Genomic DNA, 55,099 nt, shown 5'->3' on the forward strand with positions numbered 1-55,099 from the left:
GGTATCGGCGACGACGGGTCGCTGAACCTGGTAGCCTAGGAGGCTGATGACATGGCGGACGCAGTTTCAAGCACAACAAGCGGCTCCAGCATCTTTGCGACACAGCAGACAACCGGGGAGCGGCTCGAGGACGAACGCGACCAGTTCCTGACGCTGTTTCTGACGCAGCTGCAAAACCAGGATCCGACCAGTCCGATGGATACGAACGAGATGACCAACCAGTTGGTCCAGTTCACAGCCGTCGAGCAGCAGATCGAGACCAACAAGTCCCTGGCGTCCCTGGTTTCCGCACAGGCCGCAAACACGAACGCGGCAGCGGTCAACTATATCGGCGAGCATGTCATCTTCAACGGCAACAACACCAATCTCACCGATGACGGTGCGAGCTGGGGTTACCTGCTCGAATCCGAAGCAAACTCGACCACCGTCAACGTCTTCAACGCGGCTGGTGATCTGGTTTATTCGGAAGAGGGTCAGACCGGCGCCGGCGAACGCTTTGAGTTCAACTGGGACGGCACCAATGAGGATGGCGAAAAGCTGCCAAACGGCCCCTATTCAATTCAGATCAATGCACTCGACACCGACAAAAAAGGCGTCACAGCCGAGGTAGAGGCCGTCGGCCTGGTGACCGGTGTCGTCACCGGCGAGGACGGGCCGAGCCTGATGGTCGGAAAGATCATCGTCGAGATGAATGAAATAACACGCGTTTCCGCCGTTTAAGGCGGAAGGACCGGGGCCATAGAGAAGCCCCCGGCCACGATGCCAGACCGGCATCATCGGTAGAAACGGCCGGTGGGTTACGCCCCGGCCCTGTGAATGGAGATTTAACATGAGTGTTACCGGTGGACTTTTTGCGGGTGTTGCGGCGATCGCGTCGCAAGCAACCGCATTCGGAATTATCTCTGACAACATCGCGAACTCGCAAACCGTCGGCTATAAAGAGACGCAAGCACGGTTCCAGACCCTGGTCACCCGCAGCCCGACCGCAACGGCCTTTACGCCCGGTGGCGTGCAGAGCAAGCCGCTGACGGATCCAAGCCGGCAGGGCCTCCTGCAGGGCACGACCAGCACGACAGACATCGCCGTCGACGGCAATGGCTTCTTCGTTGTCAACGGCGCAGCGGACCCGGGTTCGGACGATGAGTACCTGCTGACCAGAGCCGGAGCGTTCAATACGGACGAGAACGGTCGCCTGGTCAATACGGCGGGCTACTATCTGCAGGGCTGGCGGACCGATGTCTCAGGCAATATCGTCAACGAGGACACACGCGACCTGCTGAGCAGCCTTGAGACAGTCGACCTGTCCCAGTTTGGCCAGATCGCGAACGCCACGGACGATGTGACCATCAACGCCAACGTACCAGCAGGCGCCGCCACCGGTGAGTCGGTCGTCACCAACATCACGATTTATGACTCCCAGGGATTCGATTATCTGCTCCGGACAACCTGGACGAAATCTGCTGCCGCAAACACCTGGACATATCGTTACGATCTGGTTCAGAATCCGGGCACGACGGCCGCCGTCTCCGTCTCGATTGGCGGTGGTGCACACACCATGGTGTTTAACACCGATGGCAGCCTGCGGGCAGTGGACGGTGTCGCTCCCGGCGCAACGAACGAAGCAGCGACCGAGACCCTGAACATTAGTGCGGGTGAATTCAGCCGCGCAGTTGATCTCAACACAATCACAATCAACTGGGGCACATTCGGCCAACCGACAGGCATGTCGCAGTTCAATGGTGAGTTTGAAACCTCGCTGCTGAACCAGGACGGCTCCGGTCCATCCGCTCTGACAGGTGTTTCGATCACAGAAGACGGACTGGTCGCGGCGAACTTTGCCAACGGGCAAACCCGAAACATCTATAGACTGCCGCTCGGGACAGTGCCGTCCGCGACACAATTGAGCGCCCTGAATGGTAACGCCTACGGGGTCACCTCAACCTCGGGCGACATCGTTCTCAGCATTCCGACGAACGGCGGTACGGGCCGGATACAATCTGGCGCCCTGGAGAACTCGACCACCGATATCGCAACCGAGTTCACCGACCTGATCGTGACGCAGCGTGCCTATTCTGCTGCAACCCGCATCATCACGACTGGTGACGAGCTGCTGGACGAAATTATCCGTATCAAGCGGTAAGCGGCTCCTCCGCTCTTTTTCTACCGAATTTCTTTTGCCCCGGCGTTTCGCCGGGGCTTTTTTTTGCTCAATATTTTCGGAAAGTCATGGATCTTAAGGTTTTTTTAGGGAGCGAGGCTTATTTTTGCATAAGACCGGCATTTTGATCATGCGTTGAAAAGATGACCGCAGAAAAGCAGCAGAATATTAAATCGACCCTAAGCTCAATCGAACCCAATCCGGCTTCGAACGATCCGTTTGCCAAACTGCCGCCGGCAGACACCAAACGTTGGGTCGTCAGCCGCAAGGCACAGGTTGTGCGCGCGGTCGAGGACGGCCTGATTACGCTCGATCAGGCATGTGAACGATACAGCCTCAGCCACGAGGAATTTGCGCATTGGTGCGAGTTGATAAAGTCGCACGGAACGCGAGCGCTGAGAGCAACACGGGTACAGGATTATCGCCGCGCCTCAAGACGGCTGCGGAACGGAAATTAGCTCAGGCTTTCAAAGCCTCTATTTCGACGGCAATCGTACGCAAAATCTTGTTCCATTTTTCGGATTGCCGTTTCGCAAAATATCTCACGCTCGGGAACCATGGGCACCGGCCATTCTTGAAATAACTATCTGAGATCGGAAACGGCCGGAATTCGATCGTCTCGACACCGAGAGCCCCGGACATGACAGAAACAGAAGTCGCGGGACTCACAACAAGATCCATGCAACTCGTGAGCGCGGCGGCTTTCTCCAGCTCATTCTTCAGATCCACATCATCCCAGGCGGTGAGATCGACCCCGAATTCCGACTTCGCGGTTTCCAGTTCTTCGGCAGTTGCGTCGTACTGCAAATTCACAAAGGTCACACCATCGACCTTCATGAGAGCGCGCATGTCTTCAATCTCGGAATAATACTCGGTCCGGTAAGCTCCCCTCAGACCACTTCGCCAACAGAGCCCCACATATGGCCCTGGCCCGGCTTTTTTCAGACGCTGCCGGAATTCCTCGACCAGTTGCGGATCAGGCTTGATATATCCGGAGTGAACCGGGAATTTTTCTTTACCCTGCCTGAACAACCTCCCGAGCGTTCCAAAGGGGCAGGCAATATCAAACGGCTCCACACCTTCCTCTGCAGGCCAGTATTTCGCAGGAACGACCCTGACCTGCGGGAAGGAACGCTGGAAGAGAGACACAAGACGCGGGGCGCATTCGACGACCACTTCGCCGCCTCGGGCAATTGCTTCCGGAATCATGCTCGCAAACCGTATCTCGTCACCAATCCCCTGCTCCGCGTAAAGCATGAGCCGGGCACCCTGAAACGGATTTCCATTCCAGAGTGGCTGTGGGAACTTGCGCCAGGGCACCCCATTGTTCGTTGCGACCATCCGCCATTCACAATGGAACCAGGCTTCCTCCCAGAGCCCCTGACGCAACATCATAAAGCCGAGATTGTGGTGCGCATGCGGGTTCTCCGGATCCAGCTCCAGAGCGCGGCGAAAATAATAGTCCGCCTGCTTGAAATCCCCGAGATCGCCAAGCATCGTCGCCATATTGGTCATCGCTTCGGGAAACTCGACGCCCGCTTTTAGAGCCTTGCGGAACGAGATAAGTGCCTCTGTCCGGCGTCCGAGTTTGGAAAGAACACTCCCGATATTGTTATGAATGGCAGCATTACGAATGCCCCATTTGAGCGAATTCTTGTAACAGGTCAGCGCTTCTTCATACTCTTTCATTGCCTCGTGGATTGTCCCGAGGTTGCTGGAAATCATCGGGTTTCGCGGATCCAGCGCGAGAGCTTTCTTCATCAGCTCCACGGAAACCGGCAATCGCCCCATATCACGGGCGACGAGAGCGATACCGTGCATTGCGAACACGTCATCCTCATTCTCGTTCAGAATCTCCATGAACAATTTACGGGCCGGCTCAAGCTGTCCTTGCTTGAGAAGATTCACCGCCTTGGTCGCCATGGTGACATGGCGCGACCGCGAGACATCCACAGCGCCGCTGAAAGAGGCCGTCATCTGCGAATTGCCCGGCATCCCTTTCGGAGATTCACTTTTCGCCATTATCACCTCTCCGCGACGCATGTGTGGGACACATCAGAGCCCATCAGATAGACATACGGTCAAATATTCCTTAACCAATACCACAAGTTCAGCCGCTAATTAATTGTTCTCTTTCGATTCACAGTCAGATATATTGACTAGGCAGTTTTTGCCCAGAGGGTTCTTTCAATTTTCGAAAGATACATATAAAATGCAATGTATTCGCGAAACCCTCCCGATGAAATTTCGGGCCTCAGCTGCGCGCAACTGCGGGGATTATAACCCATGAATCCTCTTGTCGACCTGATCCGTAATCTCGGCCCCATCCGTATCGCCGCCCTGGTCGGGACTGCGGTTGCAGTGCTTGGGTTCTTCATCTTCCTTGCCTCCCGCCTCTCCACCGGCGGGATGTCGTTGCTTTATGGCGACCTCGATCCCGCCGACAGCGGTGCCATCGTCAAGGAACTCGAATCCCGCAACATTCAGTACGAACTGAAGGCTGGAGGCCAGCAGGTTTTTGTCCCCGGCGACGAAGTCCTGAAACTCCGCGTGACCCTCGCCGAGCAAGGCGTGCCGGGCGGCGGGACCATGGGATACGAAATCTTCGACAAGTCCGATGGCCTCGGAACCACCAATTTTGTTCAGAACGTCAATCTGGTCCGCGCGCTCGAAGGCGAGCTTGGACGAACCATCGGCGCAATGAACAATGTGCGCGGCGCCCGTGTTCATCTGGTGCTGCCGCAGCGCGAACTTTTCAGCCGCGAGCGCCGCAAGCCGAGCGCATCCGTCGTGCTCCAGGTCCAGGGGGCCGGCCGCCTTGGCCGTGAACAGGTTCTGGCGATCCAGCATCTTGTTGCCGCCGCCGTTCCGGACATGGAACCGCAGAACATTTCCATCCTCGACAGCCGGGGCCAGTTGCTGGCCCGGGGAACCAATGACGAGGACGGCACCCTTCCCGGCCAAAGTTCCGAGGAAATGCGTCTGGCCTTCGAAAACCGCATTCGCGGCTCCGTCGAGGAATTGGTCGAACGCATTGTCGGGCTTGGCCGTGTCCGTGCGGAAATCAGCGCCGATATCGACTATGACCGTTTCACCGAGCAATCGGAGATATACGACCCGGACAGCCAGGTTGCCCGCTCGACGCAGACCATCGAAGAAAGCGAAAGCTCCCAGGAACGGAACAAGCAGGACACGGTTTCAGTAGAGAACAACCTGCCGGAAGCCGAAGCCAATGCAGGAAATGGCGATCTGTCCGCCCGTTCCGAATCCTCCCGCACCGAGGAAACCGTCAACTTCGAGATCAGCCGCACCGTGCGCAACCGCGTCAAGGAAGCCGGTCAGATCCAGAACCTTTCTGTGGCCGTTCTGGTTGACGGACGCTATGTCGAAAACGAAGACGGGGAAAAGGTCTACCAACCCCGAACCGAAGAAGAGCTGGAGCAGATCGCCACGCTCGTGCGCTCCGCCGTCGGTTATAATGGAAGCCGTGGTGACACGGTTGAAGTCGTGAACATGCAGTTCGTCAAGCTTGAGCCGCTTGACCTGGATGACGGCTCCCTCCTGTTCGGCATTTCCAAGGATGAATTCCTGCAGCTTGCCGAAGTTCTGGTACTGGCAGTCGTCGGCCTTCTCGTGATCCTGCTGGTCGTACGGCCCGTGCTGACACGCCTCTTTGAATCGATGCCGACCACCCTTGCCGCAAGCGGTGGTCCTGGCGGTATGATTGCCGGCGCGGATGCCATCGCCCAGCTCACCGGTCCTGGCGCCACCGCGGATATGGCCGAACTTCTGGAAGGCGACGACGAAGAGGACAGCCTGCTTGATCAGATGATCGATATCAATCAGGTGGAGGGCCGGGTTCGCGCGTCTTCCCTGAAGAAAATAGGCGAGATCGTGGAGAAACACCCCGAAGAAGCGGTCGCCATCATCCGGAACTGGATGTACCAGGAAGCAGGCAACTCCGGAGCCGGCGGTTGACGACGACTGAAAACGCTTTCACCGAAGCAGGTCGGGCAGCATGAGTACGCAAAAATCACGCTTCCTGTTCGACAATATTTTCGACGAGGAATATCAGCAGAAAATGCGCCGCGCGGCAGAGGCAGCGCGGATGGCAGAGCTTGAGGCCGAGGAACACGCGCCGCCAACCTACAGCCAGGAAGAGGTCGACGAAGCCAAGGAGGCCTCCTACCAGCTCGGCCGTCAGGAAGGCATGTCCTCTGCCATGTCCGGCATTGAGCAACAGGTTGCCGTTTCGCTTGAGGGCGTGCTCAGCAAGATTGACGAGCTCAACCAGACACACCGCAAATGGACGTCGGAAATACAGCGTGATGCAGTGCGCCTGTCCGCGACCATCATGCGCAAGCTCGCACCGGAACTGATACGCGGTACGGAATTGCCGCAGATCGAGCATGTTATCAATCAGGCATTCCAGTTCCTGACCGAACAGCCAAAGGTGATGATCCGCGTCGCGGCGGAACTGGAAGCGCCGCTGCGCGACAAGGTCCAGCTGATGGCGTCCCGCGTCGGCTATGAAGGTGAAGTGGTCCTGGTTGGCGACCCGGAACTTGTCGCAACCGATTGCCGCGTCTCCTGGGCCGCCGGCGCGGTCGAGCGGGCATTGGACGAGACCTGGAGCGAGATCGACGAGATGGTCGAGCGCACTCTTTCCGCCCTTCCCGTCCGGTCCAACATCGGCTCCGATATTCCCCCGGTGACCGAAGCCGACGACCAGACCGCATCTGAAGAGCTGTCAGAGTCCGAAATCGATGCGGCAAGCGATGATCTGCCGGGAATGGAAGATGACCCCATCCCCGCCCCATCCGATGCGGTCCCGGAAGCACCCGATACAGGTGTGGACGAGGACGGCAATTCCAGCGAACCTGAACTGATTCAGAACTAGCGCCGCCTGGCCGCCAGAGGAGAGCGATATGTCCGACGAAACCGATGTCGATTTCGAAGATCTCGAAGAATTGGATATGGCCGCCGCCATGGAGCAGCAGGCCGCAGACGAAACGCCGGAGGTTGTTCCGGAGGAATCCCGCCAGCAGATCAGCGCGCGCGAACTTGAAGCCGTCTACGATATTCCGGTGCAAGTCTCCGCCGTGCTCGGCAAGTCCAGCATGCAGGTCAGCCAGCTTCTCAAGCTTGGCCGCGGCGCCGTCGTCGAGCTGGACCGCAAGGTTGGCGAGGCGATCGATATCTATGTGAACAACCGCCTCGTGGCCCGCGGAGAGGTCGTCATCGTCGACGAACGCCTTGGCGTGACCATGACGGAAATCATCAAATCCGACAGAACCGGCTAAGCGGCGGGATCAGAAAAGACATGGCAGATCGCGCGACCGTGGAAAATGGCGGAGATCGTCCGCGTCCAGTCAAAACCAGAACGTTCGACGTTCCGGCAAGTGGGCGTACGATCGATATTGCCTTGATCCTGGGCCTGTCGGTTTCTTTTGGACTGGTCATGACGGCCCTGGTGCTCGGCGGCTCGGTCAGTTCCTTCTACAATCTTCCGGCTGTTCTGATCGTCCTCATCGGCACCTTTGCCGTAACCCTCGTCTCCTACAGCATTTCCGAATTGTTCGGTGCCATCGGCGCCGTTCTGGAAACATTGCTGCCGCACCGTCATGATCCAAGACTTGCCGGCGAACGGTCGCTCAACCTCGCGGCCATCGCACGGGAGAATGGCGTCCTTGCTCTTGATGCCGTGATTCCCTCCGTCGATAGCGAGCCTTTTCTGCAACGTGCCGTCGCCATGGCGGTGGACGGGGCGACGCCGCATCAGATCGACCAGGTTCTGGCCCAGGAAATCGATGCCATACAGGACATCCGGCACCGTCACGCCGGCGTGCTCCGGCGGGCCGCTGAAGTGTCTCCATCCATGGGGCTGATCGGCACCCTGATCGGGCTCATCCAGTTGCTCGGAAACCTGGATGATCCAGGCTCCATCGGCCCGGCCATGGCGGTTGCCCTGCTGACGACCTTCTATGGCGCCATTCTCGCCTACATGGTGCTGGCACCGATTGCGGCGAAACTGGAGCGCAACGCTGAAGCTGAGCTGCTCGAATGTGAAATCTACCATGCCTGCGCAATGTCGATCGCCCGGCAGGAGAACCCTCGGCTTCTCGAGCGCATGCTGAATACCAAACTGCCGCCATCGCAGCGGCTCGACTACTACGATTGAAGGACAGGGCTGACCCGGATACGGTCGCCCAAACGGGAGAATTGACAGATGCGATTGCTGATCGTCGGCACACTCGGCGGACATATTAGCGCAGCCGGTCAGATAGCCCTGAAAAAAGGCGCTAAAGTCAGTCACCTGGACAATGTCGAGGGCGCAATGCATGCGCTGCGCAGCGGCCAGGGCGCTGATCTCGTCATGATCGACGTGGCCCAGCCTGTGGCCAAGCTGCTCCGGGCGATGAACCAGGAGCACATCAACACGCCGGTTGTCGCCTGCGGTCTCGAAAACGATTCCGATGCCGCTGTTGCCGCCATCAAGGCGGGCGCCAAGGAATATATCCCTCTGCCCCCGAACGCCGAGCTGATTGCCGCCGTGCTCGCAGCCGTTACCGAGGAACAGAGCTCGGTGATTTTCCAGGACCCGATCATGGGGGCGGTTCTCAAACTCGCCGACCAGATCGCACCATCGGATGCAAGCGTATTGATCACCGGCGAGTCCGGTACGGGTAAGGAAGTTCTCGCCCGATACCTGCATGAGAAAAGCAAGCGGTCAGACAAACAGTTCGTTTCCGTCAACTGCGCCGCGATCCCGGACAACCTTCTGGAATCCGAGTTGTTCGGGCATGAGAAAGGCGCCTTTACCGGTGCCGTGGCACGCCGGGTCGGGAAATTCGAGGAAGCAAACGGCGGCACCCTGCTGCTCGATGAAATCAGCGAGATGGATATCCGCTTGCAGGCCAAGCTGCTGCGGGCGGTCCAGGAACGCGAGATCGACAGGGTCGGCGGAAACCAGCCGGTCAAAGTGGACATCCGCCTGCTTGCGACCTCGAACCGGGATCTCGAGCGGCATGTCCGGGAAGGCAATTTCCGGGAGGACCTCTATTTCCGCCTCAACGTCTTCAACCTGCAGCTCCCGCCGCTGCGTCAGCGCCCGGCCGATATCAAGCTGCTCGCAACTCATTTCTCGAAAAAATACGCCGAGGCCAATGGCGTTGCCGAGCGCCCGCTCAGCGCCGAGGCGGTTACCCGCCTGCAGGGCCATCACTGGCGCGGCAATGTGCGCGAGCTGGAAAACACCCTGCATCGCGCGGTCCTGCTTGCCTCCGGTAACGAGATCGGAGCGGAAGCCATTATCCTGACCGGGGAGCAAATGACTCCGGCCGCAGAAGAAGCGCCGCCATTGCGCGCGACACCGGCACCTCAACCAGCTGCCCCTCCGGCACCAAATGCGTTTCAGCCAGCCTCTTTCGACGACGAGCCGGAAGCGGCCCCGCCCCCTCCAGCACCGGCTACGCCCGGACAGGAAAGCGGGACCGGCGGAGATCTCGTTGGCCGCACCGTTGCCGATGTCGAGCGCCAGCTGATCATCAATACGCTCAGCCATTGCCTCGGCAACCGGACTCATGCCGCCAATATTCTCGGCATCTCCATCCGGACGCTGCGCAACAAGCTCAAGGCATATTCCGGGGAAGGCGTTAATGTGCCTCCGCCGGGCGAAGCAGATCGGGCGACAGTCTGAAGCAGATCAGAATAGCTTCAGGCGATATGAAATGCAGAAACGGGACCGCATGATGCGAGGCACTGAATGACGGACGCCTCCAATCAAGCTCCGCAGCCGGAAGGTGGCGGTGGTGGCACGGCCCTGCCATCATTTAATCTTGCCAATCTGAAGGCTGCGGCCAAGCGGGGAGATATCTACCTCGCTCTCGGCGTGATCGGCATCATCTCGGTTCTGATTTTGCCGGTTCCGACAATGCTGCTCGATATCCTTCTCGGGGTCTCGATCGCCTTGTCCGTGATTATTCTGATGACGGTTCTGTTCATCGAAAAGCCTCTGGATTTCAATTCGTTTCCAACGATCCTGCTGATCGCGACCATGTTGCGGCTCTCGCTTAACCTGGCCTCGACACGCCTGATCCTGGCCGAGGGTCATACTGGTACGGACGCGGCCGGCGATGTGATCCAGGCCTTCGGCGGCTTCATGATGGGCGGCAACGCCGCTATCGGTATTATCGTCTTCTCTATCCTGGTGATCGTGAACTTCATCGTCATCACCAAGGGGTCGGGCCGTATCGCGGAAGTCGCCGCCCGCTTCAGCCTTGACGCCATGCCCGGCAAACAGATGGCAATTGACGCGGACCTTTCCTCCGGTCTGATCAATGAGGATCAGGCACGGAACCGGCGTGAGGAGTTGAGCTCCGAGAGCACCTTCTTCGGTGCCATGGACGGTGCCTCCAAGTTCGTCCGGGGGGACGCCGTCGCCGGACTGCTCATCACAGTGATCAACGTCATCGGCGGCATGGTCATCGGTATCGCCCAGCAGGGTGTCAGCTTCGCGGATGCCTTCTCGACCTACACGCTTCTGACGGTCGGCGACGGTCTGGTCAGTCAGATCCCCGCTCTCATCGTCTCCACCGCCGCCGGTATGCTGGTCACCAAGGGCGGCACCACCGGCACCACGGAAAAGGCGGTCTTCGGACAGCTTGGCGGCTACCCCAAGGCTCTCGCCCTGTGCGCTGTTCTGCTGGCGATCCTGTCCCTGCTTCCCGGCTTTCCGACCTTCATCTTTCTGACACTCGCCGCGATCGTCGGCGCTCTTGCCTTCATGATCTATACAAAGCACGAAGGCGAGGCCGCCGCGGTGGTGCAACGCGAAGCGGACGAAGCCGCCGCTCCGCCGCCGGAAGAGCCTATCTCCGCCGCGCTGCATATCGATCTCGTCCGGCTCGAGCTCGGTTACGGCCTGCTGCCCCTGGTCAACGAGACGACCGAGGGCCAGCGGCTGACGGACCAGATCCGGGCCCTGCGCCGGCAGCTCGCCGTGGAAAGCGGCTTCATCATGCCGCAGGTCCGTATCCAGGATAACCTGCAGCTTCCGGCCAATACCTACGTCATCCGCATCAAGGAAATCGAGGTTGGGCGCGGCGATATCCGTCCGAACCGCCTGCTGGTCATGGACCCGGGCGGGAACCAGATTGATCTCGCCGGTACGGACACGCGCGAGCCGACTTTCGGTCTGCCCGCCATGTGGGTCGGCCCGGAGCAGCGCGAGGAAGCCCTCTTCAAGGGCTATACCGTGGTCGATCCGTCGACCGTGGTCACCACGCATCTGACGGAGCTGATCCGCGACAATATGCGCGACCTGCTGTCTTACACCGAGACCCAGAAGCTGCTCGACGAATTGCCTGACCAGTACCAGAAGCTGGTCACGGACGTGGTGCCGTCGAATATTTCCATCGGCGGCCTGCAACGCGTCCTGCAGAACCTGCTGAGCGAGCGTGTTTCCGTGCGCGATCTGCCGACCATTCTCGAAGGTGTTTCGGAAGCGTCCACCTTCACCCGCAACATCACCCTGATCACCGAACATGTCAGGACTCGCCTTGCCCGGCAGATCAGTGAGCAGAACACGGCGGATGACGGCGTTATCCATCTGGTCACCCTGTCACCGGACTGGGAGCAGGCATTCGTCAATTCGATCATCGGTCAGGGCGAGGAGCAGCAGCTTTCGATGCCGCCGAGCCAGCTTCAGGACTTCATCACGGCGCTGCGCAACGCTCTTGACCAGCTTGCCGAGGTCGGTGAATTCCCGACGGTTCTCACCTCTCCCGGTATCCGGCCCTACGTGCGCTCCATCGTTGAGCGTTTCCGGCCGCAGACTGTGGTAATGTCTCAAAATGAAATTCACCCAAAGGCACGGATCAAGACCCTTGGCCAAGTATGATTTTAGTCTGGGGCTGAGAAACGGGCGCACGTCGCCGGTGAGGTTTCCATGCGCCTGAAGACTTTTTCCGCCGACACGATGAACGAAGCCATGGCGCTCGTGAAAGAGCATTTTGGCGAGGATGCCATCATTGTCTCCACTCAGTCTGGTGAAGACGGCATCGGCGTTCGCATAACCGCCGCCATCGATCAGGTCGAAGACGAATTCGAGTACGAGGAAGATCATTACGACGAGGCCTATGATGATCCGGTGGAGATCATCACGGATGCCCTCCTCAATAATGGCGTCCCGCCGCAAATATCGGACGAGTTGATCAGCGCCGCTGAAGAATTGTCGATGGACGATCCCATCCTGGCCCTGGCTGGCGCCCTTGACCGGTATTTCGCCTTCACACCGATGCCTCTCGGTACCGCCGACAAACCAATTCTTCTGGTCGGCATGCCCGGTGCGGGGAAAACCGTCACCATTGCCAAGCTCGCCACCCGGATCGTCATGCAAAAACAGGCGGTGCGCGTCATCACCACGGATACGGTCCGCGCCGGTGGCTTCGCCCAGCTTGAGGCCTTCACCAAGATCCTGAAGCTGAACCTGATCAGTGCCGGAACACCCGGCGAATTAAGAGCCGCCGTCGCCGGTGCCGAAGGCCGCGGGCATATCCTGATCGACTGTCCGGGCGGCAATCCTTTCGATAATGACGATATTGACCGGCAGGCACGCCTGATAAAGGCCGTGGACGCGGATGTGGTCCTGGTCATGGCCGGTGGCATCGACCCGATGGAAGCCGCCGAGATCGCCGGGATCTATCGTGAACTGGGCGCCCGCCGTCTGCTTCTGACCCGGCTCGACATGACCCGGCGCTTCGGATCATACCTCAGTGCGGCCGCGCTTACGGGGCTGCAGATGACCGATGTCGGTATCGGCCCCAGCGTGGCGGATGGCCTCAGGCCAATGAATCCCGTGACGCTGGCACGGTTATTGCTGCCCAAATCGGTGGTGGAGAGTTTTGACGACGAACAGCAAACGGCACGAGGTGCCTATGGTTGAGGTCGCTTTGATGGAACGGACCCAAGGATCAGTCCAATGATGTCGCCCGCAGACAAGCCCCGACCAACAGCGGCCAGTGGCCCTGTCACCAAGGGCGCCAACATTCTCGCCATCGCCTCCGGCAAGGGCGGGGTAGGCAAGACGTGGTTCTCGGTCACGCTGGCCCACGGTCTCAGCAAGATGGGCCAGAGGGTTCTTCTGTTCGATGCCGATCTTGGCCTTGCCAATGTCGACATCCAGCTTGGCCTGATGCCGCAACGGGACCTGGGTGGTGTCATCGCCGGCCGGCTATCCCTGGCGCAGGCAAAAATTCGTTATGACGACGGAAATTTCGATATTATTGCCGGCCGCTCCGGCTCCGGAAGTCTGGCAACCCTGCCATCGAACCGGCTGCAATCTCTCGGGACCGAACTCGTCCACCTGTCCGACACCTATGATCGCGTGGTCATGGATCTCGGAGCGGGTCTGGACAGAACCGTGCGCATGCTCGCGGCCCGGGCGGGTAAAGTCATCGTTGTCACCACTGCCGAGCCGACATCGCTGACCGACGCCTATGCCTTCGTCAAGGTCGCGCATCAGAGCGACCCGAACTGCGAGGTTTCCATCGTCGTGAACAGCGCGGATTCGGTGAATGACGGCCGGAAAACCTACGAAACCCTGCGCAAGGCCGCGATGAACTTCCTGAAGTTCGAGCCCCAGTTGCTCGGGATCATCCGCCGCGACCGGAAAGTCATCGAGTCGATCCGGAACCAGAGCCCGATCCTGAACCGCTATCCGTCGGCCCCGGCGGCGACCGACGTGGAGGCCATCGTCGACAAGCTGCTATAGCAGCCGAAGAGAGCAGATTGAGCACCGTTCAACCCACCGCGCCTGCCCCGCAGGCGACACGTTCCTCCCAACCGGCCAATGCGCCGGTTGAGGGACGAGTGACCAGTGGTGCGGACGCACTTCAGTCAGGTAACCAGACCAGACCCGCAGCCCAGGTCACAACGCCACAAGCTCAGCCGCAAGCGCCGCAACCTGCGCAAGGACAGCAGAGTGCACAGAGCCAGGCTCCTCAAGGTCAACCGCCTCAAGCCACACCTCAAGCTCAACCGCCGCAAGGCCAGCCAGCAGCACAGGCGCAACCACCATCGCCGGCACAATCTTCGGCGCCACCGCCCGCGCAAACCCCGGCGCCCCAGAATTCCGCTCCTCCGCCTCCCGGCCCGCAAAATTCTGCGCCGCCTCCTCCTGAAAGCACGTCTGGACAGGGTGCGCGCCCGGCACCGGCTTCCGCGCCCGCCCCGCAGCCCCAGCACCCCGCACAGGCCCAGCAGCCCGCGCCCCAACAACCATCGGCCCAGGATGTAACAGTGACGCGGGTCCGGACCGACGGCAGCGTGAATGTCCGCACGGCGGCAGGCGAAGCGACAATCCAGATCAATCCCCGGCAAATTCCGGCCTTTGTCCGCCCGGGCACCGTCGTCAGCCTGATTTTGCAGAGAACGGAGAACGGATTGCAGGCCCTCCTGCAGCCTCGCTCTCCTGTACCAGGCACTGCCGCTGCGAAACCTGTATCCGGAACTCAGCAAGCCGATACCGCCGCCACGGGCAGCGCCACCGCCACAACGGCCTCGGCCCCTAGAACGTTACCGCCACTCGCGGACGGGCAAGTTGCCCGGGCCATCGTTTTGCGCCCGACCTCGCTGCCCCAGGGCATTGCAGGCGGCCCGATCCCCGCAACGGCAAGCAGTATCAACCCACAGCAGGCGGCCCAAGCTGCCGCGCGATACCTGCTGGCATCCAGTCCGCACCTGAAGCCTAGCAGCACCTTGCCCACCGCACCGCAAGCCGTGCTGCCGCAAGCAACGCCGCCATCGCCCGCACCAACCGGCGCACAACCCGTCTCCAATACAGCGCAGCAAGCACAGCCCCCTGCGGCACAACCGGCATCAGGCCAGCAAAGCCCCTCCGCCACTATCCGGTCACCGGCACAGGCCCAGACAGGCACAGTCAATACGGGCACGGTCAGCACAGGGGCAACGCCAGCTTCACAAAACACGCCACCACCATCGCCGGGCACTGCCGCAAGCGCTCCTCAGGCGCCTGCCGCAACAACAACAGTCGCTCCCGCAGCAACCGGACGCCCGGGGAACGTGTCGAGCAACAGTGTCGCGCAAACGGCGCAGACGGTTACACAAGGTGGTTCCGAAAACCGCACGGCCACGGCAGCGCCCGCCGGGCAGGCAACAAGCACACCGGCCACAAGCGGGGCGGCTACAGCAGGGGCATCAGCACCAAAACCAGGCAATGCCCTCCCCCCTGGAGCGGACTTTCCCATACGGGTTTTGTCCGTCGGGGCGCCGACCAGCAACGCATTGCCCGCACAGCACGGCAGCGGCGGCACGGTGATTTCCGGAACCATTGTCGCGACCGGTGGAAGCGGGCAGGCGATTGTGAATTCATCCGTCGGTCTGCTCGACGTCGCGGCGCGCGCCGAGGCAGGACAGATGCAGTCCGCCATCCGCATGGAAATTCTGGGCCGCTCGGAAAGCGACATGCGCGGCCGGATCGAAGGCGGATCGCAGACGCCCCTCTCCATCCTCTCCCGGGAGTGGCCCGCGCTGGAAGAAAGCCTCCGCGCTCTTGAAGTATCGGCGCCACAGAGTGCGGCACAATTTTCTGCTGCAATCGCCCGGCCCGGGCCTCAATTGGCCGCTTCCATGCTGTTCTTCCTTGCCGCGGTGCGTGGCGGCTCCCTCGGCGGCTGGCTCGGGAAAGACACCAGTCAGGCGCTTGAGAAATCGCATGGCCGGCTGCTGTCGACCCTTTCCGGCGATTTCCAATCCCTCTCCCGCGCGAGCGAAGGCGGACCGGAGACCGCTGGCTGGCGTGCGTTCTTCATGCCGATACAAAACCAGGACGCCCTGGAACAGATGCGCCTCTTCATCCTGCCGCCTCCTTTTGAGCGCAACGAGGAGGAGACAGGCGGTGACGGCGAAGAGAACAGCAATAACGGCGGCGACGCCGAAACTAGATTCGTCGTCGATCTTATGCTCAGCGGCCTCGGCCCCTTCCAGATAGACGGTTCCGTCGCGAAACAGTCCATGTCACTGCTGATCCGCACGCACCGTGCCCTGCAGCCGCAGATGCGGGCGGATATCATAGAAATTTTTGAAAAGACATCAGGCCGCACCGGCATGTCCGGCGCGGTGAGTTTCAAGGTTCAGAAGGAATTCCCGCCTCTGCCCATCGCCGACCTTATGCCGGATGGGCGCCAAAACCCGGATGTCTATGCCTGACAGCCCGAGGTCTCAGACCTAGCCGCGCCGTCGCTTCATCATATTGAGAGCGATTTCGTCGATCTCCATCTGCTCGAGACGTCCGATCCGCTCCGCCTCGCGCGCCTTATACTCTTCCATGACGGCTTCGGCCTTGCGCAGCTCCTGATAGCAATCCAGCACTTCCTCGTTTGCCGCATCTATCTCTCGGCGTTTCGCCTGGATCCGTTCCTCCAGGGCCTTCGTCCGTGTCTTGAAATGATGCATGTAGGCTTCGAGCGTCCGGCGTGCTTCCAGAGAGCCGGCCGCAGCCTGCTTTTCACGATCGAATTCATGCTGCATGGCATCGGATTCGGCGAGAAACGCGGCCTCTTCCTGCAGGAGCACCCCCATGGCCCGGCGCTTTTCGTCCAGCTCCCAGGTCCGGAGCCGGATCAGCTGCTCAAACTGGCTCACGGCTCACCCTGCTCTTCCTGATGGTGCGTGTCGCCGCCGACCATGGAAAGAATGGCATCGAGCTGGGCATATCCGGATTCAAGAGACGCCGGCTCGTTCTTGTCCTGGGACATGAAGCGCTCCAGCGAAGCGTGATACAGGATCGCCTCGTCCACTTCCGGGTCGCTGCCCTTGCGGTAAGCTCCCAGGCGGATCATGTCGGCCATGTTGTCGTAAGTGGCCATCAGGGCTTTCGCCCGGCGGACCAGTGCGTTTTCTTCCGCCGTATTACAGTCCGGCATCGTCCGGGACACGCTGCGCAGCACATTGATTGCCGGATAGCGGCCCCGATCCGCAATCCCCCGCTCCAGCACGATATGCCCGTCGATAATCCCCCGAACGGCGTCGGATATCGGCTCGTTATGGTCATCGCCTTCAACCAGAACCGTGAACAGGCCGGTGATCGTGCCCGCTCCCGCCCCGGGTCCTGCCCGCTCAAGCAATTTTGGCAGTTCGGCGAACACGGTCGGCGTATAGCCCTTGGAGGCCGGCGGCTCCCCCGTGGCAAGGCCAATCTCGCGCTGGGCCATGGCAAAACGGGTAACACTGTCCATCATGCACATGACGGTCTTGTCTTCATCGCGGAAATATTCGGCGACGGCCAATGTCAGATGCGCTGCCTGGCGCCGCATAAGCGGGGATTCATCAGAGGTCGCGACAACGACCACACTGCGGGCCAGGCCTTCTTCGCCGAGATAGTCCTGGATGAATTCCTGCACCTCGCGGCCACGCTCGCCGATCAGACCGATGACATTCACCTCGCTCTGGGTAAAGCGCGCGATCATCGACATCAGCATGGACTTGCCAACACCGGAGCCGGCGAAAATCCCCATGCGCTGCCCCTTGCAGACAGAGGCGAATGTATTGATCGTGCGAACGCCGAGGTCGAGTTTTTCCCCAACCCGCTGCCGTGTATGGGCTGCTGGCGGCTGGGTCTTTACCGGACATCCGCGCGGTCCGTCGCCGAGCGGTCCCTTCCCGTCCACCGGATCGCCCATCGCATTGACAACACGTCCAAGCCAGCCTTCATGCGGAAAGATCACCGGTGCCGCGTCCGAAATTTCTGCCCGGCTTCCGATACCGATCCCGTCGAGCGCACCGAACGGCATGGCCAATGCCCTGCCATCCTTGAAGCCGACAATTTCGCAGCTCACGCGCTTCCCGCCCCTGGCCTGAAGGTGCAGCCTGTCGCCGATCGAAAGCGCCCGGTCCACACCACCGACCTCGACCATCATGCCCAGCACGGCGGTCACACGTCCGTAGAGCCGGAATTCGGCTATCTTGTCGACTTCGGATGCCAGATTTCCGAGGGCAGTGACCAACCGAATGCTCTCCTTATGCCTGCAACGCTTTAAGCGCGCCGTTAACTGTCCTACACTGGGAGTTTAGCACTAACGAGAACGCCTGGCACGCTTTCGACCAGGCGCGCCGACGCAGGTTAACGGTTTGTTTATCTTACCGCGTTAACCTTTGTCTCAAGGTTATAGAGGGAGAGTTCCATGCGCGTACTCTTGGTAGAAGACGATTTCGCCACAGCCCAGAGCATTGAGCTCATGCTGAAAGCCGAAGGGTTTGTGGTTGATGTGACGGAACACGGAGAAGACGGCCTCGAAATTGGCCGGCTCTATGACTACGACATCATTCTCCTCGATCTTATGCTGCCAGACCTCGACGGCTATGAGGTTCTGCGCCGCCTGCGTGGCTCGAAGGTCGAGACACCGATCCTTATTCTTTCCGGCCTTTCCGAGCTGGATAACAAGATCAAGGGCCTTGGCTTCGGCGCTGACGACTATCTGACGAAGCCGTTCGACCGGCGCGAGCTGATTGCCCGGATGCAGGCCATTATCCGGCGGTCCAAGGGACATTCGGATTCGGTGATCGAAACGGGTCCGATTGCGGTCAACCTGTCCACCCGGAGCGCGGAAGTCGACGGCAAGCCGGTGCATCTGACCGGCAAGGAATTTGCCATCCTTGAGCTGCTCTCCCTGCGGAAGGGCACGACCCTGACCAAGGAAATGTTCCTCAATCACCTTTATGGCGGGATTGACGAGCCTGAGCTCAAGATCATCGACGTTTTCGTCTGCAAACTTCGCAAGAAGCTCTCGAAGGCAACCGGCGGCAACAATCACATCGAAACGGTCTGGGGCCGCGGCTATGTCCTGCGCGACGGAGATGAAGACACAGCTCCGGTAAAAAGGGCCGAAAAGGTCAAGGAACCAGCCGAATAAGGCTTCCTGACTTTCAAAACCATTGAGCATTCAACGAAAAGGGCTGAACCGGTAAACGGTTCAGCCCTTTTCTGTTGTGTGTCTGGAGCCTTGCCGTCAGATCGCGGCTTTCTGGCCTTCCTTGGCCGTCGGTTGATACATGCCGCGCTGACCTTTAACCGGCTGGAACTTGTCGGTAATGCTGATGACCGTCTCGGCCCCGCCAAGATAGAGGTAGCCATCCGGCGCAATCTGCCGGGAAACCCCTTCCAGCACTTTCCGCTTCGTCTCCTGATCGAAATAGATCAGGACGTTCCGGCAAAACACGATATCGAAGGTGCCGAGCGCGCGCGGATCCTGCAGCAGGTTGAATTCGCGGAAAGTAACCATGCGGCGGATCTTCTCGCTGAGCTGCCAGCGATCCCCGTCCTGCTGGAAATATTTCACCAGCAGCTGAACCGGGAGACCGCGCTGCACTTCGAACTGGGAATAGATACCCGAGCGAGCCCGGGCGACCATCTCCGTCGAAATATCGGTAGCGATAATCTCTACCCGCCAGCCGGTAAGCCTGGACGCCAGTTCATCAAGCACCATGCTCAGCGAGTAAGGCTCCTGCCCTGAGGAACAGGCCGCACTCCAGATCCGGATCGACTTCTTCGCCGCCCGTGACTGCAGCAGGCTCGGCAGCACAACTGTCTTGAACTGGTCGAATGGTGTGCGGTCCCGGAAAAACAGAGACTCATTCGTCGTCATAGCGTCGGTGATCGAGTTAACGAGCTTCTCGTCCCGCCGACTCCGAAGCGTCGAGACGATCTGCTCTATGGAGCTCAAGCCATGGCTGCGCGCGACAGGTTGCAACCTGGTCTCGAGCAGATACCCCTTGTCCGGCGTCAATACCAAGCCTGATTGCTTGTACAGCAGGCTGGACAGGAATTCGAAATCAGAGCTGTTCATGCCTGTCTATCCCCTCGCCAGCCGATTAACACTGGCGCCAATCTCCGAAACCGGAAGAACTTCGCAACACAGGCCAGCCTGCGCTACCGCGCCGGGCATGCCCCAGACCACGCTGCTCTGCTCATCCTGAGCCACAATATCGCCCCCCGCTTCCACAACGGCGCGACATCCCTCGCGCCCGTCATGCCCCATGCCGGTGAGGATCACCGCAAGGACACGTCCATATGCCTTGACCAGGCTACGCATCATGGGATCGACCGCCGGCCGGCAAAAATTCTCCGGCGGCTCCTGATTCAAGACGATAACCTTCTCAGCACCTTCGGCTTTCACCGTCATGTGGTAACCGCCCGGAGCAAGATAAATACGTCCCGGCGCCACGACATCACCGGATTTTGCCTCGGAACAGACCCAGCCGGACGTCTTCGTGATGTGTTCAGCCAGGATCGTCGTGAAAGTCGGCGGCATATGCTGCGTCACAAGAATAGGCTGTTTGACGGTTTTCGGAAGATCCGTGAGCACCCGGAACAACGCCTGCGGGCCGCCCGTGGAACTTCCGATACCGATAACATCAGCCCGCCGGCCACTCGGCTTGCGCAACGTAATATCGTTGCGTGCCGCACCCCGTGCAGGCGGCGCAGCCGCGCGGGGTGCGCCAGCCGGTGCGTTCTTCAGGGCCGCGGCACGCGCCGCCGCTCCGGACACCGCCACAGGCGCTCGCGCACCTGACTTGCGGCGCCTCTGGGCACCAAACGCCTTGACCTTGCTCAGCAGATCGCTGGGAAAATCAGCCGCCCCCGTCATTTCCGACGTGGAACTCGGCTTGGTCAGATAATCCTTGGCGCCAAGCGAAAGTGCTCGCAGCGAAACCTCGGCATTCCGCGCCGTCAGCGTCGAGGCCATAACGACCTGCACGCTCGGATCCACCTTCAGCAATTCCGGCAACGCGGTGATGCCGTCCATGCGCGGCATCTCGATGTCGAGCACGATGATTTCAACGTCGCTGTTCTTCAGCGTATCGATGGCCCGCTGGCCGTCCCCCACGGAGGCAACAATCTTCACATCCGGATCAGCTTCGAGGAAGCGTGTGAAGAGTCCGCGTATGACTGCGGAATCATCAACAAGCATTACCCTGTATGGGTCCGTCGACCGCGGTTTGGCTTCCGCGGACGTGCTCTGTCCACGCATTTACAGCAATCCGATTTGAGAAAATTTCGTTTCTATGATCTCGCTGTCGAAGGGCTTCATAATGTACTCATTAGCGCCCGCAGAGAGGGCTTCCTGGATATGAGCCATGTCATTCTCGGTGGTGCAGAAAATCACCAGAGGGCTATCCCCTTCCGGTAATTTCCGCAGCTCGCGCAGAAACTCAATCCCGCTCATGACCGGCATGTTCCAATCCAGAAGCACCGCATCCGGCAACTCTGCCTTGCAGGCATCGAGAGCAACCTGACCGTCTTCCGCTTCCGTGGTCTCGAACTTCAGTTCTTCCAGAATTTTCCGAGCCACCATTCGAACAACTTTAGAGTCATCCACAATCAGGCAGGTTTTCATTTAACGCTCCGCGAATTTTCACGCGCCAATTGTCGCACATACAGCAGTTCAACGCACACTATGCTGCTTCTTCTCCCTGGAAGCGAAGCAGCGACCGAACATCAAATACAACCAACAGGCTTTTATCGAGCCGGTAAATGCCTGTCGAAACCTCGCGAATGTTCCCGTCCAGCGTTGCGGGATGCTGCTCGAACATGGCTTCGTCCAGAGACAGCACCTCACCGACGGAATCGACCATCAGGCTGTAAAGCTCGCCCTGATCCTCGACAACGACGCTCATGCATTCATGATCGCCTTCATACGGAGGCATGTTCAGACGGCTGCGAATGTTAATTGCCGTGACAATGCGGCCGCGCAGATTAAGCGAGCCCGCCACTTCCTTAGGGGAAAGCGGGATACGTGTTATCCGCTGGGGGCCAAGAACGTCATGGACCTGAAGCACCGGAATGCCAAAGAGCTGCTTGCCGATCATGATCGAGACGAACTGTTTCAGTTCGCCAAGCGCAACCACGCTCTGCCCGATGGATTGAGTAGCTGGTAAATCTGACATCATTCCCTCACGCGTCAATGGTTTGCGCTAGCGTCTCGAGCAGCGCATCCCGGTCGAGTTTGGCGATATAGTCCGTGAAGCCGACTTCGCGGCCCCGGTCCAGGTCACGCGGACCAGTATGGGACGACAAGGCGATGATCGGCGTATTTTCCCAGCGTGCGATCTCGCGCAGACGGCGGGTCAATTCGAACCCGTCAATTCCGGGCATTTCGATATCGCTGATGATGGCGTCGAATTCGGCGCCGCTTTCACACAGCTCGAGAGCGGCTTCCGCATGATCCACGGTGGTCACATCGTAGCCCGCCACCGAAAGCAACGGCTTGATGAGGTTCCGGAAGAAAGCGCTGTCATCGACCAGCAGCACGCGCCGGGGTTCGGTCGGCTCCTGACTGTCCGCATCGCCGGAGCCAAACCAGTCGCCATAGGCCTGGGTCAGGTAGAAGCCCGCGTCGATGATCTCGGTCGCCTTGCCGGCAATGACCGCGCTGCCCATCAGCCACGGCGCATCCGGCCGGACCTCGATATTGATACGGTCTTCGACGATATCGACGATCTGGTCGACAATCAGGCCCATCGAACGGTCGCCGTCGGTAAAGACAAGAACCGGCTGTCGCCCTTCGGTCTCGAGCTTGAGCTCATCGCCCATCGGGATCAGAGGCATCAACTGGCCGCGATACTGCACCAGCGGCCGGCCTTCTGAATATTCGACCGTCGCAAGATCGATCTCTTCCAGGCGGGCGACCAGCGCGAGCGGTACAGCTTTCGGGCTGTGACCTCCGGCGCGGAACAGCAGCAGCGAGGAGACATCGGAGCGGTGCGTCAGATGACGGGCCGTATCCTGGCCTTCCTCGTCCACCATCTTGAGTTCTCCGCTGGCAGCCGCGACACCATTCGGGTCGAGGATCATGATCACGCTGCCATCGCCGAGAATAGTGTTGCCCGAGAAGAGCGTGATGTTGCGCAGGATCGGCGCCACCGGCTTGACCACGATTTCCTCGGTGTCGAACACCCGGTCGACCATGATGCCGACCGAATATGTACCGATCTGCAGGACCACGATGAAGGCTTCCTGCGGCGTTTCATCCGTGCCTTCATCCAGGCGCAGCATGCGCTTGAGGGAAACGAGCGGGAGCAAGCGGTTGCGCAGGCGCAGGACCGGCGTGCCGTGAACTTCCTCGATCTTGTGCTCGCTGTTGTTCGATGCCCGGACAAGCTCGACGACGCTGAGCTGCGGAATGGCGAACCGTTCGCCACCGGCTTCAACGATCAGCGCGGAGACAATCGCGAGCGTCAGCGGGATCTTGATGATGAAGGTCGAGCCCTTGCCGAATACCGACTTCAGCTCGATCGTGCCGCCAATCTTCTCGATGTTGGTCCGCACCACGTCCATGCCGACACCACGGCCCGAAACGGAGGTGACCGCGGCTGCCGTCGAGAATCCGGCCCGGAAGATGAACTGCTGGATCTGCTGCTCGGAAAGGCTATCGGCTTCGGATTCAGCAACCAGCCCGTTGGCAACGGCTTTCGCCTTGATCTTCTCCGGGTCGAGCCCCTTACCGTCATCCTTGATCTCGATGATGATATGGCCGCCTTCGTGATAGGCGTTCAGGGTGACTGTACCGGTCTCGGACTTTCCGGCCGCCAGACGCGACGGGCCGTCCTCGATGCCGTGGTCGGCCGAGTTACGAACCATGTGGGTCAGCGGATCCTTGATCAATTCAAGGACCTGACGGTCGAGTTCGGTGTCGGCGCCGAGCATCTGCAGATCGATCTTCTTGTTCAGATCGATCGAGAGATCGCGGACCAGACGCGGCAGTTTCGACCAGGCGTTCCCGATCGGCTGCATACGCGTCTTCATGACGCCTTCCTGCAACTCCGAGGTTACCTGGCTCAAGCGCTGCAGCGGCACCGTGAATTCGCTGTCTTTCTCGTTGCGCGAGATCTGCATCAGCTGATTACGGGTCAGAACCAGCTCGCTGACCATCGTCATCAGATTTTCAAGCAGATCGACATTCACGCGGATCGTCTGGTTGGCGACCGCGGACTCGCGTACCTGCTTGTCCTGTTCCGGCTGCTTGGCAACGCCCTGGGAGCCGCTGACCGCAACTTCGGTTTTCGGCGCCGGCGGTGCGGCCTCGACAACGTCCTCGACGACCGGTTCGGCTTCCGGCTCTTCAGCGGGCACATCATCGGGACCGGGCGCTTCCATGAAGGCGCGCTCCAACTCTTCGAGGCTGACCTCGCCCGGACGCAGAGCTGCGGGCTCTTCTACGGGTTCCGGCTCGGGCTCAGGCTCGGCAACGGCCGCTGGTGCCGCCGCATCATCGAGCGTCCCGCCCTCGGCGACATGATTAAGCCGGTCGATCAGGTCCTGATCGTCCCCTTCGGGCTCGACCTCGTTTTCCTCAAGTGAAGACAGCAGCCACTTGATCCGGTCGAATGATTCAAGAATGAGCGTGATAGCGTCGGCAGACACTTCAAGACTGCCGTCGCGGATCTTGCCGAGAACGTTCTCCGACGCGTGCGCAACCGCCTCAAGCCGGGGAAGTCCAAGGAAGCCGCAGGTGCCCTTGATGGTATGGACAAGCCGGAAAATATTGCCAAGCAGTGCCTGATCGTTTGGATTTTGCTCCAGTTGGACCAGTTCCACATCGAGCTCCGAAACGTTTTCGGACGTCTCTGTCAGGAATTCGCTTAGTAGCTCATCCATACGCTTACCCCATTCTATCTCGTTCTTCGACGACCGCCGGGAAAGATGGCCCGCAGGCATCCCCGCATCACGCAGCTACAGTCTTTTCAAGACGGTCACACACTAGGACAAACCATTAAACAAAGCGTTAACCCATTTACGTCGCGGGAACAATTCATGGCGAACGCTTTTCCGACTTCATTCAAGAGAAATTAACATCCACGGTGACCACGTCTGGTTCCTGACCAATCGAAAAACCATACCCGAAGCGCCGTGCATTCGCGGCCGCGACATGCGCCACAACCGATTTGCTGGTGAGTTCGCTCGCGGGCAGATCCGGGTCCAGAGCAGCCTGAACATCATCTGGCACGCTGGCTCCCGTCCCTTCCGCCTTGAGCACGAAATGCTCACCCGGCTCGCCTGGAGACTGCAGCACCATTTTGCCGCCACGCGGCAGGCATTCACACAAGAAACAGATCATGCCGAGTATGACCTTTACCCCACCGGTCGCCGGGCGCACCAGTTTGGGATCACCCGTGCATTCGAGGCTGAAATCGATTTTCCGGGCCTTCAGATACGGCGCGATGAGCTTAGCCCCATCGGCCAGGGAATGATCGCTGTTTGAACCCGCCCCGCCAAAAGCGACTCGGAAATAAGAAAGCCGTTCCGAGGCCTGCCTGGCGCTGGTTCCAATAAGAGAGAGCGCTTCCTGCTCAAGATCAGACCCGCCAGCACCAAGATCAGAAATCAGTTCCGCGCCATTTACAGTCGCGCTAACCGGACTGATCAGATCATGAAAAAGGCGCGATAAAAGCATATCAATCAATGTCATATCTTCAGGCATTCATAACCAATCCCGGGTCAAATGAGTGATGGCCCCAATTTAAAGTAAGGCCAGATTCTTGATTTTCCCTCAACTTTTGGAAAGCCCCGCGTGAAAATCTGTTGAAGTTTAATTCCTCTTTCCCTCACAATTTATTAATCGGGCCAATTCAAGCGCTCGACAGCACTGAAACGCAACCACGGTCGAGGATGCGATGCCCCATTTTTTGTTACCCGGAAGTTTCGTGCTGTTGGCGGATGAACCTGACTGGGGAATAGGGCAGATACAATCTGTCGTCGGGGACCGGGTAACGGTGAATTTCGAGCATCGTGGCAAGCAATTGATCAACAGCACCAAAGTCGATCTTATTGCGGCCGATGACATCGTTGAAGAGCGCCGCGCCGCCCGCTTCGGCTGATCGCTCCCCGAACCAGATACGGCCACATGATTTTTCCGCTCCCCCGCCTTCAACCGGGCTGGCTGCTGTCCGAAACGGTTGAACGCGAACATCCATCCTTCGCGGCCTTTCTCCAGCGCCTGTCCAACAATCGCTGGCAGGTACTGCGCCTCCCCTATGCCGCTCCGGAATTTTCCCGACAAAGCGATCTTCTCTTCATCGATCTTGCGGCTGCCGGCATTCCGGACGGTCTCGATGAAGCCGTCGAAAACGCGCTCAAGAATGCCGTCCCCGTGCTGTTCCATGGACCGGCTGCGCTCATTACCCAAATCAGCCGCCGGCTTCGCCTGAGCCCCATGCTCCTCAAACCGGACGACCTGCCGCGCTGGTGGGGACCGGAGCGGATGGACGAGGAACTCATCCGGAACACACCGCCACTCCCCGTGACCTCCGTCACACTCGGCCGTTACTGGGCCATTGTGGAGACACGTGGCTCCATGGGGCTCGCCTCCATGGCACACAGCACCAGCGGTATCCCGGACCAGCCGGAAACCATCGACCCGCAGGATCTTGTCGGGGAGCCTCTGAGCACACTCGCCGAGGGGCTTCGCACACCTGTGGGACTGCGAAGGACACTTGCCTGCGCGGCCGTGAATGCGGGCATGGCGCCGCCCTCCAATGCACTGCAGGGTGACGGATTGCTCTCCGGCACCGTCACTCCGGACAGGCCGACCGTGATCGTGGGACGGTTCCCCGCATTGCAGAGCAAGAGGCCCGGCGCAATCGTGCTGGAAATGTCACCCGGACCGGAAGATCTCCCCGCCGAAGCCGCGCCCCATGTCATCCCGGGCGCCGGAGACCTTGTCGTGACCGCCTCCGCCTGGTGCAACGGAACATTGTCCGGCCTGCTCCGGCTCGCAACAAATGTCCCGGTTACCCTGGTTGGACCTGGCACCCCGCTCTCCCCCGCGCTTCATGCCTATGGCATCAAGACATTGGCCGGATTTATCGCCATTGACCGCGATGCAATCAGATCCGTGATTGCAAACGGCGGCGGCGTAAAAGCGTTCAAGGAATTTGGCAGGCAGGTTTTGATATCGGCAGAGCAACCGGCTTCAAGCCAGTAATGCGGCTTAATCGACCGAACAACCGATCCGTTCGGTGGCATCCGAGACAACCAGCGTATCGCCGATCTGCATGGTGACCCAGCAATCGTCCCACTGTTTCCGGCTCCGCGCATCGACCTGAACGGTCCGGGAGCCGGCCTTGAACTCGATGCGCCCGGAATCGCCCGCCGACACGGCAAGCGCTTCCTTGGTCCAGAGCTTCACCCGGACACTGACCTCGGTAGAGGAGTCATTTCGGATGTTGATGAAATCCATCTTCGGGCCCGGTTTCTTTTCTTCTTCGAAACAACCGGACAGCCCGACAAGCAAAGCTATGGTTAAGATCGCTCTATTCAAGCGCACCATTTTAGTACCGCTCACACAGTTTAATTATCTAATGCTGTGCGGACTTTACGATGAAGTGACAGATAAGAGAAGTAATTCTACGAAATTACGAAAATAAAGACGTTATATAAAATGTTTTTTATACGATATTTCTGCTGTTTTTATGTCTTCAGGTTTGTTGACGTTAAAGAACGGATCAACGGGAACGTCAGAATAGTCGACAACTGACATACGGTAACGCGCGGTCCAGCGATCCACCTTGCGAATCTCCTCCACTTCAAGCGCTTCCCGCAAAGCCCCGGTCAGGGTAACCGGCCACAAGCCGATAACCGGATGATGACGCCCTCCGGAGGAGGTACAGGCAAGCTCGGCTCCGTCACGATCAATCGCCTGCCCCAGCCTGTCCGCAAGATCACGCGGAACAAAGGGAGCATCGGTCGCCACGGTGAGTATCCAGCGCGCCGCCGGTACATGGGCGGCGGCCCAGCACATCCCTGTCAGCACCCCGGCAAGCGGCCCCGGCTGCCCGGCGACGACATCCGGCGCAATGGGCAAGTCATAGGCCTCGAAGCGCGCGGGGTCCCCATTGGCGTTAAGGACCATGCGCCCCACCTGCCCGCTCAGACGCTCGATCACATGCTCGAGGATCGGACGCCCCGCCAGATGCCGCAGGGACTTGTCCCCGCCTCCCATGCGGCGCGACTGGCCTCCAGCAAGCAGCACGCCGACGATATCCCCAGCTTCAATTGCCATCGGATGCCACTCTGGCCTTCCGGCCACTCTTCTTCGGCTCGTCCGCCACGGCGGACCAGTCGGCGTCATAAATCAGCCGTTCGCCGCCGGAGAGTGCGATGAACCTCTTGCCCTTGGCCCTCCCGATCAGGGTCAGCCCGGCCTCGCGTGCCAGATCCACCCCCCAGGCCGTGAAGCCGGAGCGGGAGATAAGGATCGGAATACCCATTTGCACCGTCTTGATCACCATCTCGCTGGTCAGCCGCCCGGTCGTATAGAAGATCTTGTCGCCAGCCTCGATACCATTCAGGAACATATATCCGGCGATCTTGTCGATGGCATTATGCCGGCCGACATCCTCCATATAGATCAGCGGCTTGTCTTCAATGCAAAGAACGCAGCCATGGATCGCCCCAGCCTCAAGATAGAGGCTCGGCGTCGTGTTGATCAGGCGGGAAAGCGTGTAGATCCAGGAGGTGCGGAGCACGGCATCACGCGGCAGCGCGATATCCTCGAACTTCTCCATCAGATCTCCGAACACCGTGCCTTGCGCGCATCCCGACGTCCGAATCTTTTTTTGCAGTTTCTCTTCGTAGTTCGTTTCGCGTTCGGTACGAACCACCACGACCTCAAGATCGTCGTCATACTCGATACCGGTGATCCGGTCGTCCTGCCGCAGCATATTCTGATTGAGCAGATACCCGACGGCCAGATAATCGGGGAAATCGCCGATTGTCATGGCGGTCACGATTTCCTGGCCATTCAGGAAGATCGTCAGCGGCCGCTCCATGATCACGGAGATTTCCTGTTCCTTGCCCTCATGATCGAGGCCGCAAAGGCGGCGGGTCAGGCGCGGATCGTCCGGGCTCGGCCCGACGAGATATTCTGGTATGACATCATTCATGGACTAACTATGGGCAGACCGTGCGGGTCAGGCAATCCACATCGCGGTAAATCCTCCTGTCGACGCAGGAGATTTTCAGCGCGATATTGAAGCCGGGAACGCCGAGCGCTATATCAGGTGAGACATATCGGTCTCCGGAAACGATCTTGGCGACCACAAGGGAGGATCAATGCTCGATCCGTTTGGGCGTGACATCAGCTATCTTCGGGTTTCAGTGACGGATCGCTGCGATTTCCGCTGCGTCTATTGCATGTCCGAAAACATGACCTTCCTGCCGAAGTCAGACATCCTCAGTCTGGAAGAGCTGGACCGGATGTGCTCGGCCTTTGTCGGACTTGGCGTGCGCAAGCTACGCTTCACCGGCGGCGAGCCGCTGGTCCGCCGGAATATCATGAGCCTGTTCCGCAGCATGAAGCGCCATCTCGACAGCGGTGCGCTGGAAGAAGTCACGGTCACCACGAATGGCAGCCAGCTCGGCCGCTTCGCGCATGAGCTCTACGATTGCGGCGTGCGTCGGGTGAATGTCTCTATCGACACGCTCGATCCGGAAAAATTCAAGGCCATCACCCGCTGGGGCAGGCTGGAACAGGTGCTGGAAGGCATCGAGACCGCCAAGCGCGCCGGCCTGAAGGTCAAGATCAATGCCGTCGCGCTCAAGGGTGTGAACGACATCGAGCTCGGCGACATGCTGCAATGGTGCGGCGATAACGGCTACGACATGACAGTGATCGAAGTCATGCCGATGGGCGATATCGGTGGCGAGGATCGCGTCGACCAGTATCTGCCGCTCTCCATGGTCCGGGCCAAGCTCGCCGAACGGTTCACGCTGACGGACAACGAGTATAAAACCGGCGGTCCTGCCCGCTATGTCGATGTCGGCGAGACCGGCGGCCGGCTCGGCTTCATCACCCCACTGACCCATAATTTCTGCGAAAGCTGCAACCGGGTGCGCCTGACCTGCACCGGCACCCTCTATATGTGCCTTGGCCAAGACGATGCCGCGGACCTGCGTGCGCCTCTGAGGGCGAGCGAGAGCGACGCTCCGTTGATTGCCGCCATCGAGGAAGCCATTGGCCGGAAACCGAAGGGCCATGATTTCATCATCGACCGGCGGCACAACGGCCCGGCCGTCAGCCGCCACATGAGCGTGACCGGCGGCTAAAACGCGCGAAACCGTTCCGCATGCGCTATGTGGAGCCCTGCTCCTATTCCAGAACGAAACGGTGGGCGTAAGTCCGGCCGTCGCTGATTGTCAGCTCGGTAAAGCCGAGCATTTTGCAGAAATCGAGAAAATTGAAGACCGACTCGACCTGAAGATCGCGCAGAATCTTCGTCGTCCGCGCGACCCCGGTCATCAAAGCCAGAATGGCGCGGGCCTGCGCCAGCGTGGTCATGTGATTATCGTAAAGGCTGACGATGATGAGCTTCTCGGCATCCCCGCCCTTGGCGAACATGGCACGCTGCGGCGGATAAGGCCGCTCGCTGACGCTCTTGGCCACCCCGGAGACAAAGGCAAGACGGCTTTCCCGCGTGGCGGCCGGGATCTTCTGCGCCTGCGAGACGTAATGCTCTTCGGTCACGCTCTCCGGATAATAATATCCTTCATGCCTCTCCGAAGCATCGGCCCCGTCGCCGAACAGAGTTACGAAAGGCAGCACCACGACGATCCAGAGGGCAGCCAGAAGGCGGAATTGTCGGCGGCGTTTCATGCCATATTTCCCTGTTAATCTTTCTTGAGGCGCCCCATCTTTCCATGGTCGCGCTTGGCCGGATCATGCATAGTCCGGCCCGATGAATAAAGCTTGAAGCGAGTTTTCCTCTCGCTCATCGCCGCTTTGCCCGGCTTTCAATCGGATTGGCCCGAATGAAAATCTGCTTCACCGCCTCAAAAGCACCGGATGCGCAGGACGCGTTCAGGACACTGACCAAGCGCTACGGAAATTATCCCGCCGCGGACGCCGAGGTCATTGTCGCCCTTGGTGGTGACGGCCTGATGCTGGATACCTTGCGGGATAATTTCGAGCGGCCGCTGAAAGTCTTCGGCATGAACCGTGGCACGGTCGGCTTCCTGATGAACGAGTTCATGGAAGACGACCTGGAGCAACGCATCAACGCGGCTCAGCAGGTCACATTGCATCCGCTCCGCATGGATGCCGAGGCTCGCGATGGCACCGTGACAAGGGCTCTCGCGATCAACGAAGTCTCCCTGCTCAGGCAAAAAGCCCAGGCCGCGAAAATCAGGATCACCATCGACGGGATCGTCCGGCTGGAAGAGCTGGTCTGCGACGGTGTGCTCATCGCCACACCGGCCGGCAGCACCGCTTACAATCTCTCCGCCCATGGCCCGATCATACCGCTCGGGGCCGGCGTTCTTGCCCTCACCCCGATCAGCGCCTTCCGCCCCCGGCGCTGGCGCGGCGCGCTGTTGCCGCACGAAGCTAAAATAGAGTTCGAGGTGCTCAATCCCGAAAAGCGCCCGACCAGCGCCACGGCGGACTCGACAGAAGTCCGGGATATCGTCCGGGTTAAAGTGCGCGAAGACCGTACCGTTGCCTTGACCCTGCTCTACGATCCCCAGCACAATCTGGAGGAACGGGTTCTGAAGGAGCAGTTTGCGCCCTGAAGCCCGGCACGCCCCGCGCGGCTCCTGCCGCCTTTCCGAATCCTGCCTGACGGATCTTCAACATGACCGGCAAACCCGACCTTGGCGCCCTTTTCGGTGCGACACCCTCTTCAACATTCCTCGGCGTGGAAAAATGCGATGATCTGGACGGGATCCAGGCCTCGTCGGTCTTTATCGGCGCGCCCGGAGCAACGCCCTATGGCAGTGTCGGCGCCTATTGCCGCAATGCGCCGGATGCGCTCAGAAAAGCCACATCCTCTCTGACTTCCAATATCGACCGGCACAATTTTGATCTCGGCGGGCCTGTTTTTCCGGCCGGCACCAGAAGAGCCGTCGATTGCGGCGACCTTCCTTTTGACGAGAAGGATTTCGGAAAGAACCGGGCCGTCATCAAAAACGCTATCGGAACCATTACCGGCAAGGGTGCGGTGCCGATCCTGGTCGGCGGTGACGATTCCGTGCCGATCCCCATGCTGGAGGCCCTCTCCTCGACCGGACAGACATTCACCATATTGCAGATCGACGCCCATATCGACTGGCGCAGATCACATATGGACGAAGAGCTTGGCCTGTCCTCGACGATGCGCCGCGCGTCGGAAATGCCGCATATCGAGCGCATTGTGCAAGTCGGCGCCCGGGGCACCGGCTCCGCGCATTCCGACGATCATGCTGATGCCGTCGCCTGGGGTGCCGAATTCTTCACGGCGCACGATATTCACCGGTCGGGTGTCGGGCCTGCCCTGGCACGCATCCCGGACGGCGCAAACATTATCGTCTGTATCGATGTCGATGCCCTCGACCCATCCATCGTGCCTGGTGTGATTGGACGTACCCCCGGCGGCCTTGCCTATCATCACGTCCTGGATCTGATGACGGGAGCCGCCAGGACAGGCCGCATCGCCGCAATGGATTTCGTCGAGTATGTTCCCGAAGCGGATATCGACGGGCTGGGCGGGCTGGCAACGGCAGGGTTGATTTCAGCAGCCATGGGCATTCTTGCCCGGCAAGATGCCGGGTTGCCCATATAGGCCGTGTTAACCGCAATTACTGTAAAAATTTACAAGTAATTCAGATGCATAGAAGATCACCCCAACGTTTCTTACGTTGCGGAAATACTTTCATCTGAGGTATATTAACGAATTGGTTACCTTTTGGTCCGAATGATACGCGGACTAGACCTAAAAAAACTGTGGCATGAACCTTGTGGGGAAGAGTCATGACCGACTACTGGGACAGTTACGAAAGTACGCCGACCAGCCGAGATGACCTTGAAGCCTATATCAAGGAACGTAAAAGGCGCGCCGCGCAGTATCTGCGGACCGCGAAAAAGGCTCAGGAACATATAGATGAACTACAGAGAAGAGACGAAGCGCACCGCAAGGCACTAAGCGGAAAATAAGCGCCGTCAGGCTTCTGCTGCCTCCAGACCTGTCTGAACATGTCCGGCGAGCCAGACGGAAAATGCGTCCAGATCCTCTTTCAGGGAAGCGAAACCGTCTGTCTTCATCATCCGGTCCGGGTCCAGATAGAGCCGCCGGTTAATCTCGATCTGTATGGAATGGCGTCCCTCTGACGGCATACCGTAACGGCGGATCATTTCAGCCCCCTTATAGGGATCGTTTACTGAAACGCCGTAGCCCTGCCCTTCAAGCCAGCCCGCCACCGCCTCGACAAAACCGCTATCGGCGGTCTCTCCCTCGCAATCGCTGACCACGAAATCCGGGCGGGCCTGCCCGTCATCCACGTTCATCGGGTTGCCGAACGGCTTCATCGAATGCCAGTCGACATGCCAGACCGCGCCATGTTCCGCATGCAGCCGGTCAAGGCTCTCCCTTACGGCATCATGATAGGGCTGATAGAAATCGCCGATCCGGGCCGCGACCTCCCCGATCGAGAGCGCTTCCGAATAGAGCGGCACATCGCGCAGGATATGCTTGCGGATCAGGCCCATGCCGCGCGCGCTCTTGTCCGTCGGCCGCGCGCCGTCTGGCCAGGGCTCCGCCAGCAGGTCCTCGTCGATATCGTCAATGGCCCGGTTGGCATCGATGTAGGTGCGCGGGAACTCCGCCTGCACAAGCCCGATACCATGGTCGAGACACCCGGAGACCAGCTCGTCGACAAACGCATCCTCGCCGGTCCTGAGCTGCGCCAGGCTGACCTTCGTAACGAAGTCATGGGGGATGGTACGTCCCGAATGGGGAGAGTCGAACAGGACCGGCACCGTGCCGGAAGTTGGATGGCGTTCAGTCAGAACGCCATCCAACCGGCGAACCCGTATCTGTTGTCCTGTCTCAGACGCCATCGTTCAGGTGGCAGGCGGAAATCCGCCCTGGAGCGATCTCCCGCAATGCCGGCTGTTCGACACGGCAACGCTCGACAGCATGCGGACAGCGCGGATGGAAGTGACAGCCCGGCGGCGGATCGATCGGCGACGGAATCTCGCCCTTGACCGGAACGAACTTGCGCTTGCGCGTGTCCAGCCGGGGCACTTCACTGAGAAGGGCTTTGGTGTAGGGATGGTTCGGCGCACGGAACAGCTCGTCCGTCGGCGCACTCTCGACCACCCGGCCGAGATACATGATGACGACTTTGTCGCTCAGATGCTCGACCACGCCCAGATCGTGGCTGATGAAGAGATAGGTGAGGTTGAGGTCCTCGCGCAGATCCATGAACAGGTTCAGCACTTGCGCCTGGATCGACACGTCGAGAGCCGCAACGGACTCGTCACAGACCAGGAAGTCAGGCTTCACGGCAAGGGCCCGGGCAATGCCGATACGCTGCCGCTGACCGCCCGAGAACTGATGCGGATAGCGCTTGATATAGCTCGGGTCGAGACCGACCCGCAGCATCACGCTCTCGACATAGTCCTGCATCTCGGATTTGGAGATGATGCCATGTACGCGTGGCGCCTCGCCGATGATGTCACGCACCCGCAGCCGCGGATTAAGCGAGCTCATCGGATCCTGGAAGATCATCTGGACCTTGAGCTGCACTTCCCGAGCCTCGGCCCCGCTCATCTCCGTCACGTTCTGGCCGCGATAGAACATCTGGCCTTCACTCGGCTCATGCACACCGGCAACAACGCGGCCGAGCGTGGATTTACCGCAGCCGGACTCACCGACCAGGCCGACCACTTCGCCATCTGCGATGGAAATCGAGACATTGTCGACCGCGTGCACGGTCTCCTCGCGCACATTGGCACCGAGCTTCTGACCGATCCTGCCGGCAAGATCGAGATGCTTCACGAAGCGCTTGGAAATACCATCCAACTGAAGGATCGGCGTATCGGTCGCGGCGGCTGGTTTGTTTGTTTGTGTCGTCATGATCTAGACCGCCTCGGTCACGAGCGGATGATGGCACCGGACCTGACGGCCTGCGGCTACCTCGGACAGAACCGGTGCGATCTCGCAGGCCGGCGTGGAATAACTGCAGCGCGCGGAGAAGGCACAGCCAGCCGGCAGATTGAGCAGAGACGGCGTCATCCCCGGGATTTGCTGCAGGCGCTTGCCGCGGGCATTGCGGCTCGGCACGGAACCGATGAGACCAGCCGTGTAGGGATGCTGCGGCGCATCGAGCACGTCATCCACCTTCCCGGACTCGACCACGCGGCCCGCATACATCACCGCCACCTCGTCCGCCAAGCCGGCGACGACGGAAAGATCATGGGTGATCCAGATCATCGCCGTACCGGTTTCCGCGCAGAGCTTCTGCACCTCGTAGAGGATCTGCCCCTGGATCGTGACATCGAGCGCCGTGGTCGGCTCATCCGCGACGATAAGGTCGGGCTTGTTCAGTAGCGCGATGGCAATCGCAACACGCTGCCGCATGCCGCCCGAGAACTGGTGCGGATAACTCTTCAGCCGCTCGTCCGGAGCCGGAATTCCGACCTGGCCGAGAGCATCGCGGGCACGCTGACGGGCTTCGTCATCGGTCACCTTGTAATGCGCCTTGATGGCCTCGATCATCTGCGTGTCGATGCGCAGGACCGGGTTCAGGGTCATCATCGGATCCTGGAAGATCATGGCAATGTTGTTGCCACGCAGCTTCCGCATCCGCTCCGGGCTGGCGCCGACGAGGTTTTCACCGCGATAGAGGATTTCACCTCCAGCCACGCGGCCTGGCTCGTCGACCAGTCCGAGAATGGAGAATCCCGTCACGGTCTTGCCGGAGCCGGACTCGCCCACGAGTCCGAGAATCTGGCCTTTGCCAACGGAGAAACTAACGTCGTCGACCGCTTTAACCACACCGGCTTTGGTGAAGAAATGGGTCTGGAGATTACGGACCTCGAGGGTCGCTTGATCGCTCATCTGACCTGGACCTACTTCTGAAGACGGGGATTGAGAACGTCGCGCAGACGGTCGCCAACGAGATTGATCGTCACGATCGTGAACAGCAGGGCCAGTCCCGGATAGACACTGATCCAGTATTTCCCGCTCATGATGTATTCAAAACCGTTTGCGATCAGCAGGCCGAGAGACGGTTCCGTCACCGGAAGGCCGAGACCAAGGAAGGACAGGGTCGCTTCCAGAGAGATCGCATGTGCCACCTGCATGGTGGCGACGACGATCAGCGGCGGCAGGCAGTTCGGCAGCATATGCCGGAAGATAACCCGCGGCTTGGACAGCCCGAGGCAGGTAGCCGCCTCGATATATTCCCGCCGGCGCTCCACCAGGGCCGAGCCGCGCACTGTCCGCGCGTAATAGGCCCATTGCACGACAACCAGTGCCGCGATGATCTTGTCCACGCCCTTGCCGAGTGTGGCCAGCAGCACCAGCGCCACAAGGATCGCCGGGAAGCTGAGCTGGATATCAACGACACGCATGATCACGGTATCGACCTTGCCGCCGAAATAGGCGGCACAAAGACCGAAGGTCACGCCAATCAACAGCGCAATAACACCACTGCCAATGCCGACACCGAGACTGATCCGCAGGCCATAAATCATGGCGCTGACCATGTCGCGGCCCAGACCGTCCGTCCCGAGCATGGCCGTAACGCCACTGCCCATCTGCTCACCCGGCAGCAGCAAATTGTCCATGAAGGTGACGGATGCCAGATCGTACGGATCGGTCGGCGCGATGAGCGGGCCCAACAGTGCGACCAGGATCACAAGCAACACACTCACCGCGCCAAAGACGGCGATCTTGTTTTCGGCATAGTCGGCGATAAACCGGCGGAACGGTGTTTCCACCTCCGCATCCGGTGTTTTCTGCCCGGCAGAGCCCTGAGCGGTATCGTCCTGAACGGCGCTCATGACTTCATCTCCTGAAGGCGGACCCGCGGATCAAGCACCGAATAGAGTACGTCGACGATAAGGTTGATGAACACGAACAGCACCACGACGAACATCAGATAGGCAACGATCACCGGGCGGTCGAGGAAGTTGATCGAGTCGATCAGCAGCTTGCCCATGCCCGGCCAGGCGAACACGGACTCGGTGACAACCGAGAACGCGACCAGGCCGCCGAACTCAAGTCCGAGCACGGTCACCACCGGGATCATGATGTTCTTGAACAGATGCACGCCGATGATCCGGGTATCGCTCAGCCCCTTGGCCCGGGCGAACTTGATATAGTCCTGATGCACGACTTCACGGGTTCCGGCGCGGGCCAGACGGATCACCATCGACAGCTTGAACAGCGCCAGATTGACCGCCGGCAGAATCAGATGCTGCAACCCGTCCAACGTCAGGAAACTGACGGAAATGCCGAACACCTCAACGGTCTCGCCACGGCCAGTCGACGGCAGCCAGCCCATGATTACGGCAAAGAAAAGGATCATCATGATACCGACCCAGAAGGTCGGCAGACTGAACCCGAGGATCGAGCTCGTCATGATGGTTTTGGATATCCAGGAATTGGCGTTCAGGCCGGCATAGATACCAAGTGGAATGCCCAGGACCACGGCGATGAACAGCGCGGCGAAAGCCAGCTCGAACGTCGCCGGCATACGCTCTGCGATCAGGTGCATCGCGGATTCCTGGAACACGAAGGAATTCCCCATGTCCCCCTGCAGCGCATGCCCGATAAAGCGCAAATACTGCATATAGAATGGCAGATCGAGCCCCATGGACTTGATCATCATCTCTCGCTCAGCCTGGTCCGCGTCATCCGCGACCAGCATCTCGACGGGGTCCCCGACAAGAAACACGCCGCCGAAGACCAGCAGCGACATTATGAGCACAACAAGAGCCGCCTGCATAAGGCGACGAATGACGAACACGGTCATTCTTTATCCCGACACCAGCATGGTTGACGAATACAGCCGGGCCACATGGCCCGGCTGCAATTCGAGAGTTTATTTAGTCCGCGACGAAATCGGTTGCGAGCGTACGCTCGTCCGTCCGCGGAATGTACTTGATGCCCTTCTTCGTGGCCCAAGTGTTCACCTGATAGTGCAACGGGATGATGCCCTGATCTTCGCCGATGGCAATATCGGTTGCCTTGGCAAGAAGATCAGCACGCTTTGCATCGTCCACCGTCGCCAGTGCCTCAAGCAGCAGCTCGTCCATCTTCGGGTTGGAGTGGCGACCACGGTTGGACGCGCCCATGCCCTTCGACTTGTCATGCGTTGCCAGCAGAGACTTCAGCGGCGAGGAAGCTTCACCGGTGCCCGAACCCCAGCCGACCAGCACAAGGCTGAATTCCGGCTCGCCGTCGGCACCCGAGGAGGCCCGCTTGAAGAAGACGTTCTTGGTCATGGTCACGACTTTGGTCGGGATACCGTTACCGGTAAACAGCTGACCGATCGCTTCCAGGATCTTGGCGTCGTTGATGTAACGGTCGTTCGGACCATGAACGGTCAGAGCGAAGCCGTCCGGATAACCCGCTTCCGCCAGCAGCTTCTTCGCCCCGGCCGGATCATATTCCTCGACCTTGAGGTTCGGAGACACACCGAAGAAAGAGTCCGGCAGCAACTGACCGGCAGGAATGGCAACGCCTTCCATCACCCGCTTCACGATAGCCTTGCGGTTGATCATCTTGGACAGAGCCTTGCGGACACGCGGGTCCAGCAGCGGATTCTTGTCCAGCGGGCTGCCGTCCTTGGCCGTCACGAACGGGGACTTCTCACGGAACTGGTCCAAGTGAAGATAGATGATCCGGTTGGAGATACCGGAGCTGAGAGTGATCCGCGGATCCTTCTTCAGCCGCTCGACATCGATCGTCGGCACGTTGTCGATCGCATCGACGTCACCCGCGAGCAGAGCCGCGACACGGGCAGGCTCGGACTTGATGAACTTGAAGGTCACCTTGTCCCAGGGCTGCGCCATCGGGCCGACATAGCCGTCAAACTTCTCAAGAACGAGCTCTTCGCCCTTTTTCCACTCAACGAACTTGTACGGGCCAGCACCAATAGCCGCTGTACCATCGTTGAAGTCCTTGGCGGAAATGCCCTTGTTCTTGCCGGAGCTGTCCGTGCCCTTGGCTTCCGAGGACATGATCATGACCGTGGTCAGATCGTTCGGCATCAAGGGATACGGCTTCTCGGTCACAATATGCAGCGTGAGGTCGTCGACCTTCACCAGCTTCTTGCCTTTGGTATAGGTCCGGAAGCTGGAGTTACCGCCTTCATAGCCGTCAGCGCGCTCGAACGAGAAGATCACATCGTCGACCGTCACGTCGGAACCGTCGTGGAATTTCAAGCCTTTACGCAGCTTGATTTCCCAGGTCGTGTCGTTGATCGTTTTCCACGATTCAGCGATGCTCGGGAACAGCTGCTGTTTTTCATCAAAGCCAACAAGACGCGTAAACACATGCCCGATCATGCCGTTGTTCGGCGTCAGGTTATGGAAGTACGGGTCCATTGAGGACGGTTCGGACCGGATACCAATAACGATATCGGCCGCCATCACATTCGCGGTCATCGCGGACAACGCCACGGCCGCAAGACCTAGCTTGCGCAGTGCCTTCATCCCTGCCTCCTGTCAATAATCACAGTTTGATTTTGCTCCGGTTTAAGTCACGTCCGGTGCCATTTGATACGGGGGAGAATGGCCCATAAAGGGAGATGCGGCAAGAGCGGTCGGCACAACAACCAGACTCGAGGCAGCTTGCCGCCGGGAAAGTCTTCAGTTTACCATCATAGGTAATCCGGGTGGGCGTTCAGAGCGCACCGATCCAAGGAATTCGCGTATGTCCGACATAGCTCCCGCGCCTGTCCTGAACCACTATGACGTGGAGGTAGAAGCTCCGGATATTTCCACCTATCGGGACGGGAACAGGGATATTCCTTATTTTACCACTTTCGAATCCGGCCGTGCCGGCCCGAAAGTGCTGGTCACCGCCCTCGTCCATGGCAACGAGCTTTGTGGCGCAATCGCGCTCGACCATCTGTTCCGGAACGATATCCGCCCACGTGCCGGAACCCTCACACTCGGTTTCTGTAACGTTGCAGCCAACGCACAGTTCCGGCCCGACTACCCGGCCTTCTCGAGGTTTGTCGACGAGGATTTCAACCGGATCTGGGATGTGGGTGTCCTGGAAAGCGATACCCAGAGCATCGAACGGGACCGGGCCCGCGAAATTCACCCGATCGTCGATGAAACGGATTTCCTGCTCGACATTCATTCCATGCAAAATGCGACTGAACCGCTTGTCCTGGCCGGGCGTCACAGGAAAGGCCGGCTCCTTGCCGAGAGAGTCGGAGCCCCAGGTCTTATCGTTCTTGATGCGGGTCACGCTTCCGGCCGCAGGATGCGCGACTATGATTTTTTCGACGATCCGGAAGATCCGCGCAGCGCCCTGCTGGTCGAATGTGGCCAACACTGGTCCCGCTCCGCAGCGAATGTCGCCGTGGACGTGACCTATCGCTTCCTGCGCGCCATGGGTATGATTGATGACGACACCATGGAACAGCATGTGACCGCGCCCGCCACGGCTGCACAAACCGTCATCGAGATCACGGACGTGATTACTGTCACTTCTGACTATTTCCATTTCCACGAAGAATATATCGGCATGGAGATTATCCCCCGGGCAGGGACGGAAATCGGCCGCGACGGGGATATCTCCATAAGAACGCCACATGACAATTGCGTCCTGATCATGCCTTCACGACGACTGAGCCGCGGCCTGACCGCCGTCAGGCTTGGTCGATTTGTTGAATAGAGACAATCAACTGCTCTATGCTGGGGGTCCTGCCCCGACATGCAAGAAAGCGTTCGGCACCCGCCGAAGCGAATCATGAATTGAGCGACATTCAGGCGTCCAACGCATCCGAATCCGATTCAGCGACCGATCCCCTTCCGGAAAAGAAAAAGCCCAACGGCCTGCCACGCGCGCTTCTGGCCCTCGCCATAGGGAGCGCCGGCGGTTTCCTCTTTGCGTATCTGCGGCTCCCCCTTCCCTGGATGATGGGAGCGATGATCGCGACCACGATATGCTCGATTGCCGGTGTCAATATTGGCCTGCCCTCCAAGGTACGCATGGCCATGGTTGCCATTCTCGGGGTCATGCTCGGCAGCGCCTTCTCTCCCTCCCTGCTGGACCATATCGGCAAATGGGCCATTTCGGTGACCGGCCTGCTGGTCTACGGCATCGTCGCGCTCTTTCTGGTGCTGCTCTTTCTCAGACGCTATGCGCGGTATGATCCGGTCACGGCTTATTTCTCCTCCTCGCCCGGCGGTCTCAACGAGATGGTGATCGTCGGCAAGGCGATGGGCGGCGATGAAAGAATCATCGCCCTGACCCATGCCTCGCGCATCCTCATCGTGGTCATGATCATCCCCTTCATGTTCCGGATGTTCGGCGGATATCACCCGCAGCCCGGCATGCTGCCGGCCGGTTCAGGTTTCGATCTGCCGGCCCATGAATGGGCTCTCATGGTGGGCTGCGCGGTCATCGGGCCGCTCATCGCCATGCGCCTGAAACTGCCTGCCGCGCCCCTGCTCGGCGCCATGGTGCTGAGCATGGCCGTTCATCTCACCGGCCTGAGCAAGAGCGCGCCGCCAAGCATGCTGATAGCCGCGGCACAGGTCGTGCTCGGCACCGGTGTCGGTTGCCGCTTCGCCGGCACGGCCGTCAGTGAGGTATTGAAGATTATCCGCACGTCTTTCGGCGCGTCGGTCATTCTGCTGGTCACCGCCGTCGGCGCGGGCTTCCTTTTGCAGGACATCACCGGTCTGCCCTGGTACGTGCTGGTGCTGGCCTATGCTCCCGGCGGCCTCGCGGAGATGAGCATGGTTGCGCTCGGCATCGGTCAGGATGTGGCTTTCGTTGCCACTCACCACCTGTTCCGCATCGCCTTCATCGTCATCCTGGCACCACTCGCCTTCCGGCTGATCCGGCGCTGGTTCTGATCCGGCTGAAACCGCCAGCTAAATAACGCGCGCGGACTATAACGTTCCGGACCCAGGCGCCCGGCTCTCGGCCGCCTTTTCGATCATCTCCGTAATCCAGAGCTTCGCCGGTTCCAGCGTCTCGAACATGTTAAATGCCGCCCCGGCCAGGGCATAGATAGGGGAGAAAATATCCTTACAGAAAATGCGTCCCTCGGTCCCGAGCGGGACAACAAAGGCCGTGGCCACGAGATTCCCGTTCCGCACCGGATCAGACATATTGCTGCGGATCATATCGAGCGCTTCCGGCGTGAACATCACACTGTTACGCATGATCACAATGCTTCCCCATGGACCGGAATTCGTCAGACGTATTCGTTCCGCGCGCGATTCTTCGGTCGCATTCTGAAGCAGTTCCAAATTGAACGGACCGGCATTTCTTGAGAAAAAAATGCGCCCTTCCGTCCAGATTTCCCGCTCACCATGTGGAGGCAGCGCCATCAGCCTGCTTTCCTAAAACCCCAGCTTCTTAATATTTAGACTCTCGTGCACATGCAAAAACCAAGCATGCCCTTCCCGATGGAAAGAGTTCAAGTTTATCGCCCGAAGCGCACAACGAGTTGCGCCCGGCTTGCAGCTTCCATGCTCTCGGCATGGTGCGGAACGGCCTTGATGCCGAATTCCCGCTCCTTGTGCATGTCGATATCCACCTGCGTCACATCGCACAGGTTGCAGAGCCAGCTCGTCAAACTGGCAAATAAACGCTCGATCAGGAGCACCGGTTATTCCTCCAGATTAAATTTTCTTATATTTCAGGCTATCTAATCATGCCCCACCGCCAGTGAACACCCCGGCTATAAGCGAAGGAATTCAGGTTGTGGCGGATCCCACAAGGAACCGGTCTATCTCGGCCCAGACCGCATGCCGGACCGTGTCGCATTCAAGCAGAAGTTCGTGTGCCCCCTCCGCGAACTCGACAAGCCGCGCATCCGGCAGCATAGCCGCGACCTCCCTCTGGCCCGCATTGCTCACGATCTTCTCCAGCCCCGCGCTCAGGATCAGTACCGGTATACGGATTTGCGAAAGATAGGAGGGACGTTTGACCAGCCGGATCGACCGGAAGGCCGAATAGACCCAGGCGAAAGTCGGCCCGCCAAGGGCAACATTCGGGTTAAGCGCGATCTGCTCATGAATCCGGTCAAAGCGGGCTTTGTCCGTTGTCAGCGGGTTGTTCTCGTACCGCATCTGGCCCGACACATAAGGACCCGCTCCGGGAATGAAACAATCTCCCAGACCAAGACGCACCGCCGTTTTCGCCAGGCCATAGGCAAACATCCGTGGCCAGGTTCCCGTAAGAATGTCAGCCATTGGCGCACACAGGACCGCGCGCTCGAAGAGATCCGGATGATCGTGCACCGCCCGCAGGGCCAGATGCCCGCCCATGGAATGTCCCATAATCACGCGCGGCCCCGGCAGCTTCGCGAACCGCGTTACCCGCAACACCTCCTCCAGATCGTTGAGGAAATGCTGCATGTCGGAAATATGGCCCTTGCGGCGATGCGGCAGCAATCGGTCGGAAAGCCCCTGCCCGCGCCAGTCGAACGTGACGACGCCGTATCCGCGCGCACGGAGAGCAGCAATGCTCTCCAGCCCCTTCTCGATGAATTCCGTGAAGCCCGTCAGCATCAGAATAGTACCTGCCGTCCCTCCCGCCGGAGCGGGAAAGGTGGCAATGCGGATCCGGACCCCGTCCGCCATTTTGGGAAACTCGACGGTGCCGCCGGTGCTTTCGATGGTCGGGACCGGACCCAGATCACTCACATCAGACATTGAGGAGCAGATACTCCCGCTCCCAGGCACTGATAACCTTCTGATAGGCCGCCGATTCCGCGAGCTTCACAGACGTGAAAACGTCGACAAAACGCTGCCCCATGATCTCCTTCAGCGGCTTGGCCCGGTTCAACCGTAACAAGGCGTCTTCCAGATGACGCGGCAGTTTCGCGGCCAGCGCATAGGCACTGGTATCGATCGGCGCTGACGGCTCGATTTCCTCGACAAGGCCGAGATAACCGCATGCGAGCGATGCCGCCATCGCGAGGTAGGGATTGACGTCCGCCCCGGCGACCCGGTTCTCCACGCGCCGTTCGTTTGGTTTCGAAATCGGCACCCGGAGACCCGTGGTCCGGTTATCGACACCCCAGTGCATGTTGATTGGCGCGTCGCTGTCCGGGATCAGGCGCCGGTATGAATTCACATAGGGTGCAAGAAACGGCAGAGCCGCCGGCAGGTATTTCTGCAGCCCGCCGATGAAGTGCAGGAAGTCCTCGGAATGGCTGCCATCCGCGTTCGCGAAGAGGTTCCGGCCACTTTTCACATCGTAAAGGCTCTGATGCACATGCATCGCGCTGCCCGGCTCGTCCTGCATGGGCTTTGCCATGAAGGTGGCGTAGACGCCGTGATCCAGTGCCGCCTGCCGCACGGTCCGTTTGAACAGGAAGGTCTGATCCGCAAGGTCGAGCGCATCGCCGTGGTTGAAGTTGATCTCCATCTGCGCGGCGCCGGACTCATGGCTCAGCGTATCGATATCGATCTCCTGCGCCTCGCAATAGTCGTAGATATCCTCGAACAGCGGATCGAACTCGTTCACCGCGTCGATACCGAAAGCCTGACGCGCGGTCTCTGGGCGGCCGGACCTGCCGATAGGTGGAACCAACGGATAATCCGGATCCGGATTCACTTTGACGAGGAAGAATTCCAGCTCCGGCGCGACGACAGGACGCCAGCCCTTGTCCGCATAGAGCTGCAGGATCTTTTTCAGCACCATACGCGGAGAGATATCGACCGGACGGCCGTCCTGATAATAGGCGTCATTGATAATCTGGGCCGTCGGTTCCTTGTACCAGGGCACCATCCGTATCGTGTCCGCCTGCGGCGCCAGAAAAATGTCGCTGCGCCGCGGATCGAGATCCTTTTCCTCGATATAGCTGCCAGTCACATCCTGACCGAAGATAGCCTCCGGCAGACGTAGACCGCGTTCTCCAATCCCATCCAGAAATTTCGCCGCAGGCAGGATCTTGCCGCGGGGGATGCCGGCATGGTCGGAAACCATGCACTCGACTTCCGTTATCCGTCTTTCACTGATCCAGGATTTAAGATCAACTGACATAAATGCTCCGCGAGCCGTTTCACTATGATCATCCGCCTCGCCCAGGGACGACAAGCGTGATAGGGCTCCGATATCTGAAAACGGATAAGCGCGATGACTACCGCAACCTATTACCATGCATTCACATCCGAGCACGAGCAGCGTCAGCAGCTGACCGGCGAAATCGACACAGATATTTGCATCATTGGCGGCGGCCTGACCGGTGTCTCGGCGGCCCTGCATCTGGCGGAGCGCGGATATGACACTGTCCTGCTCGAAGCCGGACGGATCGGCGATGGTGCCTCGGGCCGCAATGGCGGTCAGATCTGCCTCGGTTACAGCAGCGGCATGGAAGCGTTTGAACGCGCCGCCGGAATGGAAGCAGCCCAACGTTTCTGGGCCATGGCGAACGAAGCCATCGAGGATATCCAGACCCGAATTGCCCGCCACGCCATCAAGGCGGATTACCGGCGCGGCTATATCCACGCAGCCCTGAACCGCCGGCAGGAACGCGGGCTGGAGGAGATGGCCGAGTCCTGGTCGAAAACCTACGGCTTCACCGACCTCAAAATGCTGAACCGCGCCGAGACGGAAGCAGCAACCGGCTCACAGCTATATACAGCGTCGCTGCTGGAGCATGGAAGCGGACATATGAACCCGCTCGGCTATCTCTACGGTCTGGCACAAGCCGCCCAGGATGCCGGCGCCAAAATCTTCGAGGAAAGCCGGGCCATCTCCATCCGGAAGGGGACGGCCGTCACAATCGAAACCGCGACCGGACGGGTCAAGGCGCGCATGCTGGTCCTGGCCGGTAATGCATATCTCGACGAACTCGTGCCGGAAATCCGTTACCGCGTTGCTCCCGTGCTTAGCGCCGTTGCCGCCACGGCCCCGCTGAGTGCTGATCAGGCCTCCCGCATTCTGCCCGGAGAAGAGGCCGTCGCGGACTCGAACACCGCCCTCAACTATTTCCGCAGGACCGTGGACAACCGTCTGCTGTTTGGCGGCCTCGCCAGTTATTCCGGCCGGCCGATCACGAACGCGGCGGACGCCCTGCGGCGGCGGATGGCCAAGGTCTATCCGGAACTGAGCGATGTTGCGATCGACCATGCCTGGTCCGGGAAAATCGCCATCACCACCAGCCGGATGCCCGACTTCGGGCGGATCGGAAGCAATATCTATTACGCGCAGGGCTTCTCCGGACACGGGCTGGCCCTGACCGGCTTTGCCGGCAAGATCATAGCCGAAGCCGTGGCCGGGGACGCCGAACGGCTCGACATGTTCGCCCGCCTGCCCAACCTGCGTTTTCCCGGTGGCCCGGCCCGCACTGCCGTTCTTGCCCTTGGCATGGCCTGGTTCAAGATGCGGGACATGCTCGGGTTGTCGAAGTAAGCGACCAGGAACAGCCGGACTAACGTAACAGATCGAGAAGGACATTCGGACGCTGGTTGGCGATATTCACAACCTGGATCGAAAGCTCGTTACGAACCTTCAAAGCGTTAAACCGTGCTGAATCCCGTGCCAGATCCGCATCTACAATATTACCCAACCCCTCGGCTGTCGCATCGCTCAGGCTTTCATTGAAGCTGATCTGTTGCTCCAGAAAGCGCGTCGACGCCCCCAGTCCGGCCAGGGCATCACTGACGGTGCCCATGGCCTCGACGACATATGTCTCCGCCGCCGTCGCGTTCGCCACACTATCCAGATTGGCGTCCGGCAGACCGAGTTGAAGATTGATGGCCTGAATTTCGTAATTGTCGATGGTGTAGCTGTCGCCCTGCAGATTGATCAGCACATTCACCGATGATGACCCGTCTTGCAGGATGTTGCGCCCGTTGAAGGAGGCCTGGTTGACGACCATGTCGTCAAGCTGGTCCCGCATGCCGATAAAGTCCGCCGCAACGATGACCCGCTGCTGGTCCGTCAGCCCTTCGTTCCGCCCCTCGACGGCTTTTGCCCGCATGTCCTTGAGGGTATTGGAAACCGACGTCGCTGCCGCCATGGAGACTTTGGTCAGGCCGATTACCGCGCGCAGCCCCTGATTGACGGCATCGAAGGCGGCAAGCTCGCTGCGCAGCCCCTGCGCGATGGCGTAATTCGAGGCACTGTCCGTTGCGCCGGATATACGAAGTCCGGTCGACAGATGCTTCTGAAGGGCGTCGCTCTCGGTGTTGATTGATTTCAAGGTCCGGAGCGCAAGCACAGCGCTCGTATGGGTCAGGACCGAGTTCTGAACAGTCATATCCTCATCCGTTCTGGATGTTCATCACACCTCTCCTTTTGAGAGGCAATTAATCTTAACAGACTGAAACTGCTTGTGGAATTTCATAATTCTCGGAAAATTTCCAAATAGATATTATTAAAATACAAATTAAATACCGCGCGCCGCCACTCCAGTAGAGCGGGAGAGCGCCGGGCACGCCGCTCCCGCCCGCTGCAGTCACCCGGCCTCAAAGACCGAGAGCTTCCTGCGGCACTCTGAAATCCAGCCCATGCGCATCCGCGACCGCTTTATAGGTAACGTCTCCGCAATGGACATTCAGTCCTTCCATCAGATGCCGGTCCTCGGCCAGAGCCCGCCGATACCCCTTGTCCGCGAGCGCGAGCACGAAGGGCAGTGTCGCGTTGTTCAACGCAAAGGTGGAGGTTCGCGCCACGCCGCCCGGCATGTTGGCGACGCAATAATGCACCACGTCATGGACCATATAGGTCGGCTCACGGTGCGTGGTCGCCCGGGATGTCTCAAAGCAGCCGCCCTGATCGATGGCGACATCGACCAGAACAGAGCCGCGCCGCATCTTCTCAACCAGCGCATCCGTCACCAGTTTCGGCGCGGCGGCTCCCGGTACCAGCACGGCACCGACCACAAGATCCGCCGCCATCACATGCTCTTCGATCGCATCCACTGTGGAATAGATCGTGTTCAGCATCGGCCCGAACTGAAGATCCAGCTCATAAAGCCGCTCCAAACTCCGGTCTATCACGGTGACCTTGGCCTCAAGCCCCATCGCCATGCGCGCCGCATTGGTGCCGACCACGCCACCGCCAATGACAACGACATTGCCTGCGGGCACACCCGGCACACCTCCAAGCAATGTCCCGCTTCCGCCCTGGGTTTTCTCCAGGCAATGGGCGCCGGCCTGTATTGCCATACGGCCGGCCACCTCGCTCATCGGCGCCAGCAACGGCAGGCCACCACGGGCATTGGTAACGGTCTCATAGGCGATGGCTATCGCGCCGCTGTCGATCAGGCCTTTGGTCTGGGCCAGATCGGGGGCCAGATGCAGATAGGTGAAAAGGATCTGCCCTTCCCGCAGCATCTTGCATTCGGCCGCTTGCGGCTCCTTCACCTTGACGACCATGTCCGCCTTGGCGAACACCTCTTTGGCATCCGCCGCGATCCCGGCGCCAGCGGCGATATACTGATCGTCATCGAGACCGATGCCGTAACCGGCATGGGTCTCGACAAGTACCTGATGACCGTGGTGGACAAGCTCCCGAACGCTGGACGGGATCAGCCCGACCCGGTTTTCATCCGCTTTTATTTCCTTCGGCACGCCGATCAGCATGGTGTCCTCCCTGCTTGGGTTCGAATTTCAACGCCCCCTGCCAAGTCGTGCATCACCCGGCTGGCACGGGATCACCGTACCGTGACAGCAAATCCTCCTCCGCCACAATACGGTCACGATCGATCACGAGAATTTCTTTTGTCAGAACGTCGAACGGCTCCTAGGCTGTTCACATCAAGGTGCCTCTGCCGTCCCTGACAGGAGAGCAGAGTGACACGGGGGGAGAGGATCATGGCCCTGAAAGCCGAAAATCTGAAACGGTCTTGCGTCGTTATGGGTGCGATTGTTTTCAATGTTCTGGTCTGGCTGACCGCCGCCCTGCCGCATCTGGTGGTTTAAGCACGGCAGGGTCCGGTCAAGCAGCCGGCCTGTTCGTATTTGAACAACGATTGTTTACCGGAAATTCTTACGAACACTGGAAGCGCTGTTCGAACGGAACTAGGATTCCGGCAGTTTCAATGCCGGAGAGTTTCTTATGTACCGCCATATCATCGTGGGCCGCGGCCTGATCGGTTCCGCCGCAGCACGTCATCTCTCCTCCTGGCAGGACGGAGTGGCCGTTATCGGCCCCGATGAGCCATCGGACCGGCAGCAGCATGAAGGCGTCTTCGCCAGCCATTACGACGAAGGACGCATAACCCGTGTCTACGATCCCTCTCCGGAATGGTCGATCACCGCGGCACGCTCCATCGAACGCTACTCCGAAATAGAAGCCGAAAGCGGTATCAACTTCTTCACCCCGGCAGGGTTCCTCAAGATCGTTGGCGAAGAAGATCCGGACATCAAACCCACCGTCGCCCTGACACGGGAAAACGGCGGTAACGCCACGACCATTTCGGCCCGCATCATGCGCGAGCTTTATCCGTTTCTTTCCCTGCCGGACAATTGCGCCGGTATTCAGGAGACCGAAACCGCCGGCTATCTCAGCCCGAGAAATCTCGTGAAGGCACAAACCGCCATCGCCGAGAAACAGGGCGCGCATATCGTGCGTGCGGCAGCGACATCGATTTCAGTGGATGGCGCGTCCGTTTCCGTAACCACCGATGACGGGCAGACTTTGGAAGCAGAACGGGTTCTGGTCGCGACCGGTGGCTATACAGCCGCCTGCAAGCTGCTGCCCCGCCCGCTCGCCATCACTGTTTATGGCAGAACCGTCCTGCTCATTAAAATAACGGACATGGCAGCCGAGGTGCTGTCCAACATGCCGACGATCATCGACCGATATGCCGGCTCCTACATCCTGCCGCCGATCCGATATCCCGACGGAAATCTCTACCTCAAGCTCGGCATCGGCACCGAAGCCGACCCGAAGATGAAAACCCGCGAGGATTTGACGAACTGGTTCCGCTCGACAGGCTCCGAGCGAAACAGGATCGAACTCACCGAAACCGTCGAACGCCTGATCCCGGTCCTCAAGGAATGCCCCGAGCGCCATACCGATACCTGCGTCACCACCTATAGCCCGTCAGGCCTGCCCTATATCGATTATGTCGCGGGCGACCGCCTTGCCGTTGCCACATGCGGCAACGGCATGGGAGCGAAAGGCTCGGACGACTGGGGATATGCCGCCGCCCGACTGCTTGAAGGCGGCGACTGGGATCACCCGGTCCCGCGCTTCAAGCTGAAAGCGGCCTTCGCCTGAGGCTAACGCTCAGACCGCCATCGGCGTGCCGCGCGCCTTGTCGACACAGGCCGCCGCCACGGCGTCCATGATCGATTCAGCGTCGAGGCCGTAGGTCTGATAGAGGTCCGGCAGATCGCCGGACTGGCCGAAGCCGGTTACGCCAAGCGGGAACAGGCGGCGGCCAAGGGCGCTGCCGATCCAGCTCAGGTTCGCCGGATGGCCGTCCTGCACCGTGATGATCCGGGTTTCCGGGCCAAGATCGCCCATCAGTTTCTCCAGATGGGATACGGGCGTGTTCGGCCGCCGGACACGCGCCTGCCAGCCAGCATACAGCTTGTCGGCACTTGTCACCGCCAGCACGCCGATACCCGGCAACTCTTCCTCCAGCATCTCACGCGCCTGCAGCACTTCCGGCACCACCGCACCGGTATAGACGATCACGGCCGGCGCCTGCGGATCCGGTTCACGCAGCCAGTATCCGCCGGAGACGATGTCGTGCCTGAGATCGGCGGTCATCTCCCGTTCCGGCTGCTCCTGCGGGCGTGTGGAGAGGCGGAGGTAAACCGCCCCACCGTCATCCGCCTGCATGTAGTTGAAGCCCCAGGTCATGATCTCGGCCACTTCGTCCGCATAGGCCGGCTCGAAGCTGAGCAAGCCCGGCTGCCCCATACCGATCAGCGGCGTTGAGACGGACTGATGTGCCCCGCCTTCCGGAGCGAGAGAGATCCCGGAAGGTGTCGCCACAACCATGAAACGGGCACCCTGGTAACAGGCGTAGTTCAGTGAATCGAGTCCGCGCGCGATGAACGGATCGTAGAGCGTGCCGACCGGCAGCAATCGGGTGCCGAACAGCGGGCCGGACAGGCCGAGCGAGGCCAGCATCAGGAACAGGTTGCTCTCGGCGATGCCGAGCTCGAAATGCTGGCCGCCACCATGTCGCAGCCATTTCTGCGCGGAGGCCACCTTCTCGTCCCGGAACACATCGTTCCGCATGTCCAGGCTGAAGATCCCGCGCTGGTTCACCCAGGGGCCGAGATTGGTCGAAACCGTCACGTCCGGCGAGGTCGTGACGATGCGGGAGGCAAGAGCCGAATTGCCGCGCGCCAGCTCGTTCAGCACCGCGCCGAAGGCCTGCTGCGTCGATGTCTTCGCGGCGCGTTTCGGCACGATGCTTTCCGGCATCTCCACCTTCGCTGCATGATGCACGCGCGATCCGCCCCGGTTGAAGGAAACACCGGCGAGATAATCACGGACCTCTTCCGCCGGCATGTCGAGATTGGCGAACGGGTCCCACTCGTCCCCTTCCGGTACGCCCATATGGGTGCGGAAGAATTCCATCTGGTCCGGCGTCATCAAGCCCGCATGGTTGTCCTTGTGCCCGGCCAGCGGTGTATTGAAGCCCTTCACCGTGTAGGCAATGAAACATTGCGGGCTGTCATCCTTCACGCCATGGAAGGCATCCAGCACCGCCTCCATGTCATGTCCCGCCAGGTTGGTCATCAGGGCATGCAGCGTCTCGTCGTCGTGATCGTCGAGGATCGACTTGATGCCTTTGACCCCGTGCAGGTCCCGCTTCAGATTATCCCGCCAGGTGCTGTCGCCACCGGCCTGCCCCTTGAAGGTCAGTGCGCTGTAGAGATCGTTCGGGCATTCGTCGATCCAGTTCCGCAGCGCCTCGCCGCCCGGCTGCTGGAACACCCGCTCCAGCTTCTTGCCGTATTTCAGCATGTTGACGTTCCAGTCGACCGTGCCGAAGAACTGCCGGATCTTCTGGAACAGACCGTCCGAAACCACACCGTCGAGGCTTTGGCGGTTGTAGTCGATCACCCACCAGAGATTCCGGACGTCGTATTTCCAGCCCTCCAGCATGGCCTCGTAGATATTGCCCTCGTCCAGCTCCGCATCACCCATGATGGCGATCATCCGGCCGGCGGGCTGCTGCTGCAGCCCCTGGTCCTGCACCAGATGATGCAGCCGCACATAATCCTGCACCATGGAGGCGAACAGCGTCATGGCAACGCCAAGGCCGACGGAGCCGGTGGAGAAATCCACCTCGTCCCGGTCCTTGGTGCGGGAGGGATAGGACTGTGCGCCGCCGAGCGCCCGGAAGCTCTCCAACGCGGACTGATCCTGCCGCCCCATCATGTACTGAATTGCATGAAAGACCGGGCTGGCATGCGGCTTCACCGCGATCCGGTCCTGCGGCTTGAGCACGTCGAAATAAAGCGCCGTCATCAGCGTCGCCACGGATGCACAGGAAGCCTGATGCCCGCCAACCTTGATCCCGTCACGCGACGGCCGGACATGGTTAGCGTTATGGATCATCCACATGGCAAGCCAGAGAACTTTCTTCTCCAGCTCACGCAGGGTTTCGATCTTGTTCTTCGGCTCTACCAGGCCCATTACGACCTCCTGAAAACGGATGATTTCGGGAGGACTATGGGGAGCGCGTAATAATCCGTCGATAGGGGGCAGTAAATTCGCAAGGATCGTTCCGATCCCGTTATCGGACCATCTGATCTTCCCGATCAGAGCCTCAGTTTATTATGATCACTACCACCGCCGTTTTGGTCCACGCACAGAATGATCTGTGAATCAGCCCCCTATGTCCCTGTCTCGCATTCCAGAACAGCGACAATTCCGGGATAATCACGCCCGACCCTGGTGAACAATTCTTGCCACCAATCCGGCGACTGCACTGTCTCGTGCGCATTGTCTCCACTCGGAAGAATGGCACGCGCCGGGTAGCATGCAATGGCCGCATAAACGAATTTCCGGGACAGGCTGTACAATTCCCCCACAACCCAGGGCAAATCTGCTTCAGGGATATGCTCAAGAACGTCGGTGCACACAACACCATCCGATGCAGCTTTAGGAAGGCGGGAGAATGATGGAACGCCAGGATCATACAACCTGATCTCCGAAACGCCCCAGTACTGTTGAACCGTGCCGGTTTTACCATTCTGATCGCGCAGCTGGACGGTGCGGTATTGCGCTCCCTTGCCACAACCGTAGTCAAGAACGGTCGCAGCACCATGCTTGTTGATCAACTCCCGTATACGGCCAATGTGTGACAAGAGTTGCTGCCCCGGGTACGCCTCCTCGGCACGAACATTCGCGACCACACCGTCCTCGTTGCGCTCAAATCCTTCCGCATGCATTGATTTGTAAAGTTCCAGCAATGCTGTATAGCGAGGACTCGGGTTGGTGCGGCTGTAAACTGTCATCGTTCCGTTCTAGATCCTTGTCACACTAGGAAGCCTTAGGCGTTGCCCCCCGCCACGTCCAGTTTTTCAGCCGGCTCCGCCACAGACTGCTCCCGCATCTGCTGCCGCCACATCGCGGCATAGATCCCGTCCTGTGACAACAGAGCATCATGATTGCCGCGTTCAGCAATCTCGCCCTCACGCAGCACGATGATCTCGTGCGCGTCGACCACGGTCGAGAGACGATGCGCGATGACCAGGGTCGTGTAATCCTGGCTGACCTCGGAGAGGCTGGTCTGGATTGCCTTTTCAGTCTGGCTGTCGAGTGCCGATGTCGCTTCGTCGAAGAGGAAAATCTTTGGCTGCTTCAGCAATGTCCGGGCAATCGCCACACGCTGTTTTTCACCGCCAGAGAGCTTCAGCCCGCGTTCGCCAACTGTGCTTTCGTAACCGTCCGGCAGACTTATGATGAAGTCATGAATACGGGCCAGACGGGCCGCCTCCTCGATTTCCGCAGTGCTTGCGCCGGGCCGGCCGTAGGCGATGTTGTAGTAGATCGTATCATTGAACAGCACAGTGTCCTGCGGGACGATCCCGATCGCCCGTCTGAGGCTCGCCTGGGTGACGGAGCGGATGTCCTGACCGTCGATCAGGATGGCGCCGTCGTCGATATCGTAGAAGCGGAACAGCAACCGTGAAATGGTCGATTTACCGGCACCGCTCGGGCCGACCAGCGCGACCGTCTTGCCGGCGGGGACATCAAAACTGATGCCCTTCAGAATGCCGCGTTCGGCCGAGTAACCGAACTTCACATTCTCGAACCGGACCGCGCCTTTCTCGACCACCAGGTCTTTCGCATCCACCGCGTCCTCGATCTCCTGCTCCTCGTCGAGCAGGAGAAACATCTGCTGCATGTCCGTCAGGGACTGCTTGATCTCGCGATAGACGAAGCCGAGGAAATTCAGCGGCATATAGAGCTGGATCAGATAGGTATTCACCATGACGAAATCGCCGACCGTCGCCTTTCCGGAGGCTATATCGCCCCCCGCAAGCGCCATGACGACCATCAGCCCGGCGGCAATGATCCCGCCCTGACCGACATTGACCAGCGACAGGCTGGTCCGGCTTTTGACGGCCGCATCCTCGTAGCTCCGCATGGAGCGGTCATACCGCTCTTCCTCATGCATCTCATTGCCGAAATATTTGACCGTCTCGTAGTTCAGCAGGCTGTCGACCGCACGGGTATTGGCGCGATTATCCATCGTATTCATCCGGCGCCGGATCTTCAGCCGCCATTCCGTCACCAGCATGGTGAAGGCGATGTAGGAAAAGATCGTCCCGAAGGTGGCGATGGCATACCTGAAGTCGAACATCCACCAGAGCACGCCACAGACCAGAAAGATCTCGAACAATGTTGGCAGGATGTTGAAAAGCATGAAGTTGAGCAGGAACTCGATAGCCTTGGTGCCCCGCTCGATCACCCGGGTCAGCCCGCCGGTCTGGCGATCCAGATGGAAGCGCAGGGAGAGCCGGTGCA

The 55,099-nt window shown here is 59.6% G+C and carries 53 protein-coding genes; 23 read left to right on the top strand and 30 right to left on the bottom strand.

From position 1 onward, the window contains the following. The first annotated feature begins 51 nt into the window (after nt 1-51). The 3 genes from AAC126_RS05280 (at nt 52) to AAC126_RS05290 (ending at nt 2,616) form a co-directional block, all read left to right on the top strand. Nucleotides 52-720, top strand: coding sequence for a flagellar hook capping FlgD N-terminal domain-containing protein (locus AAC126_RS05280; protein ID WP_339850727.1), 669 nt, complete (start codon nt 52-54; stop codon nt 718-720). Nucleotides 721-829: 109 nt separating this feature from the next. Continuing rightward, nucleotides 830-2,140 (top strand): flagellar hook protein FlgE, encoded by a 1,311-nt coding sequence (locus tag AAC126_RS05285; RefSeq protein WP_339850728.1) that lies wholly within the window; start codon nt 830-832, stop codon nt 2,138-2,140. A gap of 161 nt (nt 2,141-2,301) precedes the next feature. Beyond that, nucleotides 2,302-2,616 carry a DUF1153 domain-containing protein gene (locus AAC126_RS05290; protein WP_339850729.1) on the top strand — a complete coding sequence of 105 codons (315 nt, stop codon included), beginning with the start codon at nt 2,302-2,304 and terminating at the stop codon, nt 2,614-2,616. Between the two features lies 1 nt (nt 2,617). Here the strand turns inward: AAC126_RS05290 and AAC126_RS05295 are convergent, their stop codons facing one another. Continuing rightward, nucleotides 2,618-4,180, bottom strand: a complete 1,563-nt coding sequence (locus AAC126_RS05295; protein WP_339850730.1) for a tetratricopeptide repeat protein — start codon at nt 4,178-4,180, stop codon at nt 2,618-2,620. Between the two features lie 264 nt (nt 4,181-4,444). Between AAC126_RS05295 and fliF the strand changes: the two genes are divergently transcribed. The 8 genes from fliF to AAC126_RS05335 all read left to right on the top strand — a co-directional run bounded on the left by fliF (nt 4,445) and on the right by AAC126_RS05335 (nt 13,931). Next, the gene (gene fliF / locus AAC126_RS05300; protein WP_339850732.1) at nt 4,445-6,136 is read left to right on the top strand and encodes a flagellar basal-body MS-ring/collar protein FliF; all 1,692 of its coding nucleotides are present in this window, start codon (nt 4,445-4,447) and stop codon (nt 6,134-6,136) included. Nucleotides 6,137-6,176: 40 nt separating this feature from the next. Continuing rightward, the gene (locus tag AAC126_RS05305; protein ID WP_339850734.1) at nt 6,177-7,058 is read left to right on the top strand and encodes a hypothetical protein; all 882 of its coding nucleotides are present in this window, start codon (nt 6,177-6,179) and stop codon (nt 7,056-7,058) included. Nucleotides 7,059-7,086: 28 nt separating this feature from the next. Further along, complete coding sequence (gene fliN / locus AAC126_RS05310) at nt 7,087-7,461, top strand: flagellar motor switch protein FliN (RefSeq protein ID WP_339850735.1); 375 nt, start codon at nt 7,087-7,089, stop codon at nt 7,459-7,461. 20 nt (nt 7,462-7,481) lie between these two features. Next, nucleotides 7,482-8,339: a MotA/TolQ/ExbB proton channel family protein gene (locus AAC126_RS05315; protein ID WP_339850737.1), complete on the top strand. Its 858-nt coding sequence runs from the start codon at nt 7,482-7,484 to the stop codon at nt 8,337-8,339. 48 nt (nt 8,340-8,387) lie between these two features. Then, a complete protein-coding gene (locus AAC126_RS05320) occupies nt 8,388-9,857 on the top strand; it encodes a sigma-54 dependent transcriptional regulator (RefSeq protein ID WP_339850739.1) in 1,470 nt (489 codons plus the stop codon). A 66-nt stretch (nt 9,858-9,923) separates the two neighbouring features. Next, a complete protein-coding gene (gene flhA / locus AAC126_RS05325) occupies nt 9,924-12,059 on the top strand; it encodes a flagellar biosynthesis protein FlhA (RefSeq protein ID WP_339850741.1) in 2,136 nt (711 codons plus the stop codon). A gap of 48 nt (nt 12,060-12,107) precedes the next feature. Next, a complete protein-coding gene (locus tag AAC126_RS05330) occupies nt 12,108-13,103 on the top strand; it encodes a hypothetical protein (RefSeq protein WP_339850744.1) in 996 nt (331 codons plus the stop codon). Nucleotides 13,104-13,142: 39 nt separating this feature from the next. After that, complete coding sequence (locus AAC126_RS05335) at nt 13,143-13,931, top strand: MinD/ParA family protein (protein WP_339850831.1); 789 nt, start codon at nt 13,143-13,145, stop codon at nt 13,929-13,931. A gap of 156 nt (nt 13,932-14,087) precedes the next feature. Here AAC126_RS05335 and AAC126_RS05340 read toward each other — a convergent pair whose 3' ends face one another. Together AAC126_RS05340 and AAC126_RS05345 are read right to left on the bottom strand one after the other, a co-directional pair. After that, nucleotides 14,088-14,261: a hypothetical protein gene (locus AAC126_RS05340; RefSeq protein WP_339850746.1), complete on the bottom strand. Its 174-nt coding sequence runs from the start codon at nt 14,259-14,261 to the stop codon at nt 14,088-14,090. Between the two features lie 409 nt (nt 14,262-14,670). After that, nucleotides 14,671-15,168 carry a hypothetical protein gene (locus AAC126_RS05345; RefSeq protein WP_339850748.1) on the bottom strand — a complete coding sequence of 166 codons (498 nt, stop codon included), beginning with the start codon at nt 15,166-15,168 and terminating at the stop codon, nt 14,671-14,673. A 265-nt stretch (nt 15,169-15,433) separates the two neighbouring features. On the opposite strand from AAC126_RS05345, the gene AAC126_RS05350 reads away from it, so the two are divergent. Beyond that, a complete protein-coding gene (locus tag AAC126_RS05350) occupies nt 15,434-16,387 on the top strand; it encodes a hypothetical protein (RefSeq protein WP_339850750.1) in 954 nt (317 codons plus the stop codon). A gap of 18 nt (nt 16,388-16,405) precedes the next feature. On the opposite strand, the gene AAC126_RS05355 is transcribed toward AAC126_RS05350, so the two are convergent. Both AAC126_RS05355 and fliI read right to left on the bottom strand, forming a co-directional pair. Then, nucleotides 16,406-16,822 carry a flagellar FliJ family protein gene (locus tag AAC126_RS05355; RefSeq protein ID WP_339850751.1) on the bottom strand — a complete coding sequence of 139 codons (417 nt, stop codon included), beginning with the start codon at nt 16,820-16,822 and terminating at the stop codon, nt 16,406-16,408. After that, nucleotides 16,819-18,183, bottom strand: coding sequence for a flagellar protein export ATPase FliI (gene fliI, locus AAC126_RS05360; RefSeq protein WP_339850752.1), 1,365 nt, complete (start codon nt 18,181-18,183; stop codon nt 16,819-16,821). The genes AAC126_RS05355 and fliI overlap by 4 nt, the downstream gene beginning before the upstream one ends. 177 nt (nt 18,184-18,360) lie before the next feature. On the opposite strand from fliI, the gene AAC126_RS05365 reads away from it, so the two are divergent. Further along, nucleotides 18,361-19,089, top strand: coding sequence for a response regulator transcription factor (locus AAC126_RS05365; RefSeq protein ID WP_339850753.1), 729 nt, complete (start codon nt 18,361-18,363; stop codon nt 19,087-19,089). A 96-nt stretch (nt 19,090-19,185) separates the two neighbouring features. On the opposite strand, the gene AAC126_RS05370 is transcribed toward AAC126_RS05365, so the two are convergent. From AAC126_RS05370 to AAC126_RS05395, 6 genes are all read right to left on the bottom strand, one after another. Continuing rightward, nucleotides 19,186-20,022, bottom strand: a complete 837-nt coding sequence (locus AAC126_RS05370; protein WP_339850754.1) for a protein-glutamate O-methyltransferase CheR — start codon at nt 20,020-20,022, stop codon at nt 19,186-19,188. 6 nt (nt 20,023-20,028) lie between these two features. Further along, the gene (locus tag AAC126_RS05375) at nt 20,029-21,207 is read right to left on the bottom strand and encodes a chemotaxis response regulator protein-glutamate methylesterase (RefSeq protein WP_339850755.1); all 1,179 of its coding nucleotides are present in this window, start codon (nt 21,205-21,207) and stop codon (nt 20,029-20,031) included. Beyond that, a complete protein-coding gene (locus AAC126_RS05380) occupies nt 21,208-21,573 on the bottom strand; it encodes a response regulator (protein WP_339850756.1) in 366 nt (121 codons plus the stop codon). Nucleotides 21,574-21,631: 58 nt separating this feature from the next. Beyond that, entirely contained in the window at nt 21,632-22,123 is a 492-nt protein-coding gene (locus AAC126_RS05385; protein ID WP_339850758.1) for a chemotaxis protein CheW, read from the bottom strand. Nucleotides 22,124-22,130: 7 nt separating this feature from the next. Continuing rightward, nucleotides 22,131-24,833 carry a chemotaxis protein CheW gene (locus AAC126_RS05390; RefSeq protein ID WP_339850759.1) on the bottom strand — a complete coding sequence of 901 codons (2,703 nt, stop codon included), beginning with the start codon at nt 24,831-24,833 and terminating at the stop codon, nt 22,131-22,133. Nucleotides 24,834-25,014: 181 nt separating this feature from the next. Beyond that, a complete protein-coding gene (locus tag AAC126_RS05395) occupies nt 25,015-25,656 on the bottom strand; it encodes a histidine phosphotransferase family protein (RefSeq protein ID WP_339850762.1) in 642 nt (213 codons plus the stop codon). A gap of 193 nt (nt 25,657-25,849) precedes the next feature. Here AAC126_RS05395 and AAC126_RS05400 point away from each other — a divergent pair, with 193 nt between their 5' ends. Further along, on the top strand, nt 25,850-26,053 hold the full coding sequence (locus AAC126_RS05400) for a DUF3553 domain-containing protein (protein ID WP_339850764.1): 204 nt from the start codon (nt 25,850-25,852) through the stop codon (nt 26,051-26,053). A gap of 26 nt (nt 26,054-26,079) precedes the next feature. Next, entirely contained in the window at nt 26,080-27,159 is a 1,080-nt protein-coding gene (locus tag AAC126_RS05405) for a DUF364 domain-containing protein (protein WP_339850767.1), read from the top strand. Nucleotides 27,160-27,165: 6 nt separating this feature from the next. On the opposite strand, the gene AAC126_RS05410 is transcribed toward AAC126_RS05405, so the two are convergent. The 3 genes from AAC126_RS05410 to fdhD form a co-directional block, all read right to left on the bottom strand. Then, nucleotides 27,166-27,414: a hypothetical protein gene (locus tag AAC126_RS05410; protein WP_339850770.1), complete on the bottom strand. Its 249-nt coding sequence runs from the start codon at nt 27,412-27,414 to the stop codon at nt 27,166-27,168. Between the two features lie 192 nt (nt 27,415-27,606). Continuing rightward, complete coding sequence (gene mobA, locus AAC126_RS05415; protein WP_339850773.1) at nt 27,607-28,236, bottom strand: molybdenum cofactor guanylyltransferase MobA; 630 nt, start codon at nt 28,234-28,236, stop codon at nt 27,607-27,609. Further along, complete coding sequence (fdhD, locus tag AAC126_RS05420) at nt 28,226-29,119, bottom strand: formate dehydrogenase accessory sulfurtransferase FdhD (RefSeq protein ID WP_339850774.1); 894 nt, start codon at nt 29,117-29,119, stop codon at nt 28,226-28,228. Before fdhD ends, mobA begins: the two co-directional genes overlap by 11 nt. Before the next feature lie 169 nt (nt 29,120-29,288). Between fdhD and moaA the strand changes: the two genes are divergently transcribed. Next, the gene (gene moaA, locus AAC126_RS05425) at nt 29,289-30,281 is read left to right on the top strand and encodes a GTP 3',8-cyclase MoaA (RefSeq protein ID WP_339850777.1); all 993 of its coding nucleotides are present in this window, start codon (nt 29,289-29,291) and stop codon (nt 30,279-30,281) included. Between the two features lie 43 nt (nt 30,282-30,324). Here moaA and AAC126_RS05430 read toward each other — a convergent pair whose 3' ends face one another. Next, on the bottom strand, nt 30,325-30,828 hold the full coding sequence (locus AAC126_RS05430) for a molybdopterin-guanine dinucleotide biosynthesis protein A (RefSeq protein ID WP_339850779.1): 504 nt from the start codon (nt 30,826-30,828) through the stop codon (nt 30,325-30,327). A gap of 155 nt (nt 30,829-30,983) precedes the next feature. On the opposite strand from AAC126_RS05430, the gene AAC126_RS05435 reads away from it, so the two are divergent. From AAC126_RS05435 to AAC126_RS05445, 3 genes are all read left to right on the top strand, one after another. Next, nucleotides 30,984-31,742 (top strand): NAD kinase, encoded by a 759-nt coding sequence (locus tag AAC126_RS05435; RefSeq protein ID WP_339850781.1) that lies wholly within the window; start codon nt 30,984-30,986, stop codon nt 31,740-31,742. Nucleotides 31,743-31,804: 62 nt separating this feature from the next. Then, the gene (locus AAC126_RS05440) at nt 31,805-32,770 is read left to right on the top strand and encodes an arginase family protein (protein ID WP_339850783.1); all 966 of its coding nucleotides are present in this window, start codon (nt 31,805-31,807) and stop codon (nt 32,768-32,770) included. Between the two features lie 188 nt (nt 32,771-32,958). Beyond that, nucleotides 32,959-33,141 carry a hypothetical protein gene (locus AAC126_RS05445; protein WP_339850785.1) on the top strand — a complete coding sequence of 61 codons (183 nt, stop codon included), beginning with the start codon at nt 32,959-32,961 and terminating at the stop codon, nt 33,139-33,141. 6 nt (nt 33,142-33,147) lie between these two features. On the opposite strand, the gene AAC126_RS05450 is transcribed toward AAC126_RS05445, so the two are convergent. The 6 genes from AAC126_RS05450 to AAC126_RS05475 all read right to left on the bottom strand — a co-directional run bounded on the left by AAC126_RS05450 (nt 33,148) and on the right by AAC126_RS05475 (nt 39,654). Further along, on the bottom strand, nt 33,148-34,044 hold the full coding sequence (locus AAC126_RS05450; RefSeq protein ID WP_339850787.1) for an N-formylglutamate amidohydrolase: 897 nt from the start codon (nt 34,042-34,044) through the stop codon (nt 33,148-33,150). Further along, nucleotides 34,034-35,065 carry an oligopeptide/dipeptide ABC transporter ATP-binding protein gene (locus AAC126_RS05455; protein WP_339850789.1) on the bottom strand — a complete coding sequence of 344 codons (1,032 nt, stop codon included), beginning with the start codon at nt 35,063-35,065 and terminating at the stop codon, nt 34,034-34,036. Before AAC126_RS05455 ends, AAC126_RS05450 begins: the two co-directional genes overlap by 11 nt. 3 nt (nt 35,066-35,068) lie before the next feature. After that, complete coding sequence (locus tag AAC126_RS05460) at nt 35,069-36,049, bottom strand: ABC transporter ATP-binding protein (RefSeq protein ID WP_339850791.1); 981 nt, start codon at nt 36,047-36,049, stop codon at nt 35,069-35,071. A gap of 11 nt (nt 36,050-36,060) precedes the next feature. Continuing rightward, nucleotides 36,061-36,996: an ABC transporter permease gene (locus AAC126_RS05465; RefSeq protein WP_339850793.1), complete on the bottom strand. Its 936-nt coding sequence runs from the start codon at nt 36,994-36,996 to the stop codon at nt 36,061-36,063. Beyond that, complete coding sequence (locus AAC126_RS05470; protein ID WP_339850796.1) at nt 36,993-37,970, bottom strand: ABC transporter permease; 978 nt, start codon at nt 37,968-37,970, stop codon at nt 36,993-36,995. The genes AAC126_RS05465 and AAC126_RS05470 overlap by 4 nt, the downstream gene beginning before the upstream one ends. A 73-nt stretch (nt 37,971-38,043) precedes the next feature. Beyond that, nucleotides 38,044-39,654 carry an ABC transporter substrate-binding protein gene (locus tag AAC126_RS05475; protein ID WP_339850798.1) on the bottom strand — a complete coding sequence of 537 codons (1,611 nt, stop codon included), beginning with the start codon at nt 39,652-39,654 and terminating at the stop codon, nt 38,044-38,046. Nucleotides 39,655-39,874: 220 nt separating this feature from the next. Here AAC126_RS05475 and AAC126_RS05480 point away from each other — a divergent pair, with 220 nt between their 5' ends. Continuing rightward, nucleotides 39,875-40,849: a succinylglutamate desuccinylase/aspartoacylase family protein gene (locus AAC126_RS05480; RefSeq protein ID WP_339850801.1), complete on the top strand. Its 975-nt coding sequence runs from the start codon at nt 39,875-39,877 to the stop codon at nt 40,847-40,849. 80 nt (nt 40,850-40,929) lie between these two features. After that, nucleotides 40,930-42,039 carry an AbrB family transcriptional regulator gene (locus AAC126_RS05485; protein WP_339850803.1) on the top strand — a complete coding sequence of 370 codons (1,110 nt, stop codon included), beginning with the start codon at nt 40,930-40,932 and terminating at the stop codon, nt 42,037-42,039. A 36-nt stretch (nt 42,040-42,075) separates the two neighbouring features. On the opposite strand, the gene AAC126_RS05490 is transcribed toward AAC126_RS05485, so the two are convergent. The 4 genes from AAC126_RS05490 to AAC126_RS05505 form a co-directional block, all read right to left on the bottom strand. Beyond that, on the bottom strand, nt 42,076-42,519 hold the full coding sequence (locus AAC126_RS05490; protein ID WP_339850806.1) for a hypothetical protein: 444 nt from the start codon (nt 42,517-42,519) through the stop codon (nt 42,076-42,078). Between the two features lie 95 nt (nt 42,520-42,614). Further along, a complete protein-coding gene (locus AAC126_RS05495; RefSeq protein WP_339850809.1) occupies nt 42,615-42,797 on the bottom strand; it encodes a hypothetical protein in 183 nt (60 codons plus the stop codon). 91 nt (nt 42,798-42,888) lie between these two features. Then, entirely contained in the window at nt 42,889-43,848 is a 960-nt protein-coding gene (locus AAC126_RS05500; RefSeq protein WP_339850810.1) for an alpha/beta hydrolase, read from the bottom strand. Next, nucleotides 43,841-45,184 carry a glutamine synthetase family protein gene (locus AAC126_RS05505; RefSeq protein WP_339850812.1) on the bottom strand — a complete coding sequence of 448 codons (1,344 nt, stop codon included), beginning with the start codon at nt 45,182-45,184 and terminating at the stop codon, nt 43,841-43,843. The genes AAC126_RS05500 and AAC126_RS05505 overlap by 8 nt, the downstream gene beginning before the upstream one ends. Before the next feature lie 93 nt (nt 45,185-45,277). Between AAC126_RS05505 and AAC126_RS05510 the strand changes: the two genes are divergently transcribed. Continuing rightward, nucleotides 45,278-46,555 (top strand): FAD-binding oxidoreductase, encoded by a 1,278-nt coding sequence (locus AAC126_RS05510; RefSeq protein WP_339850815.1) that lies wholly within the window; start codon nt 45,278-45,280, stop codon nt 46,553-46,555. A gap of 19 nt (nt 46,556-46,574) precedes the next feature. On the opposite strand, the gene AAC126_RS05515 is transcribed toward AAC126_RS05510, so the two are convergent. Next, a complete protein-coding gene (locus AAC126_RS05515; RefSeq protein WP_339850818.1) occupies nt 46,575-47,405 on the bottom strand; it encodes a flagellin in 831 nt (276 codons plus the stop codon). 208 nt (nt 47,406-47,613) lie between these two features. Then, nucleotides 47,614-48,732 carry an alanine dehydrogenase gene (ald, locus tag AAC126_RS05520; RefSeq protein ID WP_339850821.1) on the bottom strand — a complete coding sequence of 373 codons (1,119 nt, stop codon included), beginning with the start codon at nt 48,730-48,732 and terminating at the stop codon, nt 47,614-47,616. Nucleotides 48,733-49,207: 475 nt separating this feature from the next. On the opposite strand from ald, the gene AAC126_RS05525 reads away from it, so the two are divergent. Beyond that, entirely contained in the window at nt 49,208-50,374 is a 1,167-nt protein-coding gene (locus AAC126_RS05525; RefSeq protein WP_339850822.1) for an FAD-dependent oxidoreductase, read from the top strand. Between the two features lie 9 nt (nt 50,375-50,383). Here the strand turns inward: AAC126_RS05525 and AAC126_RS05530 are convergent, their stop codons facing one another. The 3 genes from AAC126_RS05530 to AAC126_RS05540 form a co-directional block, all read right to left on the bottom strand. Next, a complete protein-coding gene (locus AAC126_RS05530; RefSeq protein ID WP_339850824.1) occupies nt 50,384-52,759 on the bottom strand; it encodes a transketolase in 2,376 nt (791 codons plus the stop codon). Nucleotides 52,760-52,959: 200 nt separating this feature from the next. After that, nucleotides 52,960-53,583, bottom strand: coding sequence for a class I SAM-dependent methyltransferase (locus AAC126_RS05535; RefSeq protein WP_339850827.1), 624 nt, complete (start codon nt 53,581-53,583; stop codon nt 52,960-52,962). Nucleotides 53,584-53,618: 35 nt separating this feature from the next. Then, the coding region (locus AAC126_RS05540; RefSeq protein ID WP_339850829.1) for an ABC transporter ATP-binding protein/permease at nt 53,619-55,099 on the bottom strand (1,481 nt) is incomplete at its 5' end.

The sequence above is a fragment of the uncultured Nisaea sp. genome (assembly GCF_963974195.1).
In the GTDB taxonomy this organism is placed as follows: domain Bacteria; phylum Pseudomonadota; class Alphaproteobacteria; order Thalassobaculales; family Thalassobaculaceae; genus Nisaea.

Excerpts from the sequence above, each read along its gene's own strand:
- AAC126_RS05280 (WP_339850727.1), top strand. The coding sequence starts at position 52 with ATGGCGGACGCAGTTTCAAGCACAACAAGCGGCTCCAGCATCTTTGCG.
- AAC126_RS05285 (WP_339850728.1), top strand. The coding sequence starts at position 830 with ATGAGTGTTACCGGTGGACTTTTTGCGGGTGTTGCGGCGATCGCGTCG.
- AAC126_RS05290 (WP_339850729.1), top strand. The coding sequence starts at position 2,302 with ATGACCGCAGAAAAGCAGCAGAATATTAAATCGACCCTAAGCTCAATC.
- AAC126_RS05295 (WP_339850730.1), bottom strand. The coding sequence starts at position 4,180 with ATGGCGAAAAGTGAATCTCCGAAAGGGATGCCGGGCAATTCGCAGATG.
- fliF (WP_339850732.1), top strand. The coding sequence starts at position 4,445 with ATGAATCCTCTTGTCGACCTGATCCGTAATCTCGGCCCCATCCGTATC.
- AAC126_RS05305 (WP_339850734.1), top strand. The coding sequence starts at position 6,177 with ATGAGTACGCAAAAATCACGCTTCCTGTTCGACAATATTTTCGACGAG.
- fliN (WP_339850735.1), top strand. The coding sequence starts at position 7,087 with ATGTCCGACGAAACCGATGTCGATTTCGAAGATCTCGAAGAATTGGAT.
- AAC126_RS05315 (WP_339850737.1), top strand. The coding sequence starts at position 7,482 with ATGGCAGATCGCGCGACCGTGGAAAATGGCGGAGATCGTCCGCGTCCA.
- AAC126_RS05320 (WP_339850739.1), top strand. The coding sequence starts at position 8,388 with ATGCGATTGCTGATCGTCGGCACACTCGGCGGACATATTAGCGCAGCC.
- flhA (WP_339850741.1), top strand. The coding sequence starts at position 9,924 with ATGACGGACGCCTCCAATCAAGCTCCGCAGCCGGAAGGTGGCGGTGGT.
- AAC126_RS05330 (WP_339850744.1), top strand. The coding sequence starts at position 12,108 with ATGCGCCTGAAGACTTTTTCCGCCGACACGATGAACGAAGCCATGGCG.
- AAC126_RS05335 (WP_339850831.1), top strand. The coding sequence starts at position 13,143 with ATGTCGCCCGCAGACAAGCCCCGACCAACAGCGGCCAGTGGCCCTGTC.
- AAC126_RS05365 (WP_339850753.1), top strand. The coding sequence starts at position 18,361 with ATGCGCGTACTCTTGGTAGAAGACGATTTCGCCACAGCCCAGAGCATT.
- AAC126_RS05370 (WP_339850754.1), bottom strand. The coding sequence starts at position 20,022 with ATGAACAGCTCTGATTTCGAATTCCTGTCCAGCCTGCTGTACAAGCAA.
- AAC126_RS05375 (WP_339850755.1), bottom strand. The coding sequence starts at position 21,207 with ATGCGTGGACAGAGCACGTCCGCGGAAGCCAAACCGCGGTCGACGGAC.
- AAC126_RS05380 (WP_339850756.1), bottom strand. The coding sequence starts at position 21,573 with ATGAAAACCTGCCTGATTGTGGATGACTCTAAAGTTGTTCGAATGGTG.
- AAC126_RS05385 (WP_339850758.1), bottom strand. The coding sequence starts at position 22,123 with ATGTCAGATTTACCAGCTACTCAATCCATCGGGCAGAGCGTGGTTGCG.
- AAC126_RS05390 (WP_339850759.1), bottom strand. The coding sequence starts at position 24,833 with ATGGATGAGCTACTAAGCGAATTCCTGACAGAGACGTCCGAAAACGTT.
- AAC126_RS05395 (WP_339850762.1), bottom strand. The coding sequence starts at position 25,656 with ATGCCTGAAGATATGACATTGATTGATATGCTTTTATCGCGCCTTTTT.
- AAC126_RS05400 (WP_339850764.1), top strand. The coding sequence starts at position 25,850 with ATGCCCCATTTTTTGTTACCCGGAAGTTTCGTGCTGTTGGCGGATGAA.
- AAC126_RS05405 (WP_339850767.1), top strand. The coding sequence starts at position 26,080 with ATGATTTTTCCGCTCCCCCGCCTTCAACCGGGCTGGCTGCTGTCCGAA.
- AAC126_RS05410 (WP_339850770.1), bottom strand. The coding sequence starts at position 27,414 with ATGGATTTCATCAACATCCGAAATGACTCCTCTACCGAGGTCAGTGTC.
- mobA (WP_339850773.1), bottom strand. The coding sequence starts at position 28,236 with ATGGCAATTGAAGCTGGGGATATCGTCGGCGTGCTGCTTGCTGGAGGC.
- fdhD (WP_339850774.1), bottom strand. The coding sequence starts at position 29,119 with ATGAATGATGTCATACCAGAATATCTCGTCGGGCCGAGCCCGGACGAT.
- moaA (WP_339850777.1), top strand. The coding sequence starts at position 29,289 with ATGCTCGATCCGTTTGGGCGTGACATCAGCTATCTTCGGGTTTCAGTG.
- AAC126_RS05430 (WP_339850779.1), bottom strand. The coding sequence starts at position 30,828 with ATGAAACGCCGCCGACAATTCCGCCTTCTGGCTGCCCTCTGGATCGTC.
- AAC126_RS05435 (WP_339850781.1), top strand. The coding sequence starts at position 30,984 with ATGAAAATCTGCTTCACCGCCTCAAAAGCACCGGATGCGCAGGACGCG.
- AAC126_RS05440 (WP_339850783.1), top strand. The coding sequence starts at position 31,805 with ATGACCGGCAAACCCGACCTTGGCGCCCTTTTCGGTGCGACACCCTCT.
- AAC126_RS05445 (WP_339850785.1), top strand. The coding sequence starts at position 32,959 with ATGACCGACTACTGGGACAGTTACGAAAGTACGCCGACCAGCCGAGAT.
- AAC126_RS05450 (WP_339850787.1), bottom strand. The coding sequence starts at position 34,044 with ATGGCGTCTGAGACAGGACAACAGATACGGGTTCGCCGGTTGGATGGC.
- AAC126_RS05455 (WP_339850789.1), bottom strand. The coding sequence starts at position 35,065 with ATGACGACACAAACAAACAAACCAGCCGCCGCGACCGATACGCCGATC.
- AAC126_RS05460 (WP_339850791.1), bottom strand. The coding sequence starts at position 36,049 with ATGAGCGATCAAGCGACCCTCGAGGTCCGTAATCTCCAGACCCATTTC.
- AAC126_RS05465 (WP_339850793.1), bottom strand. The coding sequence starts at position 36,996 with ATGAGCGCCGTTCAGGACGATACCGCTCAGGGCTCTGCCGGGCAGAAA.
- AAC126_RS05470 (WP_339850796.1), bottom strand. The coding sequence starts at position 37,970 with ATGACCGTGTTCGTCATTCGTCGCCTTATGCAGGCGGCTCTTGTTGTG.
- AAC126_RS05475 (WP_339850798.1), bottom strand. The coding sequence starts at position 39,654 with ATGAAGGCACTGCGCAAGCTAGGTCTTGCGGCCGTGGCGTTGTCCGCG.
- AAC126_RS05480 (WP_339850801.1), top strand. The coding sequence starts at position 39,875 with ATGTCCGACATAGCTCCCGCGCCTGTCCTGAACCACTATGACGTGGAG.
- AAC126_RS05490 (WP_339850806.1), bottom strand. The coding sequence starts at position 42,519 with ATGGCGCTGCCTCCACATGGTGAGCGGGAAATCTGGACGGAAGGGCGC.
- AAC126_RS05500 (WP_339850810.1), bottom strand. The coding sequence starts at position 43,848 with ATGTCTGATGTGAGTGATCTGGGTCCGGTCCCGACCATCGAAAGCACC.
- AAC126_RS05505 (WP_339850812.1), bottom strand. The coding sequence starts at position 45,184 with ATGTCAGTTGATCTTAAATCCTGGATCAGTGAAAGACGGATAACGGAA.
- AAC126_RS05510 (WP_339850815.1), top strand. The coding sequence starts at position 45,278 with ATGACTACCGCAACCTATTACCATGCATTCACATCCGAGCACGAGCAG.
- AAC126_RS05515 (WP_339850818.1), bottom strand. The coding sequence starts at position 47,405 with ATGACTGTTCAGAACTCGGTCCTGACCCATACGAGCGCTGTGCTTGCG.
- ald (WP_339850821.1), bottom strand. The coding sequence starts at position 48,732 with ATGCTGATCGGCGTGCCGAAGGAAATAAAAGCGGATGAAAACCGGGTC.
- AAC126_RS05525 (WP_339850822.1), top strand. The coding sequence starts at position 49,208 with ATGTACCGCCATATCATCGTGGGCCGCGGCCTGATCGGTTCCGCCGCA.
- AAC126_RS05530 (WP_339850824.1), bottom strand. The coding sequence starts at position 52,759 with ATGGGCCTGGTAGAGCCGAAGAACAAGATCGAAACCCTGCGTGAGCTG.
- AAC126_RS05535 (WP_339850827.1), bottom strand. The coding sequence starts at position 53,583 with ATGACAGTTTACAGCCGCACCAACCCGAGTCCTCGCTATACAGCATTG.